The 57,671-nt window shown below is 36.3% G+C and carries 52 protein-coding genes and 1 pseudogene (2 of these 53 running past the window's edge); 20 read left to right on the top strand and 33 right to left on the bottom strand.

Annotated features, from left to right (window positions below; translation table 11 throughout):
• The 12 genes from XYLOR_RS10760 to XYLOR_RS10705 form a co-directional block, all read right to left on the bottom strand.
• Positions 1-188, bottom strand: partial view of an NTF2 fold immunity protein gene (locus XYLOR_RS10760; RefSeq protein ID WP_036879379.1) — the beginning only. It extends 268 nt beyond the left edge of the window; only the first 188 of its 456 coding nucleotides appear in the window; it begins with the start codon at positions 186-188; its stop codon lies off the left edge, out of view.
• Between the two features lie 15 nt (positions 189-203).
• Positions 204-413, bottom strand: a complete 210-nt coding sequence (locus XYLOR_RS10755) for a hypothetical protein (RefSeq protein WP_036879377.1) — start codon at positions 411-413, stop codon at positions 204-206.
• 22 nt (positions 414-435) lie between these two features.
• The gene (locus XYLOR_RS10750; RefSeq protein WP_036879375.1) at positions 436-792 is read right to left on the bottom strand and encodes a hypothetical protein; all 357 of its coding nucleotides are present in this window, start codon (positions 790-792) and stop codon (positions 436-438) included.
• A gap of 116 nt (positions 793-908) precedes the next feature.
• Positions 909-1,142: a hypothetical protein gene (locus XYLOR_RS10745; protein WP_036879373.1), complete on the bottom strand. Its 234-nt coding sequence runs from the start codon at positions 1,140-1,142 to the stop codon at positions 909-911.
• A 194-nt stretch (positions 1,143-1,336) separates the two neighbouring features.
• A complete protein-coding gene (locus XYLOR_RS10740; protein WP_036879371.1) occupies positions 1,337-1,945 on the bottom strand; it encodes a hypothetical protein in 609 nt (202 codons plus the stop codon).
• On the bottom strand, positions 1,942-4,092 hold the full coding sequence (locus XYLOR_RS10735) for an RHS repeat domain-containing protein (protein ID WP_051508980.1): 2,151 nt from the start codon (positions 4,090-4,092) through the stop codon (positions 1,942-1,944). Before XYLOR_RS10735 ends, XYLOR_RS10740 begins: the two co-directional genes overlap by 4 nt.
• A 204-nt stretch (positions 4,093-4,296) precedes the next feature.
• Positions 4,297-4,890, bottom strand: a complete 594-nt coding sequence (locus XYLOR_RS10730) for a hypothetical protein (protein WP_154655725.1) — start codon at positions 4,888-4,890, stop codon at positions 4,297-4,299.
• A gap of 10 nt (positions 4,891-4,900) precedes the next feature.
• Positions 4,901-5,998, bottom strand: coding sequence for an RHS repeat-associated core domain-containing protein (locus XYLOR_RS13840; protein WP_154655724.1), 1,098 nt, complete (start codon positions 5,996-5,998; stop codon positions 4,901-4,903).
• Positions 5,999-6,177: 179 nt separating this feature from the next.
• Entirely contained in the window at positions 6,178-6,633 is a 456-nt protein-coding gene (locus XYLOR_RS10720; protein WP_036879364.1) for an NTF2 fold immunity protein, read from the bottom strand.
• A gap of 15 nt (positions 6,634-6,648) precedes the next feature.
• The gene (locus tag XYLOR_RS13445) at positions 6,649-7,851 is read right to left on the bottom strand and encodes an RHS repeat-associated core domain-containing protein (RefSeq protein ID WP_051508978.1); all 1,203 of its coding nucleotides are present in this window, start codon (positions 7,849-7,851) and stop codon (positions 6,649-6,651) included.
• 81 nt (positions 7,852-7,932) lie between these two features.
• Positions 7,933-8,394 carry an NTF2 fold immunity protein gene (locus XYLOR_RS13440; RefSeq protein WP_051508977.1) on the bottom strand — a complete coding sequence of 154 codons (462 nt, stop codon included), beginning with the start codon at positions 8,392-8,394 and terminating at the stop codon, positions 7,933-7,935.
• Between the two features lie 15 nt (positions 8,395-8,409).
• Positions 8,410-8,910 carry a DUF4329 domain-containing protein gene (locus tag XYLOR_RS10705; RefSeq protein WP_036879362.1) on the bottom strand — a complete coding sequence of 167 codons (501 nt, stop codon included), beginning with the start codon at positions 8,908-8,910 and terminating at the stop codon, positions 8,410-8,412.
• Positions 8,911-9,029: 119 nt separating this feature from the next.
• On the opposite strand from XYLOR_RS10705, the gene XYLOR_RS10700 reads away from it, so the two are divergent.
• Positions 9,030-9,788, top strand: coding sequence for an IS4 family transposase (locus XYLOR_RS10700; RefSeq protein ID WP_258575515.1), 759 nt, complete (start codon positions 9,030-9,032; stop codon positions 9,786-9,788).
• A gap of 67 nt (positions 9,789-9,855) precedes the next feature.
• Positions 9,856-10,194 (top strand): transposase, encoded by a 339-nt coding sequence (locus XYLOR_RS14205; protein ID WP_258575514.1) that lies wholly within the window; start codon positions 9,856-9,858, stop codon positions 10,192-10,194.
• Between the two features lie 630 nt (positions 10,195-10,824).
• Here the strand turns inward: XYLOR_RS14205 and XYLOR_RS14200 are convergent.
• Together XYLOR_RS14200 and polA are read right to left on the bottom strand one after the other, a co-directional pair.
• Positions 10,825-11,118, bottom strand: a pseudogene (locus tag XYLOR_RS14200) (transposase); the annotation flags it as partial.
• A 552-nt stretch (positions 11,119-11,670) separates the two neighbouring features.
• The gene (gene polA, locus XYLOR_RS10690; protein ID WP_036879358.1) at positions 11,671-14,439 is read right to left on the bottom strand and encodes a DNA polymerase I; all 2,769 of its coding nucleotides are present in this window, start codon (positions 14,437-14,439) and stop codon (positions 11,671-11,673) included.
• An 84-nt stretch (positions 14,440-14,523) separates the two neighbouring features.
• Between polA and XYLOR_RS10685 the strand changes: the two genes are divergently transcribed.
• Entirely contained in the window at positions 14,524-15,501 is a 978-nt protein-coding gene (locus XYLOR_RS10685) for a polyprenyl synthetase family protein (RefSeq protein WP_036879356.1), read from the top strand.
• A gap of 59 nt (positions 15,502-15,560) precedes the next feature.
• On the opposite strand, the gene deoC is transcribed toward XYLOR_RS10685, so the two are convergent.
• The 6 genes from deoC to mnmG form a co-directional block, all read right to left on the bottom strand.
• The gene (gene deoC, locus XYLOR_RS10680) at positions 15,561-16,496 is read right to left on the bottom strand and encodes a deoxyribose-phosphate aldolase (protein WP_036879353.1); all 936 of its coding nucleotides are present in this window, start codon (positions 16,494-16,496) and stop codon (positions 15,561-15,563) included.
• 1 nt (position 16,497) lies between these two features.
• On the bottom strand, positions 16,498-16,821 hold the full coding sequence (locus XYLOR_RS10675; RefSeq protein ID WP_036879349.1) for a nucleotide pyrophosphohydrolase: 324 nt from the start codon (positions 16,819-16,821) through the stop codon (positions 16,498-16,500).
• Positions 16,822-16,823: 2 nt separating this feature from the next.
• Positions 16,824-17,276 (bottom strand): D-aminoacyl-tRNA deacylase, encoded by a 453-nt coding sequence (gene dtd, locus XYLOR_RS10670; RefSeq protein ID WP_036879346.1) that lies wholly within the window; start codon positions 17,274-17,276, stop codon positions 16,824-16,826.
• 29 nt (positions 17,277-17,305) lie between these two features.
• Positions 17,306-19,135 carry an excinuclease ABC subunit UvrC gene (uvrC, locus tag XYLOR_RS10665; RefSeq protein WP_036879342.1) on the bottom strand — a complete coding sequence of 610 codons (1,830 nt, stop codon included), beginning with the start codon at positions 19,133-19,135 and terminating at the stop codon, positions 17,306-17,308.
• 14 nt (positions 19,136-19,149) lie between these two features.
• Complete coding sequence (locus XYLOR_RS10660) at positions 19,150-19,680, bottom strand: adenine phosphoribosyltransferase (protein WP_036879340.1); 531 nt, start codon at positions 19,678-19,680, stop codon at positions 19,150-19,152.
• A gap of 107 nt (positions 19,681-19,787) precedes the next feature.
• Positions 19,788-21,659: a tRNA uridine-5-carboxymethylaminomethyl(34) synthesis enzyme MnmG gene (gene mnmG, locus XYLOR_RS10655; RefSeq protein WP_036879337.1), complete on the bottom strand. Its 1,872-nt coding sequence runs from the start codon at positions 21,657-21,659 to the stop codon at positions 19,788-19,790.
• A gap of 221 nt (positions 21,660-21,880) precedes the next feature.
• Between mnmG and XYLOR_RS10650 the strand changes: the two genes are divergently transcribed.
• From XYLOR_RS10650 to XYLOR_RS10640, 3 genes are read left to right on the top strand one after another with little or no spacing between them, the layout of a single operon-like run.
• A complete protein-coding gene (locus XYLOR_RS10650) occupies positions 21,881-22,570 on the top strand; it encodes a fumarate reductase (RefSeq protein WP_036879334.1) in 690 nt (229 codons plus the stop codon).
• A 25-nt stretch (positions 22,571-22,595) separates the two neighbouring features.
• Positions 22,596-24,545, top strand: a complete 1,950-nt coding sequence (locus XYLOR_RS10645) for a fumarate reductase/succinate dehydrogenase flavoprotein subunit (protein ID WP_036879333.1) — start codon at positions 22,596-22,598, stop codon at positions 24,543-24,545.
• Positions 24,546-24,557: 12 nt separating this feature from the next.
• Entirely contained in the window at positions 24,558-25,313 is a 756-nt protein-coding gene (locus XYLOR_RS10640) for a succinate dehydrogenase/fumarate reductase iron-sulfur subunit (RefSeq protein ID WP_036879330.1), read from the top strand.
• A gap of 69 nt (positions 25,314-25,382) precedes the next feature.
• Here XYLOR_RS10640 and XYLOR_RS13835 read toward each other — a convergent pair whose 3' ends face one another.
• Entirely contained in the window at positions 25,383-25,541 is a 159-nt protein-coding gene (locus XYLOR_RS13835) for a hypothetical protein (protein ID WP_154655723.1), read from the bottom strand.
• A gap of 285 nt (positions 25,542-25,826) precedes the next feature.
• Here XYLOR_RS13835 and XYLOR_RS10635 point away from each other — a divergent pair, with 285 nt between their 5' ends.
• The 6 genes from XYLOR_RS10635 (at position 25,827) to XYLOR_RS10610 (ending at position 34,307) form a co-directional block, all read left to right on the top strand.
• A complete protein-coding gene (locus tag XYLOR_RS10635; protein WP_154655722.1) occupies positions 25,827-26,738 on the top strand; it encodes a hypothetical protein in 912 nt (303 codons plus the stop codon).
• Positions 26,728-28,245: a DUF3943 domain-containing protein gene (locus tag XYLOR_RS10630; protein ID WP_084608599.1), complete on the top strand. Its 1,518-nt coding sequence runs from the start codon at positions 26,728-26,730 to the stop codon at positions 28,243-28,245. The genes XYLOR_RS10635 and XYLOR_RS10630 overlap by 11 nt, the downstream gene beginning before the upstream one ends.
• A gap of 5 nt (positions 28,246-28,250) precedes the next feature.
• Positions 28,251-29,495 carry a THUMP-like domain-containing protein gene (locus XYLOR_RS10625; RefSeq protein ID WP_036879325.1) on the top strand — a complete coding sequence of 415 codons (1,245 nt, stop codon included), beginning with the start codon at positions 28,251-28,253 and terminating at the stop codon, positions 29,493-29,495.
• A 107-nt stretch (positions 29,496-29,602) separates the two neighbouring features.
• Entirely contained in the window at positions 29,603-30,754 is a 1,152-nt protein-coding gene (locus XYLOR_RS10620; RefSeq protein WP_036879323.1) for a hypothetical protein, read from the top strand.
• A 12-nt stretch (positions 30,755-30,766) separates the two neighbouring features.
• Positions 30,767-32,731: a DNA topoisomerase IV subunit B gene (locus tag XYLOR_RS10615; RefSeq protein WP_036879321.1), complete on the top strand. Its 1,965-nt coding sequence runs from the start codon at positions 30,767-30,769 to the stop codon at positions 32,729-32,731.
• A gap of 4 nt (positions 32,732-32,735) precedes the next feature.
• The gene (locus XYLOR_RS10610) at positions 32,736-34,307 is read left to right on the top strand and encodes a S41 family peptidase (protein WP_036879320.1); all 1,572 of its coding nucleotides are present in this window, start codon (positions 32,736-32,738) and stop codon (positions 34,305-34,307) included.
• A gap of 84 nt (positions 34,308-34,391) precedes the next feature.
• On the opposite strand, the gene XYLOR_RS10605 is transcribed toward XYLOR_RS10610, so the two are convergent.
• The gene (locus XYLOR_RS10605) at positions 34,392-35,471 is read right to left on the bottom strand and encodes a helix-turn-helix domain-containing protein (protein ID WP_036879318.1); all 1,080 of its coding nucleotides are present in this window, start codon (positions 35,469-35,471) and stop codon (positions 34,392-34,394) included.
• 212 nt (positions 35,472-35,683) lie between these two features.
• Between XYLOR_RS10605 and XYLOR_RS10600 the strand changes: the two genes are divergently transcribed.
• On the top strand, positions 35,684-37,051 hold the full coding sequence (locus XYLOR_RS10600) for a metallophosphoesterase (RefSeq protein ID WP_036879316.1): 1,368 nt from the start codon (positions 35,684-35,686) through the stop codon (positions 37,049-37,051).
• A 62-nt stretch (positions 37,052-37,113) separates the two neighbouring features.
• Here XYLOR_RS10600 and XYLOR_RS10595 read toward each other — a convergent pair whose 3' ends face one another.
• The gene (locus tag XYLOR_RS10595; protein WP_036879312.1) at positions 37,114-39,375 is read right to left on the bottom strand and encodes a cation:proton antiporter; all 2,262 of its coding nucleotides are present in this window, start codon (positions 39,373-39,375) and stop codon (positions 37,114-37,116) included.
• A 149-nt stretch (positions 39,376-39,524) separates the two neighbouring features.
• The gene (locus XYLOR_RS10590; RefSeq protein WP_036879310.1) at positions 39,525-41,252 is read right to left on the bottom strand and encodes a tetratricopeptide repeat protein; all 1,728 of its coding nucleotides are present in this window, start codon (positions 41,250-41,252) and stop codon (positions 39,525-39,527) included.
• Positions 41,253-41,402: 150 nt separating this feature from the next.
• On the opposite strand from XYLOR_RS10590, the gene XYLOR_RS13830 reads away from it, so the two are divergent.
• From XYLOR_RS13830 to XYLOR_RS10580, 3 genes are all read left to right on the top strand, one after another.
• Positions 41,403-41,579 (top strand): hypothetical protein, encoded by a 177-nt coding sequence (locus XYLOR_RS13830; protein ID WP_154655721.1) that lies wholly within the window; start codon positions 41,403-41,405, stop codon positions 41,577-41,579.
• Positions 41,580-42,168: 589 nt separating this feature from the next.
• A complete protein-coding gene (locus tag XYLOR_RS10585) occupies positions 42,169-43,140 on the top strand; it encodes a thiol-activated cytolysin family protein (protein WP_036879307.1) in 972 nt (323 codons plus the stop codon).
• 84 nt (positions 43,141-43,224) lie between these two features.
• A complete protein-coding gene (locus tag XYLOR_RS10580) occupies positions 43,225-44,616 on the top strand; it encodes a leucine-rich repeat domain-containing protein (protein WP_036879305.1) in 1,392 nt (463 codons plus the stop codon).
• A 12-nt stretch (positions 44,617-44,628) separates the two neighbouring features.
• On the opposite strand, the gene XYLOR_RS10575 is transcribed toward XYLOR_RS10580, so the two are convergent.
• Entirely contained in the window at positions 44,629-45,060 is a 432-nt protein-coding gene (locus tag XYLOR_RS10575; protein WP_036879302.1) for a Fur family transcriptional regulator, read from the bottom strand.
• 93 nt (positions 45,061-45,153) lie between these two features.
• A complete protein-coding gene (locus XYLOR_RS10570; protein ID WP_051508976.1) occupies positions 45,154-47,067 on the bottom strand; it encodes a heavy metal translocating P-type ATPase in 1,914 nt (637 codons plus the stop codon).
• Positions 47,068-47,283: 216 nt separating this feature from the next.
• Here XYLOR_RS10570 and ruvB point away from each other — a divergent pair, with 216 nt between their 5' ends.
• Genes ruvB through ybeY form a run of 3 tightly spaced genes read left to right on the top strand, consistent with a single transcriptional unit; the run spans position 47,284 to position 49,233 of the window.
• Positions 47,284-48,315: a Holliday junction branch migration DNA helicase RuvB gene (gene ruvB / locus XYLOR_RS10565; protein ID WP_036879296.1), complete on the top strand. Its 1,032-nt coding sequence runs from the start codon at positions 47,284-47,286 to the stop codon at positions 48,313-48,315.
• A 32-nt stretch (positions 48,316-48,347) separates the two neighbouring features.
• Entirely contained in the window at positions 48,348-48,815 is a 468-nt protein-coding gene (gene coaD / locus XYLOR_RS10560; RefSeq protein ID WP_036879295.1) for a pantetheine-phosphate adenylyltransferase, read from the top strand.
• 4 nt (positions 48,816-48,819) lie between these two features.
• Complete coding sequence (gene ybeY, locus XYLOR_RS10555) at positions 48,820-49,233, top strand: rRNA maturation RNase YbeY (RefSeq protein WP_036879293.1); 414 nt, start codon at positions 48,820-48,822, stop codon at positions 49,231-49,233.
• A 12-nt stretch (positions 49,234-49,245) separates the two neighbouring features.
• Here the strand turns inward: ybeY and dusB are convergent, their stop codons facing one another.
• From dusB to XYLOR_RS10535, 4 genes are read right to left on the bottom strand one after another with little or no spacing between them, the layout of a single operon-like run.
• The gene (gene dusB, locus XYLOR_RS10550; RefSeq protein WP_036879291.1) at positions 49,246-50,238 is read right to left on the bottom strand and encodes a tRNA dihydrouridine synthase DusB; all 993 of its coding nucleotides are present in this window, start codon (positions 50,236-50,238) and stop codon (positions 49,246-49,248) included.
• 4 nt (positions 50,239-50,242) lie between these two features.
• A complete protein-coding gene (gene dprA / locus XYLOR_RS10545) occupies positions 50,243-51,370 on the bottom strand; it encodes a DNA-processing protein DprA (RefSeq protein WP_036879290.1) in 1,128 nt (375 codons plus the stop codon).
• Positions 51,363-51,770: an acyl-CoA thioesterase gene (locus XYLOR_RS10540; RefSeq protein ID WP_036879288.1), complete on the bottom strand. Its 408-nt coding sequence runs from the start codon at positions 51,768-51,770 to the stop codon at positions 51,363-51,365. The genes dprA and XYLOR_RS10540 overlap by 8 nt, the downstream gene beginning before the upstream one ends.
• Entirely contained in the window at positions 51,767-53,062 is a 1,296-nt protein-coding gene (locus XYLOR_RS10535; protein WP_036879285.1) for a DUF2851 family protein, read from the bottom strand. The genes XYLOR_RS10540 and XYLOR_RS10535 overlap by 4 nt, the downstream gene beginning before the upstream one ends.
• Positions 53,063-53,286: 224 nt before the next feature.
• Here XYLOR_RS10535 and XYLOR_RS10530 point away from each other — a divergent pair, with 224 nt between their 5' ends.
• Positions 53,287-55,290, top strand: a complete 2,004-nt coding sequence (locus tag XYLOR_RS10530; RefSeq protein WP_036879282.1) for a glycoside hydrolase family 127 protein — start codon at positions 53,287-53,289, stop codon at positions 55,288-55,290.
• Positions 55,291-55,716: 426 nt separating this feature from the next.
• Here XYLOR_RS10530 and XYLOR_RS10520 read toward each other — a convergent pair whose 3' ends face one another.
• The 3 genes in view from XYLOR_RS10520 to lepB (XYLOR_RS10510) are tightly spaced (at most 13 nt apart) and all read right to left on the bottom strand, a layout consistent with a single transcriptional unit that may run on beyond the window.
• On the bottom strand, positions 55,717-56,343 hold the full coding sequence (locus XYLOR_RS10520) for a WbqC family protein (protein ID WP_036879276.1): 627 nt from the start codon (positions 56,341-56,343) through the stop codon (positions 55,717-55,719).
• On the bottom strand, positions 56,340-57,023 hold the full coding sequence (gene lepB / locus XYLOR_RS10515; protein WP_084608598.1) for a signal peptidase I: 684 nt from the start codon (positions 57,021-57,023) through the stop codon (positions 56,340-56,342). The genes XYLOR_RS10520 and lepB (XYLOR_RS10515) overlap by 4 nt, the downstream gene beginning before the upstream one ends.
• Positions 57,024-57,036: 13 nt before the next feature.
• Positions 57,037-57,671 carry the final stretch of a signal peptidase I gene (gene lepB / locus XYLOR_RS10510; protein WP_036879270.1) on the bottom strand. The gene runs 802 nt beyond the window's last position, so only the last 635 of its 1,437 coding nucleotides appear in the window; its start codon lies off the right edge, out of view; the stop codon is at positions 57,037-57,039.

Here is a 57,671-nt window from a genome sequence, read left to right as displayed (position 1 = left end):
TAATTGACACTATCATCTACCGATTTTCGTGCATCTATCATATCATGATCTACTTTCACACTTCCTTTAAAGATAAAATCTTCTTTAACTACGACATTTTTGCTTTTCACTATGTCATATTCTGATTTGATAAATATTCCTAGTATTATTCCGACTAAAAATATTATTATAGTTGTTATTTTTTTCATATCGCTATATTTTTATTAAAATTTAATTATTCGTTCATTTGCTGCTTCTTGATCTATTCTTCTTTGCCATTCAATTTCGTCTTTTAAATCATATTTTTTTGTTTCGCTAGAACTTACTTTGTTCTTTCTTGTGGGATCTTTGACGTCACTAGGCATATTATTATTAACTACAACAGTCTTACCTGTTTCGGGATTATATTTTTGTAAAGATCCATTTGGAGACATTTATTTATGATATCATAACTTATTATTCTCTTCGGAAAAAGCCATTTATCAACCTGAATAGTCTTGATTCTCTGTAGACGAAATAAACGTCAGCATCAATATCTTGTTCTTTCATGATATATGGTATGATTTTGTTATCTGTTTTTTTAAATATACTGTTAAGTGAGTCATTACTAATGCCTTGATTTACGATATAAAAATAAGAATCATTCTTAATAACACATCCCAAAGGATGGTAGTCTTTAAAAGTATCTTTATCTATATAACATTGTGTAATATAAAGCATTATTCCTTTTTCGCTTTGCCTTAGGAGCATTAAAAATTCTTGTTTCTGATAATCTTTTTTGTCCCTCTTATTCAAGTCAGATATTGAATCCATAATATTAATTAAAGACGTATTTCTTGTATAAAAGATACTTATTGTGTCAGCATTGATTGCAGAGCAACTAATACTAATAAACACTAATAGCAAATTTAATGTTAATCTTTTTATTCTCATTCTATGAAAGGTTTTATTTTATTAGGGTCACATTTTCCTACGATAGTAATACCAGATACTTCTACATTTGTATTTTTATTATACTCATAATGTTTGTTTTTTGCGCCTCCAAATTCATCAGATGATTTTCCATAAACTGTTGTTTCTAAGTGCTTATCAATAACTTTTTTATCAATTTGGAAAGAGTTTTTTGAATCTAGTTTTCCATCTTTAGTTGAAGAATATATCATGTGAAAGTCTTCGTCCGTTTTTTAAAATAGTAAAAAATATTCATTTATCTGTGTCAATTCTTCCGCAGACTTTTCCAAGATTTATTCATACTATCAGAAGGGAGTATATTTATTTTCCGTTGCTGTATTTTCTCTGCGAGCTTTGCGTTATCCGCGTAAGGCCATATAGTTTACTCAAATTATATTATCATTATCTATCGATATGTATCAATCAATAATAACTTTATCCCTTTCTTTTGTTCTGCAATAATCTCTTCCATTCTATCTTCTGGATTTGCAAAACCGTTTTTATGGGCATAATAGTATGAATAATCTAGAGGGATCTTCTTATATAGCTTTCCATACATTATATTTTCTTTCTCAAAATAATTATAGATCTTACAAATATCATAAAGTCTTCGTATTGCCTCTTTATTTGGAATATAAGGATTCATATTATCATCTGTCACGTAATATGTAAAACGTGTCAAGAATATATGTCCTTCCTTTGTCTTCAGATACATTTCTGGTACACCTATCGTATCAGATTTACAACGAACTCTATTGTTTACAATAGAACTAATTATCATAAAGTCTTTATGACTTAAAAGTATTGTATCATTGGGATGCAAACGATCAGACAATCTAATTTTATTTTTTGCTCCTTTAAATTTATCCGAAGTAGTGAAAATCGTTTGGAAATAAACAATAATTGAATCTGAGGACTTCGGTATATTTCGAGTCTTCTCGTGTGTATAAAAAACTCCAATAACAGCACATACTGAAATTAAAAATAAAATTATTAAACCTAGATTTTTTTTCATTTTTCTATTGTTGAAGTTGGACTAATTGTTGGATAATATTGACCGCTATGACTATTTCTGGGAGACTCTCCATTATCTATAGCTGTTTTTCTTTCACTTCCTATGATAACTCTATATTCTTCTTCATTATCATATTGCATATGGTCTGTTCTAACTCTTCTTTCCCGATTTCTATGTTCAGTTCCATTCCTTTCTTTATCCACAGCATGATCAAACTCGTGTTCCAATGCTGTTGCAGCTGACTGTTTCCCTTTACCATGATTGAACTTCGTTCCTTTACGAGATTGCCATCGCACAACATTTTGGCCATTGTATCCAAAATTTTCTGTATCAGGACCTTTATTGTCATCAAACATCTCGCTTTTAGAACCATCATATAAATCGATAGTGTATTTATCATTTGTAGCAGCTAATATCAAGTTTTCTCCTCCCCCATTTTTTGCATCATAGAGATATGCCTGTATGAAATCCTTAATAAATTGGTTTTTGGGGTATATAATCCTTTTCTTCCCACGAAATCCATAGAATATATATATCTGGTTATTTCCATTCCTATCTACATAGTGAATTCTAACTTGTCTTCCGTCGGGATCTATATTCATTATCGGATTATTCATACAATATGCATACGGATTGATTCCTTTATACGTTTCACATAGCGGATCCATTTTAGTCCATTGGGCCAATGCAGCGTCATAATCTCTAGCCCCATAGTCATACCAATCCAGTCCATGCATTCTGTCCAGCTCTTTTCCATTGTACTTATAAGGCTGTGCAGAAGCATTAAGTCCGGCATCACCATATACACCGCCAAAAGGATAGTAGTGCGTAACCTGTTCCAGCGTGCCATTCTCATTCACTACAGCACGGTTGTTTCCCAGATGGTCTTGAGTATAATAATGGAACACGGGCTGATTGCTATCAGTGAATGAGCAGAACCCGCCACTAAATAATACTTTGTCCGGCTTGTTATTCTCAAAAATGAAGGGACCTATGCAATCCGTGCTATCCACTGAAAGAGTATTGGCAATCGTTAGCGGTAATGTATTGCCAATAGGCACTGTAATGTTGTTCACGGCCGTACGGTGTATAGTACGCAGCTTTTCACCGTCAGCAGAATATACATACTCTGTAACATTACCGTTTGTAAATTGTATTCTTCTTGGATTATTCATATTGTCGTATTCTATATTGGCAATTCCCTTGTTTGCATCAGATACCAGCGAACCGTTTCCGTCGTAGATATATTCAGCACCGGACACGCTTACAGTATTGTCCTTAAAATCGAATGCCCCATTGTAAAGTACAGGGGCAGCATTGTCCTTGATGCTATACAGCTGGTTTCCATTGAGCGTAATACTAAGGTCATCAATGAGTCCATAGTTGCCATTGGTCATCTTTCCACTACGTTGCAGACTCGTTATAGCACTGTTTGCGGTATAGCCTGTAATCTTTTCATCATACCGTCCTGTGTTTTGACTCATGTCGGCATTTTCACCATATGTGGCTGTAGTAAGCCGGTTCATCCCGTCATAATCGAATTTATACCCTCTTATGCCACTTTCGTTGTCAGTTTGCCACTGCTGGCTGCTGATGTTTCCGTTATAGCATGGCGTGCCCGGTCCATCAGTATAATGCAGTGTCTCTTTGAACCCTTTGCCTGTGATCGCTGTCGTCCAGCCACGTAGATTATAGTTATAGGAAATGTCTCCTGCATTATCACCGCGTGTATTCTTTATAACCCGTCCCAGCCCGTCATAGCTTATTGTGCAAATCCTTTGTGAAATATTATTTATTTTTATGTCAATATTTTCCATTTTATCATTCGCCTTATAATAGGTGTTGTATACATTTTCATTGTATATTTTGCCATCTTTTCGTACCATGATGATTGATGAGGCAGGCTTGTCTGTGAAAGAATATTCTGTATGAACACATATAGCAGCGCCCTCAGGCAGGGTAGAGCACTCATCCTCAATACGCCCATTTGTATCATAATAAATGCTCTTTAGTAGAAAATCTCCTTTAGATGTTCTTGTTATGCTACCGGTTCCGCAAAATTCCGGTACTCCATTTTGTAGTTTTGCTTCAATTGAATCTTGCCCCTTATTGCAGTTTTTGCAAGTAAAGTTATGTAATACTCCCAAGTTAAACAGTGTCCAATTTCGGAAAGCATATATATTATGTTCTATGCGTATTTTGTTCTCTCATGCATATTTTCTAGATTTCTAAATCTATAAATTTATGTCTCTTTGCCAAACTATTCTATATATCAGCTGAGTCATAATATTATAATTTCAGATCTTGAAACATATTTTTGATAATTTCAGAATATTGGTCTTTTTAATATTCTACTCAAAATTCTCAAAGAAGAAACAATCTATTTTATATTTATTATCTTTATAAAACATTATTCTTGTTGCTAATATATAATAACTTTCACAAATAGTAATGTCCTTGTGGTTATCTTCTATTTTATTAATTTCAGAAATATTCCAATTGTTACATAAGTTACGTGTTTTCTCATGAAAAAAACAATTCGTGACATCTGTATCAATTCTCAAGGTATCATTTTTTAAATTATTTAGGCCTATATTATAGGCCGATTTATTTACTAAACGATAAATTAGAATATCTTTTGGTGACTTCTTAAGCCAACATGCTGAATAGTCTCCTCTGTAATCATCACTATAAATCTCAAGAATGATCAATGTATCATTAATACTTACACGATTCTCTACAAATTTATAAAGCCCATCTATTTTCCTTATTTTATTGTAATTATCTATTTGCCAGTCACACCAGTGTACAGAGTCTTGTGAGAGATTACCACGAATAGTAGTTCTTTGAACGTTCCTTATAGAATCGGATATACCATTCCAATTATAAGAATATGCATAGCTGTTACATAATATAACTACAAATATAAATAATATTTTTTTCATATATATATTTTTAATGGAAAAATAAAAGTTTTCTTGTTTTTGCATCAATTACTCGTGTAGGTTCGAATCCTTTTCCTGAAATAGTACTATAATGAGTCCTTAAAGGTATATCATGTTCTATACGTATTTTGTTCTCTATATAGCATGCGTATTTTTCTGAATTAGGAACTGCATTTGTTGTAGGTGTCTGCTCTATCCAGTTTCCTTTTTCAGATATTCCCTCTTTAGCGTCTTTTGCATGCGCTAGTTCATGAACTAACCCTATATAGGATGGTCTATTGGTTGAACCGTTTTCATCTATACCACCATCTATACTTTCACAATCCCAAAGTATCTTTGCTTGATTTTTGTTACCATCGGTACTATTATACCCTGTTGAAATGTAAACATTATAATTACCACTTAAACTTGTGATAATATCAGCTCCTGTTTTACTTTCTCTTAATTTATCCAATGCACCATTTAAAGCATTTAAATATACATTACTTCCTGTATATAACTGTTTTTCTGAATTTTCAAATCCATAGACTCCGTTATTATTACAATAAGAATATTTATCATATCCAACGATTTCTCCCTTTTCAATTATAGGCATATTATATATTATAGTATCGCCATTCTCATCAATGTTATTCACTGGATTATCACCACAATACACATAAGGACTGGCATTATAGTATTTCTCACAATATCTATCCATTTTAGTCCATTGGGCTAATGCAGCGTCATAATCTCTAGCCCCATAGTCATACCAATCCAGTCCATGCATTCTGTCCAGCTCTTTTCCATTGTACTTATATGGCTGTGCAGAAGCATTAAGTCCGGCATCACCATATACACCGCCAAAAGGATAGTAGTGCGTAACCTGTTCCAGCGTGCCATTCTCATTCACTACAGCACGGTTGTTTCCCAGATGGTCTTGAGTATAATAATGGAACACGGGCTGGTTGCTATCCGTGAATGAACAGAACCCGCCACTAAATAATACTTTGTCCGGCTTGTTATTCTCAAAAATGAATGGACCTATGTAATCCGTGCTATCTACGGAAAGAGTATTGGCAACCGTTAGCGGTAATGTATTGCCAATAGGCACTGTAATGTTGTTCACAGCCGTACGGTGTATTGTACGCAGCTTTTACCGTCAGCAGAATATACATACTCTGTAACATTACCGTTTGTAAATTGTATTCTTCTTGGATTATTCATATTGTCGTATTCTATATTGGCAATTCCCTTGTTTGCATCAGATACTAGAGCATTGCACGTACATTTTAAGTGAAAGTATTTTTATTTGCCATGAAATATTGATAAGACCTTACCATCAGACTTCTGTATTGACATTTGGACAACACCACCATAAGAGCCTTTTGGAAGAGAACCATATATGTACCACACTCTGTTATTTACTAATTCTACATTAAAAGGTTTTTCATTGTTAAATGCTCCATTTTCGCAATAATTAAATATTATCTTTGCAATATCTACTGCTGCCTTAGCATTGGGAATGAGTCCGTTCTGATTACTGTATACGTTAAATGGGTCTATTTCAGATTCATAATTGATACTATCATCTACCGATTTTCGTGCATCTATCATATCCTTGTCTACTTTCACTTTTCCTTTAAAGATAAAATCTTCTTTAACTACGACATTTTTGCTTTTCACTATGTCATATTCTGATTTGATAAATATTCCTAGTATTATTCCGACTAAAAATATTATTATAGTTGTTATTTTTTTCATATCGCTATATTTTTATTAAAATTTAATTATTCGTTCATTTGCTGCTTCTTGATCTATTCTTCTTTGCCATTCAATTTCGTCTTTTAAATCATATTTTTTTGTTTCGCTAGAACTTACTTTGTTCTTTCTTGTGGGATCTTTGACGTCACTAGGCATATTATTATTAACTACAACAGTCTTACCTGTTTCGGGATTATATTTTTGTAAAGATCCATTTGGAGTTGCCACATAACTCGGATATTTGTTCTTATTAGCCTGTCCTATATCCAAACAATTGGAATGCTCTAACATCTTTTGTTTATCAGAAAGAGGATTATCATATCCATCTCTTGCTCCTGAAAATTCATTATCATAATATTTAATATCATTCCAAACAGAACTTTCTCCATGGGTATGTATATTCGCAACAGTCCTTACTCCCCATGGAGCAATACTAGACGTTGAGTGGGAATATCCTCCCGTATTTGGTATCGTATATGTATAGCCAATCTGACCTTTTCTGTTATGTATTATAAAAATAGTTGAGCCATATTCAACATTTCCTCTAATAGAATTATCATTGAAAGTTAGTCCAAAATCGTTAGCTGCAGCATCCATAGAAATGAAGAAATCACCAGGAGCAAGTCCTTTTATATCTACAAACTTTATCGGATTATTCATACAATATGCATACGGATTGATTCCTTTATACGTTTCACATAGAGGATCCATTTTAGTCCATTGGGCCAAGGCTGCGTCATAATCTCTAGCTCCATAGTCATACCAATCCAGTCCATGCATTCTGTCCAGCTCTTTTCCATTATACTTATATGGCTGCGCAGAAGCATTAAGCCCGGCATCACCATATACACCGCCAAAAGGATAGTAGTGCGTAACCTGTTCCAGCGTACCATTCTCATTCACTACGGCACGGTTGTTTCCCAGATGGTCTTGAGTATAATAATGGAATACGGGCTGATTGCTATCCGTGAATGAACAGAACCCGCCACTAAATAATACTTTGCCCGGCTTGTTATTCTCAAAAATGAAAGGACCTATGTAATCCGTGCTATCCGCTGAAAGAGTATTGGCAACCGTTAGCGGTAATGTATTGCCAATAGGCACTGTAATGTTGTTCACGGCCGTACGGTGTATTGTACGCAGCTTTTCACCGTCAGCAGAATATACATACTCCGTAACATTACCGTTTGTAAATTGTATTCTTCTTGGATTATTCATATTGTCGTATTCTATATTGGCAATTCCCTTGTTTGCATCAGATACTAGAGCATTACACGTACCTTTTAAGTGAAAGTATTTTTATTTGCCATGAAATATTCCTAATACCTTACCATCAGACTTCTGGATTGATATCTGAGCAGCGCCACCAAAAGAGCCTTTTGGAAGAGAACCATATATATACCAGACTCTGTTATTTACTAATTCTACATTAAAAGGTTTTTCTTTGTTAATTGTTCCCTCTCCGTAACAATAATTAAGTATTATTTTTGCAATACCTACTGCTGCCTTAGCATCGGGAATAGTTCCGTTCTGACTGTTATATACGTTTAAAGGGTCGTCTGTTCCTGATTCATAATTGATACTATCATCTACTGATTTTCGTGCATCTATCATATCCTTGTCTACTTTCACATTTCCTTTAAAGATAAAATCTTCTTTGACTATGACATTTTTGCTTTTCACTATGTCATATTCTGATTTGATAAATATTCCTAGTATTATTCCTACTAAAAATATTATTATAGTTGTTATTTTTTTCATATCGCTATATTTTTATTAAAATTTAATTATTCGTTCATTTGCTGCTTCTTGATCTATTCTTCTTTGCCATTCAATTTCGTCTTTTAAATCATATTTTTTTGTTTCGCTAGAACTTACTTTGTTCTTTCTTGTGGGATCTTTGACGTCACTAGGCATATTATTATTAACTACAACAGTCTTACCTGTTTCGGGATTATATTTTTGTAAAGATCCATTTGGAGTTGCCAAATAACTCGGATGTTTGTCCTTATTAGCTAGTCCTATATCCCAAAAAGAATGCTCTAATTTTTTTTGCTGATTAGAAAGAGGAGTACCATATTTATCATCTCTTGCTCCTGAAAATTCATTATCATAATATTTCTTATCATTCCAAACAGAACTTTCTCCATGGGTATGTATATTCGCAACAGCCCTTACTCCCCATGGAGCAATACTAGACGTTGAATGGGAGTAATCTCCTATATTTGGTATTGTATATGTATAGCCAATTTGACCTTTTCTATTATGTATTATCATTGCTGTCCCGTTAAAATCACAAATTGTTCTTTGAAAGTATTGAAACATAGTTAATTACAGAGATTTTCCGTGCGCGACGATTTGATTTCATAATTTTGCAGATCAAAGAATAGATCTGCATGAATAAGGAAAAGTACGTTTTCGCACAATTGATATTTTTCTTGAATCAAGATAAGTTTAGACGCATCGTAGACAAGTATCAAGGAAACCGATATGTGAAGCATTTCACTTGTTGGAACCAGCTACTTTGTCTGATGTTCGGTCAACTCTCCAATCGAGTAAGTCTGCGAGATTTGATAGTGGCATTGGAAGCCCACAAAGGCAAACTCTACTATCTCGGACTTGGAAAGAACGTATCGAAGACAACCTTGGCAAAATCCAACCAGGAGCGAGACTATCATATTTTTGAAAAGTATGCTTACTTTCTGGTGGATGAAGCTCAACGTAAACGTGCAACAGACATTTTTAAACTCGGCGGGGGCGTCTATGCTTTTGACTCAACTACCATAGACTTGTGTCTGAGTGTGTTCTGGTGGGCCAAGTTCAGAAAGAAGAAAGCTGGCATAAAAGTCCACACGTTGTATGACGTGGAAACTCAGATTCCAAAGTTCTTCCATATCACCGAGGCCAAAGTATACGATTCTAAAGCAATGACGGAAATTCCTTATGAACCAAGTGCTTACTACATATTTGACCGTGCCTATAACGACTTTAAAAGTCTATGCCACATTCATTTAGTAAAAGCAAAGTTTGTTGTCAGAGCCAAAAAGAACCTGAAATACAAGGCTGTCAAATGGAAGCGCAGACTTCCTAAGAATGTCCTGTCGGATTCAACTATAGAACTAACAGGGGCACTATCCTCACAAGTACTATCCTGAGCAATTCCGTCTCGTCAGATACTGGGATGGGGAGCAAAAACGGGAGTTCGTATTCATCACCAATGCGATGGATATCTCAGCGCTTCAGGTTGCAGAACTATATCCCAACCGATGGAAAGTTGAGCTATTTTTCAAGTGGCTCAAGCAGCATCTGAAGATCAAAAAGTTCTGGGGAACAACAGAGAACGCAGTGCGCATTCAGATTTATTCTGCTATATGTGCTTACTGTCTGGTTGCCATTATTCAGCATGATATGCACCTGTCAAGAAGCACATACGAGGTACTGCAAATTCTCTGCATCTCACTCACTGATAAAACCCATTTGAGTGATCTCTTAGAATCAACTAATGTTCAATATGACAAAGATCGATGTGACCTCGACGGTCAGCTTTCGTTTAATTTTTAACTCGTCCCAATTTTAACGGGACACTTATGTATTTAAATTATTTATAAAAAATAATAGTAATAATAAGTATAACTTATAAGGATTGCTATGGTTCGTAATATTTATTCTCATGGTTATTTAATATTTATTTTTTAAAAGATTATTCTAGTTGCTAATATGTAATAAAATTCAATAATAATCTAATGTCCAAGTCATTTTAGTTGATACAAAAAATAGAAAGGAGAGTTATTTGGTCTTGATTCCGAAACCTTTTGTGCATATGATGACATACTATAAATATTAAGTGCTAAAAATATTATAGATGCAAATGATTGTTTAAAAGAACTTATTTTATAAGACATGTTTAATATTGTATTTGATCTAAGGTATAAAGTCTTGTTCGCAAATTTAAACAAATATTTAATAAGATCCAAATTCTCTGTATTATTTTTTACAATTGAATAAAATTATGCATAACTAAAAACTTATTTTAATATGATATATTGGATGTATTTTTATTGTTTATAACAAATGTTTGGTATTGTTATACCTAAACTAGGTTAAGTGAAATACCCCTTAACAGCGATTGTATTGTATAAAAAGAATCCGTACCTTTGCACAGTGAAACTATTTAACGTGAGTTCGACGAATTCAAAATAGGGAGAGCTGTGTATCCATAGTCCTTTGTAGATTGATGTATGGCTTTTTCGGAAAGCAACAATAAGCAGCCAGTGCATCTAAAATGTTCACGATGAAATTATTAAAGCATCTGTGTCTGGAGTGTACCACCTGGACAATATTTTTAAGTTCGTCATTGACAGTTTCAATAATGGCTCTTTTTCTTAGTAGCAACTTGTCTGATACAGATATTAAGGCTCCTTTCATATTGCTTTTAAGCTTGGCAATGAGCTGTATCCTGTCAACGAACAGTCTTTCAAACAGCGATAGCCCTAATCATGGAAAAAATCATGATGAGCATTACTTCTGCTTTTGACAGGGTACCCTTACGATGATATTTTTGCTTTTTATTACTATTCAGTGTGTATTTTATCATCATGGCATTAAAAAACTTGCAGGAATCATCTGCAATACAAAATATTTCAGTAACTTTGTTCTCGGTGATCATAGCGAATCTTGTTTTTAATCCTTTGTTTTTCAACACTATAAAGGTACAATTTTTTTGCAGATCACCGTTCTTTAACACTTATAATTCGTCGAACATACGTTAAATTAAGTGTGCTCCTCCCCTGTTGGGTATGTAATGGATTCTAATACATCGTAACAAAAAGGTAGAGCTGATTTCTTCGAGTGTTACATAATTTTGGGTTTGCCGTTTGTTATCTGTTTGGATGCTAAAGTCCTAAACAGTATTTATATTTGGTATTTACAGATGTCATGAATAAGAATTAAGAATAGATACAACATATCATGGTTATAAATAATAATTCTACCTATTTTATAAAATCGCATATTAAGAGCAAGAAAAGAAACTGAATTTTAGTGAGCTTCCAGCCAGTTTTTGCCCCATCCTGCGTCTGCTATTAGAGGCACTTGCATTTTGTAGGCTCCTTGCATTTCTTCCATTACTATATTCTCTACTTTATCCTTTTCGTCAGGATAAACAGAGAAATTAAGTTCGTCATGAACCTGAAGTATCATTTTAGAACGAAGATTCTCTTCCTTGAATCTGTTGAAAATTCTTACCATTGCTACTTTTATGATGTCTGCAGCAGTACCCTGTATAGGGGCATTAATGGCATTTCGTTCTGCAAAACCTCTTACAGTTGCATTATGAGATGTAATGTCTGGTAGATATCTACGTCTGTGAAAGAGAGTTTCTACATATCCATGCTCTCTGGCAATTTTTTTAGCTTTTTCCATGTAGTCTTTAACCTGTGGGAAGGTCTCGAAATATCCATCTATCAATTGTTTGGCTTCTGAACGATCAATGTCTAAACGTTCGGCTAACCCGTAAACGGTAATTCCATATATTATACCAAAATTTGCTCGTTTGGCCTTTGTGCGCTGGTCGCGTGTTACTTCATTTATATTCTCCTTATATATTTTAGCAGCAGTTGCTGCGTGTATATCGTAGCCTTCACGGAATGCTTCTATCATGTTTTTATCACTGCTCAGATGAGCCATAATTCTTAGTTCTATCTGTGAGTAATCTGCTGAAAAAAATAGACATCCGTCTTCCGGTATAAATGCTTTTCGAATTTCTTTTCCGTCTTCACCGCGAACAGGTATATTCTGAAGATTTGGATCGCTTGAAGATAGTCTGCCGGTTGATGTTATCGTCTGATTAAACGATGTATGTATATGTCCGGTGCGAGGATTAATTAGGGTAGGGAGGTTGTCTACATATGTGCCTAGTAATTTCTTTAATCCTCTGTGTTCTAGTATTGTAGCTACTATTTCGCTCTTACCTTTTAGTGACTGTAGTACTTCTTCACTTGTTACGAATTGTCCTGTTTTTGTCTTTTTGGGATTATCTGTTATCTTCATTTTAGCAAATAGAATGTCTCCTACCTGTTTGGGTGATGAGATATTGAATTCTTCGCCGGCCAATTCAAAGATGCGTTTCTCTATTTCGTTCATCCTCTCTGTTAAGACCTTGGATGTTTCTTTCAGAGAGTCTGTATCTATTTTTACTCCATTGATTTCCATCTCAGCTAGAACTGGAAGTAGTGGCATTTCAATATTGTAGAACAAGTCGTCAGCGCCAGCATCTTTCAGTTTGGGTTCAAGTATGTTTTTAAGTCTTAATGTTATATCTGCATCTTCAGCGGCATACTCATAAATATCTTTTGGATTGAGGTTGCGCATATTTTTCTGATTTTTGCCTTTTGGACCAATCAGTTCTTCTATATGTATTGTCTGATAGTTTAGAAGTATTTCTGCCATGTAGTCCATATTATGACGAAGCTCAGGTTGAAGAAGATAATGAGCTATCATTGTATCGAACATTTTCCCTGCAAGCGTTATATTGTAATTTCTAAGTACCTCCAGGTCGTATTTTATATTTTGCCCTATTTTCTCTATTTTTTCATTTTCATAGAGTGGTTTAAATATATTAACTATTTTTTGAGCATCTTCACGATTACTTGGAATCGCGACATACCAAGCTTCATTTTCTTTTATAGAAAAGCTTAAACCTACCAATTCTGCATTTATTGGGTTCGTGGAAGTTGTTTCTGTATCTAGACTGACAAAATGTTTTGTTAATAAATAATCACATAGATGCTTGTTATCATCCTCATTATCAATAAGTTTGTAGTTATGCGCAACTGTTTTTATGGTCTCAAAACTTGAGTTTACTGTAATCTCTTCACTGTCGGGCGTGAAATTGCCAAATAGATCGAGTTGAACATTTGCTTCTTTTTTTGTTTCTTTAGGTTTATTAAGAATCTTGTTTGCAAGTGTTTTAAACTCTAGTTCATCGAATATTTTTTTGAGTTCCTCTTCATTTGGTTCTTCTTTTTTTAAGTCATCAAGATTGAGCTCTATTGGAACATCTGTTTTTATTGTTGCAAGATATTTTGAGAATTTAATCTGCTCAATATTTTCTTCGATTTTTTTCTTCAGGACACCTTTGAGTTTTTCTGTGCTGGAAATAATATTTTCAATTGTTCCGAATTCATTTATAAGTTTTACGGCTGTCTTTTCACCCACGCCTGGGCATCCGGGAATATTGTCTGATGCATCACCCATTAATCCTAAAAGATCTATAACATAGAGTGGGGATGTAATTCCATATTTTTTTTCTACCTCTTCAACGCCAAGGGTTTCATATCCAGCATCTCCATATCTAGGTCTGTACATGAATACGTTTTCTTTGACCAATTGACCATAATCCTTGTCAGGAGTCAGCATATATGTTGTTATTCCTTTTTCACCTGCTTTAGTTGCAAGTGTACCTATTACATCGTCAGCTTCATACCCATCAACTTGAAGTACCGGGATATTCCATGATTTGAGAATGTCTTTGATAATAGGTACAGATTTTTTAATGTCCTCCGGACATTCTTCACGTTGAGCTTTGTATTCTTTGTAGGCTTCGTGTCTAAAAGTTGGTCCACTTGGATCGAAAGCTACGCCTATATGAGTAGGTTGTTCTTTATTTATTACCTCATTTAAGGTATTTACAAATCCCATAATAGCCGAAGTGTTAAGTCCTTTCGAGTTTATTCTTGGGTTTTTGATAAAGGCATAATATGATCGGTAAATTAGCGCATAAGCGTCTAAAAGGAACAATTTCTTCATAATAATGTTATTTTTCCGTGTAAAATTACGAATTTTTTATCATTAATCCGATAAAAACGCTAATTTTGTAACAAAATTCACAACATGGACTATATTTCTCTTATAAAGAAGCCTATAAAAGATGACTTGGAAGACTTTATAGGTCTATTTAATGACTCGCTTTCTCATACTGACGGAATGTTATCTCAGGTGCTTGAGCATATTCGTAAAAGTGCAGGTAAGCGCATGCGTCCTATGCTTATACTTTTGGTAGCTCGTAATTACGGGCAGGTGTCAGAGATTACTCAACATGCTGCTGTTGGTCTTGAATTGTTGCACACGGCTAGTCTAGTGCACGATGATGTAGTAGATGAGAGTGGTGAAAGGAGAGGGCAGGCTTCTGTTAATGCTACATATAATAATAAAGTAGCTGTTCTAGTAGGGGATTTTATATTGTCCACAGCCTTGCTTAATGTGTCTTTGACGCATAAAGAGGTAATTGTGCGTTATCTTGCTAATTTGGGCAGGACTTTGTCTAATGGAGAGATTTTGCAGTTAACCAATATTTCTAATCAGGATATTTCTGAAACTGTTTATTATCAGGTAATTAAGCAGAAAACAGCTGCTCTTTTCGAGGCATGTGCCGGTATTGGTGCATTATCTGCAGGAGCTTCTAAGGATGATGTAGAAAAAGCAAAGAAATTCGGTCAGGATTTAGGTATAATGTTTCAAATCCGTGATGATATTTTTGATTATTTCGATTCTGAAGATATAGGGAAGCCTACCGGTAATGATATGTCTGAGGGTAAACTAACACTGCCAGTTATTTATGCATTGAATTCAACAGGTGATAAACATTTTCAGGAGCTTGCTAAAAAGGTCAAAGCTAGAACTGTAAATGCTGATGAAATAGGCGAGTTGGTAGAATTCACCAAGTTAAATGGTGGTATAGAATATGCAAAGAAACGTATGGAAGACTTTCGCATGCAAACGATTGACTATATAGAAAAAGAGGTTAATGATGGTGACATAAAGGAAGCATTAACTGCTTATATTGACTTTGTTATAAATAGAAAAAAATAACTTTATTATCATATAAAAAATAAATAGCAGTTCAATCAGAACTGCTATTTATTTTTTTATTAAAAGAACTTAGTTTCTTCACCAGTTACTTCGCTTAAAAGCAGATTAGCAAGTCTGCTGGTACCAAGTCTGAACAACTTATTTGTAAGCCATTTTTCACCTAGAACTTCTTTCACGATAGTATAGTAAATAAGTGCATCCATTACGGTATTTAAGCCACCAGCCGGCTTAAAACCAACCTGTATACCTGTCTTTTTATAGTATTCCTTTATTGCCTGACACATTACATAAGCTGCTTCAGGAGTAGCAGCAGGCTCAAGCTTGCCTGTAGACGTTTTAATGTAATCTGCACCAGCATACATAGCTATGATAGAGGCCTTTTTGATGTTTTCGGCTGTCTTTAGGCAACCTGTTTCAAGGATAACTTTCATTTTATGTTCACCACAAACCTCTTTCAACTCTGATATTTCATCAGCTGTGCCTTCATAATCACCGCTTAAAAACTTTCCTACAGGCATTACAATATCAATCTCTGTAGCGCCGTCCTTAAGCGCTAGGGCTGTCTCTGCTACCTTTACCTCTATAAGGGCCTGTGATGATGGGAAACTACCTGAAACACAAGCTATTTCTACTCCATCTACTTCAAGGCTTTCGCTTACAATCTTAGCGAAACATGGATATACGCAAATAGTAGCTACGTGAGGTAGGTCAGGGTAGGTATTATCGAACTCATTTACCTTTTCTGTCATTGCAAGAATACTTTCTTCCGAATCAGTAGTATGTAAAGAGGTCAATTCAACGCTTCCCATAAGGAATTTTTTCACGTCTATATTATCATTTTCGTGAACTTTTTCGACTATGATCTTCTTGATTGCTTCTTTGACATCTTTATCTTCTATTTTTGTATTATACTTGCTTAATGCTTCGTCGTATTTGCTCATCTCAGCTCCATCGTGGTGATGGTGAATTTCTTCTGTTACTTTCTTTGTTGCCATTTTATTTCAATTTTGGATTGTTAATATGTCTTGTTTTATCTCTTTTTGTCTTCTTCTCTATGTTCTTCTGTAGCGCATCAGTTAGGTCTACTCCTGTTTGGTTGGCTATACACATAAGCACCCACATTACATCAGCCATTTCGTCTGCAAGGTTATCGTTTTCGCCTTCTTTAAAACTTTGGTCACCATATTTTCTTGCTATCACTTTTGCAAGTTCACCAACCTCTTCGGTGAGGCATGCCATGTTGGTCAGTTCACTGAAATATCTTACGCCGTAGGTCTTAATCCACTCATCTACAGCTTTTTGTGCTTCTTCTATTGTCATACTTATTCTCTGTTTTTTGAATCCATACAAATTGTCACAGGCCCATCATTGATGAGTTCTACCTTCATGTCTGCACCAAATTCACCTGTGCAGACCTTCTTGCCAAGTTCTTTACTAAGTTTGCTACAGAATTGTTCATATAATGGGATTGAAATCTCGTGTTTGGCAGCTCTTATCCACGATGGTCTGTTGCCTTTCTTGTATGATGCCATTAGTGTAAACTGGCTTATTACCAGTATGTTACCATCAACATCATTTATAGGCAAGTTCATTATACCGTTTTCATCGTCAAAAACTCTCAAGCCTATAACTTTTTTGACCAACCATTCGACATCATCTTCATTATCAGCTTCTTCTATACCTATTAGTATGAGATAACCTAAGTTAATGGCTGATTTAATCTTATCATTAATAGTTACTGATGCCTTGCTGACCCTTTGAATTACTAATCTCATTCTGCAAATATAGTTATTATATTTATATTTTATGGCTTATCTTTGAAATATTCAAATACAATTTTAGCTTTAGCAGCGCCGATAATATTTGTAAGTGTCTGTAAATCAGTAGATTGTATATTGCTTACTGTTTTAAGTTCGCTTAGTAGCAATTCTTTTGTCTTTGGACCTATGCCCTTTATGTCATCAATAGCTGATTTCAGTGCGTGCTTACTGCGTTTGTCTCTGTGGAATGTTATAGCAAATCTATGCACTTCGTCTTGTATTTGCGTTAGAAAGTGAAATAGTTCACTATTCATTTTAAGTCCTATTACCATAGGTGGGAAACCATATAGGAGTTCATTTGTTCTATGTTTATCGTTTTTAGCAAGACCTGCAATTGGTATCTCGAGATTTAATTCGTCTTTTATTACCTCTCTTACTACGTCCATCTGGCCTTTACCACCATCGGTAATGATTAAGTCGGGTAGAGGCTTTCCTTCTTCTATAAGCCTTGTATAGCGCCGTCTTACAACCTCCTTCATAGAAGCATAGTCATCAGGTCCGGATACCGTTTTTATATTATACTTCCTGTAGTCTTTCTTGCTAGGTTTCATCTTCTTGAATACAACACAAGCTGCTACAGCATCTGTTCCACTGATGTTTGAATTATCAAAGCATTCTATTTGATAAGGTATTTTGGGCAGTTTCAGCGCTTCTTGTATCTCTTTCATTAATCGAACGGATTTTTGCTCAGGATTAAGCTTTTCGGTCTGTTTAAGACGGTCAAACTTGTACTGTTTTCCATTCATTAATGATAGGTCTAGCAAGGTCTTTTTATCACCTCTCTGTGGTACAGTAAAGATCACATTCTCGAGTTGCAAATCCATTTCAAAAGGTACTATTATCTCTCTTGATGTGCTCTTGTATCTTTCTCTCATTTCAATTATGCCTAGCGATAGGAGCTCTTCCTCAGTTTCATTCAACTTTTTCTTATATTCGAATGTAAATGCCTGATTAATTGAACCATTAGATACGTGCAGGTAATTTATAAATGCAATTTTCTCATCATTCGTGATAGAAAAAACATCAATATTGTGGAGAATATGACTTACTACTTCACTCTTTGCACAATATTGCTCTACTAGAATATATTTCCTTTTAATAGTCTCGGCTTCCTCAAACTTAAGTTCTTCAGAAAGTTTCTGCATCTTATCGAAAAGCATTTTCTGAATTTCTCTTGTATTTCCCTTTAGAATTTCTTTTGCCTCATTAATGTTATTTTGGTAGTCTTCGTAAGATTGCTTGCCAACACATGGAGCATAGCAATTCTTTATATGGTATTCAAGGCATACTTCATATTTGCCTTTCTGAATACCTTCTTTAGTCATTGGTATTCTGCAAGTGCGAGGATGATGTAGCTTTTTTATTAGTTCAAGGACTGCATACATGGAACTTACATTAGAATAAGGTCCAAAGAATGTACCCCACTTCCTATTGATATTTCTAGTTTTGAAGATCCTTGGTAGGTACTCGTTAGTGATGCAAATACTTGGATACGTTTTACCATCTTTGAGAAGCACATTATATTTGGGATTGTGTTTTTTGATGAGATTATTCTCTAAAAGAAGAGCATCTTCTTCAGTATTTACTACAATGTACTTTAAATCCCTTATTTTGCTTACAAGAACCTTTGTTTTGAATCTGTCTACTTCTGGTCGGAAATAAGAAGAGACCCTACGTTTTAGATTTTTTGCCTTACCAACGTAGATAATTGTACCTGTATCATCTAAATATTGATAACATCCAGGTGAATCAGGCAAATTACTTACAATACCCTTTAGATATGCCAGTCTCTTCTCATTTTCTTCTTTTGTCATTATTGATAAACTGTTTATACCTTTAATAACGATGTAACCTCAATATCTTTGTCAAACAAATCTCTACCTTCAAATCCTTCGTTGACAAGTTCTATTAAGAAATTTACATATACCTTTTTAGGATTAAATTTCTTTACCAGATCGCAAGTTGCTTTCATAGTTCCGCCAGTAGCTAGTAGATCATCGTGTAAAAGCAGTACATCGTTTTCGTTTATTGCATCCTCGTGAATCTCTATCGTGTCTGACCCGTATTCTTTTTCATAAGTCTCACTTACTGTATCGGCAGGTAATTTTCCAGGTTTCCTGCAAAGTATGATACCTGCGTTTAATCTTACTGCTAAGGCCGCAGCCATTATAAATCCTCTGCTCTCTATTCCGACAATTTTTGTTATCCCTTTATCCTTATATAATTCATATAATTCATCACTCATTATCTTGAGACATTCACTGCTTTTAAATAGTGTTGTTACGTCTCTGAAATTAACCCCTTTCTGAGGGAAATCAGGTATACTTCTTAAATTTGCCAATAATGTTTTGTTGTTCATAATCAAACAGTTATGTATTTGTTTTTATTAAATTGTTTCACGTGGAACAATTGTGAGTTAATGTTTTTCTTTAATATTAATATCTTTAAAATTTGCTCAATGAAGTGCTATCTCCCAAGTAATATTAGCATCACATTTATGTCGCTCGGAGACACTCCTGAAATTCTGCTAGCTTGTGCCAAAGTATCAGGATTTATCTTTTCGAGCTTTTGTCTTGCTTCAGTAGAAAGTTGTTGCATTTCGGAATAATTGAATCTATCTTTTATTTTAATATCTTCTAATCTATGCATTTTATCTGCAATGATTTTTTCTCTTTCGATATATCCGCGATATTTCATTTTAACTTCTGCGGCTTCTGTAATTTCTTCTTTTCGATTGATTGGTATATTAATTATCTCTTTAAGTTCTGGAATTATTTCTGAAAGGTCATCAATACTTATTTGTGGTCTGGATATTAGATCAACTAATTTTGTACCTTCTCTTAATGGGGCAGTGCCAAGCGCTTCCAATGCAGAGTTTATTTCTTTCGGTTTTACTGAAGTATTTTTGCAAAATTCTTCGATTTTATCGATTGCTTCTTTCTTTTCATTCCACCAGTCAAATCGGTCCTTTTTAGCCAGACCGATGTTGTATGATTTTTCTGTAAGTCTTGCATCAGCATCATCTTGTCTGAGCAGAATTCTGTATTCAGCTCTAGAGGTAAACATTCTGTAGGGTTCGTCAACCCCTTTAGTTACGAGGTCGTCAATCAAAACGCCAATATAGCTTTCGTCCCTGTGCATTATAAGAGGTTCACTTCCTGCACAATTTAATGCTGCATTTATTCCTGCAACAGTTCCTTGTCCTCCAGCTTCTTCATATCCAGTGGTTCCATTTACCTGTCCGGCAAAAAACAGACCTTTGATAATTTTCGATTCCAACGAATGCTTTAGTTGAGTAGGGTCGAAGTAGTCATACTCTATGGCATACCCCGGCCTGTAAATTTTCACATCTCTAAGAGCTGGTATTTTTCTTAATGCTTCTAGCTGAACTTCCATTGGTAGACTTGAAGAGAATCCATTAAGGTACATCTCTTTAGTCGTCTCGCCTTCAGGTTCCAAAAATAGTGGATGTTGATTTTTATCCGGGAAGGTTACAAGTTTAGTTTCTATAGAAGGGCAATAACGCGGACCTATACTTTGAATTTGGCCGTTGAATAGAGGTGAGTCAGCTAATCCACTCTTAAGAGTTTCATGTACTTCCTTGTTTGTGTAACAAGTCCAGCAAGGCAACTGCTTAAGTTTGCGATGTTCACCCATAAAGCTGAATTGATGAAAATCTGTTTCACCTTGCTGTACTTCCATTTCATCAAAATGAACCGTACGTCCGTCAATTCTTACAGGTGTTCCGGTTTTCATTCTTCCAGAAGTTACTCCCCATCTTGTTATGCTTTCTGTGAAATGGTAAACAGCCGGCTCAGCTGTACGTCCACCGGCTAATTTATGTCTTCCTATATGCATTAGTCCATTTAGGAATGTACCTGCTGTTACTATTATACTTTTAGCTCTGAATTCTACACCCCAGACAGTCTTTATACCTATTGCCTCATTTTTCTCGACAATAAGTTCATCGGCTTGATCCTGCCAGACATCCAAATTAGGGGTGTTGTCTATGACTGTACGCCATTGCCAGATAAACTTGCCACGGTCGCATTGTGCACGTGGGCTCCATACAGCAGGTCCCTTGCTCCTGTTAAGCATTCGAAACTGTATTGCTGTAGCATCAGTGACCTTTGCCATCTGTCCTCCAAGTGCATCAACTTCACGCACTATCTGACCCTTGGCGATACCACCTATGGCAGGGTTACAACTCATCTGAGCAATTTTGTTCATATCCATTGTTATAAGGCATGTTTTGGCACCCATATTTGCAGCTGCGGTTGCAGCTTCACATCCGGCATGTCCACCACCGATAACAATTACATCATATTTGAAATTCATATCCACTTTTCATTTTAGCGACGCAAAATTAAAAAATTAAATCGAATTTTCATAAAAATACTTTGATTTATCATCAATTTATAGTATTTTTGCACACCAAATGTGTAAAAACACATCCATTATTAATAAATCTATTTTATTAGTAGATAGTGAACGTGTGTTAAAATGTAAAGGAAAATAATTTTAGTTCTAACAGTTAAATAATTTAATTTCAATCATTTATGTGGTTATGTAATTCATCTATTGGTAGGAAAGTTGTAATGTCTGTTACAGGCATCGCGCTTATTCTGTTCTTGACGTTCCACATGTCAATGAACCTTGTTGCAATCTTCTCTGGTGAAGCTTACAACGCTATCTGTGAATTTCTGGGAGCCAACTGGTACGCTATTGTAGGTACTCTTGGTCTGGCTTTTCTTGCAGTTGTTCACATCATTTATGCCTTTTGGCTTACAATACTCAATCGCAAAGCACGCGGATTTGAGCGTTACGACATTACTTCAAGACCTGCAAAGGTAGAGTGGGCTTCACAGAACATGTTGGTACTTGGCCTCATTATTGTTCTCGGCCTCATACTTCACTTCTGCAATTTCTGGTATCACATGCAGTTTCAGGATGTTATTGGCTCTGGTGCCGCAGGTACTACAGATGGTATTCTTTGGATACAGAAGACATTCTCTTGTCCTGGTTTTGCCGCACTTTACATTATTTGGTTCGTAGCCATATGGTTCCACCTTTCTCATGGATTCTGGAGTGCTATCCAGACATTTGGATGGAATGGTAAGGTTTGGTTCTGCCGTTGGCGTATGATTGGTATTATCTATGTAACTATTCTTATGCTCGGTTTCGTAGCAGTAGTACTTGCTTTTGCCACTGGCATTGTATCATGTAATACTGCTTGTGCAGCTTATTAATAATAACATTTAAAAGAAAAGTAAAATGGCTAATCAAATCGATTCAAGAATTCCTGAAGGCCCTTTGGCTGAGAAATGGACCAATTATAAAGCTCATCAGAAATTGGTTAACCCTTCCAACAAGCGTAAACTTGATGTTATCGTAGTTGGTACAGGTCTTGCAGGTGCTTCTGCAGCTGCTTCACTTGGTGAAATGGGATTCCGCGTATTAAATTTCTGTATCCAAGACTCTCCTCGTCGTGCTCACTCAATTGCAGCTCAGGGAGGTATTAATGCAGCAAAGAACTATCAGAATGATGGTGATGCTGTATATAGATTATTTTATGATACAATTAAGGGAGGTGATTACCGTGCTCGTGAAGCTAACGTATATCGTCTTGCAGAAGTATCAGCTGATATTATAGACCAGTGTGTTGCCCAAGGTGTTCCTTTTGCACGTGAATATGGTGGTATGCTTGCTAACCGTTCATTTGGTGGTGTACAGGTTTGTCGTACATTTTATGCTAAAGGTCAGACAGGTCAGCAATTGCTATTAGGTGCTTATTCAGCATTGAGCCGTCAGATACAGGCTGGAACAGTACAACTGTATACTCGTTATGAGATGGAAGATGTAGTTCTTATTGAAGACCGTGCACGTGGTATTATTGCAAAGAATCTTATAACAGGCAAGCTGGAGCGTTTTTCAGCTCACGCAGTAGTTATAGCAACAGGTGGTTATGGTAATGCTTATTTCCTCTCTACCAATGCTATGGCATGTAACTGTTCTGCAGCTATTGCTTGCTATCGTAAGGGTGCTTATTTTGCTAACCCTGCATTCGTACAGATCCATCCTACTTGTATTCCTGTACATGGTGACAAGCAGTCTAAGCTTACACTGATGTCTGAATCATTACGTAATGATGGTCGTATCTGGGTACCTAAGAAGATAGAAGACGCTAAGAAGTTGCAGGCAGGTGAACTGCAAGGAAAAGATATTCCTGAAGAAGACCGCGATTACTATTTGGAGCGTCGTTACCCTGCATTTGGTAACCTTGTTCCACGTGACGTTGCTTCTCGTGCCGCTAAAGAGCGCTGTGATAAAGGTTTTGGCGTAAACAATACAGGTTTGGCCGTATTCCTCGACTTCAATGAAGCTATAGATCGTCTTGGTAAGGATGCTGTAGAGCAGCGTTATGGTAACCTCTTCGATATGTATGAGGAGATAACCGATGTAAATCCTTACGAGAATCCTATGATGATTTATCCTGCTATCCATTACACAATGGGTGGTATCTGGGTTGACTATGAACTTCAGACAAGTATCAAGGGACTATTTGCTATTGGTGAGTGTAATTATAGTGATCATGGAGCTAACCGTCTAGGTGCTTCTGCTCTTATGCAGGGATTGGCAGACGGATACTTCGTATTGCCATATACTATGCAGAATTATCTTAGCGATCAGATAACAGTACCACGCTTCTCTACAGATCTTCCTGAATTTGAAGAGGCCGAGAAGGCTGTACAGTCAGAAATTGACCGTATTTATAATATCAAGGGTGATGAGAGTGTTGATTCTATACACAAGAAACTCGGCCATATTATGTGGGAGTTTGTTGGAATGGGACGTACAAAAGAGGGTCTTGAAACAGGACTTAAGAAAATGGCTGAATTACGTAAAGAGTTCAATGAGCACGTACGTATACCAGGACAAAAAGAAGGCCTAAATGTAGAACTTGACAAAGCTATTCGCTTGCGTGACTTCCTTACAATGGGAGAACTTGTTGCATATGATGCGCTTAACCGTAATGAAAGCTGTGGTGGACACTTCCGTGAAGAGTCTCAGACAGAAGAGGGTGAAGCAAAACGTGATGATGAGAACTATATGTATGTCGCTTGTTGGAAGTACAATGGTTCTGACAATGAAGCTCCTACATTGCTAAAGGAAGACCTCGACTATCAGTACATCAAAGTACAAACCAGAAATTATAAATCTTAATTTTGAATTACAATGGATAAAAATATAAGTTTCACGCTTAGAGTTTGGCGTCAGAACGGGCCTACAGCCAAAGGTCATTTTGATACATTCGAGATGAATGATATCCCTGGTGATACTTCTTTCCTCGAGATGTTAGATATCCTTAACGAGCAGCTTATCGAAGACAATAAAGAGCCTTTTGTATTCGACCATGACTGTCGTGAAGGTATCTGTGGTATGTGTTCACTTTATATTAACGGATATCCTCACGGACCAGCTACCGGTGCTACAACATGCCAGTTGTATATGCGTCGTTTCAATGATGGTGATACTATTACAGTTGAGCCATGGCGTTCGGCTGCATTCCCTGTTATCAAGGATTGTATGGTAGACCGCGGTGCATTCGACAAAATTATTCAGGCAGGTGGTTATGTAAGTGTACGTACAGGACAGCCACAGGATGCAAATGCAATCCTTATACCTAAGGAGAAGGCAGATGAGGCAATGGACTGTGCTAGTTGTATTGGTTGTGGCGCTTGTGTTGCAGCTTGCAAGAACGGTTCAGCGATGTTGTTTGTAAGTTCTAAGGTTAGTCAGCTTGCTCTTCTTCCACAAGGTCGTCCAGAGGCTGCACGTCGTGCTAAGGCTATGGTTATGAAGATGGAAGAACTTGGTTTTGGTAACTGTACAAACACTCGTGCATGTGAGGCTGAATGTCCTAAGAATGAAAGTATAGCTAATATAGCTCGTCTTAACCGCGAGTTTATTAAGGCAAAACTTAATGACTAGAATATAGCATTATAAAAATAAAAATCCCCGTTACTTATTGTAGCGGGGATTTTATTATATTGTTAGTCTTTATAGCGCAGGTCCGTCTTCTTCATTATATTCGGCGGCTGAATCAAAATCTATATTAATTGTATTTTTACCTATATCATAACTATTTGACAATAACGGACTTGAATATTTTACTTCTAATATTCTTATTTCTGGAGCGATATATTTTTTCTTATTCATATTTAATTTTTGAAATGCAAAATTACTAAAAATATTCAACATACGTGAATTTTAATTGTATTATTTTGCACAATTATGTCATTATTTCACTATAATAATTACTATGTATAAACTGAAATAATGTTTTATTATGCCATAATAATGGTTGATCTGTAATTTTCTTATATATACACACGCATAAAATCGTTTTTTTTTCGTAAGTTTGCATTATATAAAGAATATTAAATGATACTGCTTAAATATATATTGGTAATCGTCTTATGTTTGTCGGCATGCGTAAACACTATGGCCGATAAATTACATAAGAAGAAAATTAAGAATTCATCTGCCAGTATAGGTTTGATAACTAGATTAGACACCTTGCATGGTATGCAGTTGAACCTTATAACCAGTGTATCTTCGATGGCAAAAGGAGTGCAGTTAGCTGGAATATCCAATGTGGCAGAAGGATTGAGAGGAACTCAGATAGCAATATTCAGTAACATAAGTCTTTCTCCTGTATCAGGAGTGCAGTTATCTCCAGTAGCCAATATATCCAGAGGCATTAAAAACGGAACCCAGATATCAGGATTGGTGAATGTATGTTCTGGTAATATGCATGGATATCAGCAAAGTGCATACAACTATACAGATACATTGAATGGCGTACAGTTTGGTGCAATAAATGTATGCGTAAACCACAAGCATGGTATGCAGATTGGATTTATAAATTGTAGTCGTGATACTGTAGCTAACAAAATAGGACTTGTTAATGTAAATCCTAATACAAAGATCGATATTCTCACTTTCGCAGGAACAAGTTGCAAGTTTAACTTTGCATTAAGATTCCGTAATAAGAGTACGTATTCCATAATAGGCATGGGAACATCCTATATGGGCTTAGATAAGCGATTCTCAGGCGCTATATATTACAGGTTGGGCCAATACTTTGATTTGACTCCGAAATGGAGCGTAAGCAGCGATTTAGGCTTTTTCCATATAGAGACATTTCAACGAAATTCAGATATAGCTCCTGATAGATTGTATTCTTTGCAACTCCGCGTGAACGTAGATTACAGAGTCAATAATATGCTTGGTCTTTTCGCCTCATTAGGATATGGAGATACAAGGTATTATAGCCACTCAAAAGAATACCGTAACAGAGCATTATTAGAATTAGGAACTTCTTTCAGATTAAGAATAAAGAATGAACAATAAACCAACTACTAATATATTATTATCAGCTGTTTTGCTCATTTTTCCATCTGCATTAATAGCACAGATCGATACATTAAGAGAGTACCGTCACAAAGCTGATTCTGTATTGATTGCCGATTCGATATATGCGTGGGATAATCCACTTAATCAGAAAAAACATCCTTGGAAGGCTGCTACAGAAGCTTTCTGTATAAATGCAGGTGTTCAGCTTTTCGACAGATTTGTAATCAATGGCGATTACTCTCATATTAGTGCCAATTCTGTCTGGCATAATATAAAGAATGGTTTCGTATGGGATAATGATCAGTTTTCAACAAATCTGTTTGCCCATCCTTACCATGGTGGACTTTATTTCAATTCAGCGAGGAGCAACGGCATGAGTTTCTGGCAGAGCGTCCCATATAGCTTCTGTGGTAGTCTGATGTGGGAACTTGCTTGTGAAACAGATCCGCCAGCGATAAATGATTTGATGGCTACAACAATTGGTGGAGCATGTATAGGAGAAATAACCCATCGAGTGTCCGATCTAGTCTATGATGATAGAGAAAGAGGATTAAGCCGCTTCTTAAGAGAATTTGCAGGAGCATTAACCTGTCCGATAAGAGAACTTAACCGTATATTGAACGGAGATGCATGGAGAGTTAGACATGACTATTATGAATATCATGATTATAACAGAATACCAGTAGACTTTTCTGTAGCTTTTGGTGATAGGTATCTTGCAGACAAGGGTGCGATGTTCAGAGGCGAGCACAATCCTTATCTTGACATGTATTTGATATATGGGGATGCTTTTAATGATGAAGAGAATAACCCCTACGACTACTTTACGGCTAATGTGACTTTCGGATTTACAGGCAATCAACCATTGATAAGCGACATACATCTTCTTGGACGGCTTTGGACAGCTCCAATATATTCAGGAGATAAAATAGACGCTGAGTTTGGTATATTCCAGCATTTTAATTATTACAATTCACAACCGGTGAAAGGCGGTACCAGCCAAGTTCCATTCCGAATATCAGAAGCAGCCAGTGTTGGCCCTGGTGTTATATATAGATTCCCTGAGGTAGGAAACATTTCTAAATTAGAGCAACATATATTTCTTGATGCCATATTGTTAGGCGGCAGTCTTACTGACTATTACAGATTTGTAGACAGAGATTACAATATGGGTAGCGGTTATAGCATAAAGGTCAAGACAATAATGGAATTCCGTAAGATGGGAAGTTTTAGTGTTAACGCAGACTTCTACCGGATATACACATGGAAAGGATATGAAAATAAAAATTATGAATCTATAGATCCAAGATATCTTAATGCCCAAGGCGATAAAGGCAATGCAACGTTGCTAGTCATTAATCCTCAAATAGAATTTAACCTTACAGACAAACTTGCCCTGCAGTTGCATAGTTCATACTATTTCAGACGTACTATATACACCTATCATGAAAATGTAGAATACAATACATTTGAAATAAGGTTGGGCTTTAATTATAAAATATAATATAAATGACAGTGATAAATCCATCTGCAGCTACAGAAATGTTTATAAAAGAACATGCTGCTGATAACGTTCATACTTTGGCACTACTTGCATCAAGATATCCTGATGTGGATATACATTTTGCTCTTTCCCAAATAGATGGCAGGCAGAGGGCAAAAGTAAAACTGCCAACATGGTCATCAATAGATGATATCTATTATCCCGTACATCTGTCTATGGAACAATGTTCATCACAACAGACAGCAGAATATAAATACTCTTTGGCAAAAAATCTTATTGATGACAATAAAAAGTGTATATCAAAAAGTACAAGTTTCGTAGATCTCACAGGCGGTTTTGGTGTAGACTTCTCATTTATATCACGAGCATTCAGTCATGCTGTTTATGTAGAAAAGCAAAATACCTTATGCGAAATAGCTAAGCATAACTTCAATCTCTTACATCTCAGTCAGTCAGAAGTAGTATGTGGCGATGGGGTAGAATATCTAAGTAATGTAAATGATGCAGATTTATTCTTTATCGATCCAGCTCGTAGAGATTCAAATGGCAGTAAGGTAGTTGCTATATCCGATTGCACTCCCGATGTTATACAAATAAAGAAACTCTTGCTTGATAAAGCGCTTTATACTCTTATAAAACTATCACCCATGCTAGACTGGCATAAGGCTGTTGATGACCTGAATAAAGATTCTCAATGTGTTAGCCAACTTCATATAGTATCAGTAGATAACGAATGTAAAGAACTACTTTTTGTAATTACTAAAGAGTTTACGGGAAATTTACAAATATACTGTGTCAATGATGATTCAAACTTTGATTTCACATACGATCAGAATATAAACCAATCATCAACGTTAGAATTATCCGAACTAAATAATATAGAAACAAACAACTTATATGTATATGAACCCAATGCATCAATAATGAAATCAGGATGTTTCGGTATATTGGAAAACCGTTATCCGGTAAAGGCTATAGGCAAGAATAGTCATTTGTTTATCTCTTCACATAATGTAGATGAATTCCCAGGACGTAAGTTCGTTATGGATAGAGTTACAACAATGAACAAAAAAGACCTTAAGAAAAACCTATCAGAAATAGAAAAAGCAAACATAACAGTTAGAAATTTTAATATGTCTGTAGATGAGCTTCGTAAACGTCTTAAAATAAGAGATGGTGGTGATAAGTACATCTTTGCTACCACGATAGCAGACAAACAACATGTGCTGCTCATTTGCCATAAGGCATAACTAATAGTAATAACATACCTAAAAAGGTCGAAATTCGGGCTTTTATTTTGTTTTCTGCCCATTTTTCTTTACTTTTGCAGGTTTAAAGCAATTAATTAATCTATAAAATGGCATCAGTAGAAATAAGAAGAGTCGCTGATAAGAAAGACTTAAAGAAATTCATAGAGTTTCATTATGATTTGTATAAAGGAAATGAATATGATGTTCCTACTCTTTTCAGTGAGGATAATGATACTCTGAGCAAAGATAAAAATGCAGCTTTCGATTTTTGTGAGTCGGAATATTATCTGGCTTACAAAGATGGTAAGATTGTAGGGCGGGTGGCCGCTATCATTAATAATAAAGCCAATGAGAAATGGGGACACAAAAGTGTACGTTTCGGTTGGATTGATTTTATAGATGATATTGATGTTTCCAGAGCATTGTTCAAAGCCGTTGAAGACTTTGGCCGTTCTAAGGGTATGGAAGAGATCGTCGGCCCTTTGGGGTTTACAGATATGGATCCTGAAGGAATGCTTATATGGGGATTCGACCAATTAGGAACAATGGCAACCATTTACAACTATCCATATTATCCTGAACATATGGAGAAACTTGGAGGTTTCGTTAAAGATAACGATTATGTGGAATACAAGATGTTTGTGCCTGAAGAGGTTCCTGAGAAATACACCAAAATAGCTGAAATGATAAAGAAACGCTATAATCTGCATATAAAGAAACTTACTAAAAAGGATGTTTTTGAAGGTGGCTATGGCAAGAAAATATTTGAAGTAATCAATTCTACATTTCAGGATCTATACGGTTATTCTAAACTGACCGATAAACAGATTGACCAGTATGTAAAGATGTATTTTCCAATGGCCGACTTAAATATTATAACATTAGTAGAAGATTGGAATGCTGATAAGAAACTTGTAGGTGTGGGAATTACCATACCATCGTTATCAAAAGCGCTGCAGAAATGTCGTAAAGGTCGACTTACACCTTTTGGCTGGTGGCATATAATCAAAGCCCTTAAATTTCACAAGACAGAAGGTGTAGACCTTTTGCTGATGGGAATACTGCCCGAATATCGTGTAAAAGGAGCTAACGCACTTATGTTCTCTGATCTTATTCCTAAATATCAAGCATATGGATGGAAATGGGGTGAGAGCCAAGTAGAGATGGAAAGCAATGAAAATGTGCAGAGCCAATGGCAATATCTCGAGACGGTAAATCATAAGCGGCGCCGTTGCTATAAGAAATCATTGACAGATTAAATATTTTTTTGGATGGAGGACAATATAAATAAAGAAAATCTGGAACCGCAGGTAGCGTATACGGATGATAATATACGGCACCTGTCGGATATGGAGCATGTGCGTACACGTCCGGGTATGTATATTGGTCGTCTTGGTGACGGTTCATTGCCGGAAGACGGTATTTATGTCTTGCTAAAAGAAGTTATAGACAACTCAATCGATGAGTTTAAAATGAACTCAGGCAAGCGTATTGAGATTGATATAGAAGACAATCTTCGTGTCAGCGTGCGCGATTACGGTCGTGGCATACCTCAAGGCAAACTTATAGAAGCTGTAAGTATGCTTAATACAGGTGGAAAGTATGATTCAAAGGCATTTAAAAAGAGTGTAGGTCTTAATGGTGTCGGTGTAAAAGCCGTAAACGCTCTAAGTTCTCATTTTGAGGTGCGCTCATACCGTGAAGGCAAAGTACGTTCGGCATCCTTTGAGCGTGGCATTATGAATAGTGATCACACAGAAAAGACAGCTGACGAAACAGGTACTTACATCTTTTTTGTACCTGATAATACGATGTTCCTAAACTATTCGTTTCACGATGATATTGTAGAAACGATGTTGCGTAACTATACTTATCTTAATGCAGGACTGACTATCATGTATAACGGCAGGCGAATATTAAGTCGTAACGGACTTGAAGATCTCCTTAATGATAATATGACCAATGACGGTATTTATCCGATTATACACCTCAAGGGGGATGATATAGAGATTGCTTTTACACATACCAACCAGTATGGAGAAGAGTATCATTCATTTGTAAATGGTCAGCATACCACTCAGGGTGGTACCCATCAGAGTGCATTCAAAGAGCATATAGCCCGTACTATAAAAGAATTCTATAACAAAAATATAGAATACACCGATATTCGTAACGGACTTGTTGCCGCTATAGCCGTTAACATAGAGGAACCTATGTTCGAAAGTCAGACTAAGATTAAGTTAGGTTCACTTACTATGAGTCCTAACGGTGTAAGTATCAACAAGCATATAGGAGACTTTATAAAGACCGAAGTAGATAATTATCTGCATAAGGAATCAGATACTGCAGAGGTCCTTCTAAATAAGATACAAGAGAGTGAGAAGGAGCGTAAGGCAATGGCCGGTGTAACTAAACTTGCCCGTGAAAGAGCTAAAAAGGCTAATCTTCACAACCGTAAACTGCGCGACTGCCGAATTCACTTTAGTGATGTTAAAAATGACCGTAAGGAAGACAGTTGCATATTTATTACAGAGGGAGATTCTGCAAGCGGAAGTATAACAAAAAGCCGTGATGTAACAACTCAGGCTGTGTTTTCTTTAAGAGGAAAACCACTCAACTGTTTTGGACTTACTAAGAAGGTTGTGTACGAAAATGAAGAGTTTAACCTGCTTCAGGCTGCACTTGATATTGAAGACGGTCTTGATTCTTTGCGTTACAATAAAGTTATTGTAGCTACCGATGCTGATGTAGACGGAATGCACATACGTCTGCTGATAATAACATTTTTCCTTCAGTTCTTTCCCGAACTTATAAAGAAAGGACATGTTTATGTATTGCAGACACCACTATTCCGTGTACGTAACAAGCGTACAAAGATAAAGAACAAGAAAGTGATAGCTGAAGCTGACGAACGCCTTAAAAAGGGTGATAAAAAGAGTGATTTCATCACAAGATATTGCTATACAGACGAAGAGCGTATTAATGCGATATCAGAATTAGGACCAGAACCGGAAATAACCCGATTCAAAGGTTTAGGTGAAATATCACCTGACGAATTTGTCCATTTTATCGGCCCTGATATGCGTCTCGAGCAGGTTTCACTGCATAAGACCGATCAAGTTCAGAAGTTACTTGAGTATTATATGGGCAAAAACACCATGGAACGTCAGAATTTTATTATCGATAATCTTGTAATAGAAGAAGACCGTACAGAAGACGAAATAATAGAAAGTTAAAATAATGAAGAAACTCTTGTTTGCAGCATTGCTGCTTGTCTCTATAAATCCAGCCAGTGCTCAGATGCACTTTAATTTCGGACCGGATTCACCTATTGGTAAGTTACAGATAGCAGAGATGGCTATCAACAACTTGTATGTAGATACTGTAAATGAAAATAAGCTGGTAGAGGATGCAATTAGAGGTATGCTCGACAAATTGGATCCGCACTCATCTTATTCCACTTCTAATGAGATGAAATCGATGAGCGAATCATTGCAAGGCAATTTTGATGGTATCGGTGTCCAGTTTAATGTAGCTGAAGATACATTACTTGTTATACAGACCATAACCAACGGACCTTCAGAGAAGGTCGGTATATTGGCAGGCGACCGTATCGTAGCTGTTAATGATACAGCTATAGCTGGAGTTAAGATGTCAAAAGAAGATATAATGCGCCGTTTGCGTGGCCCTAAAGGAACAAAAGCAAAATTATCAATAGTAAGACGTGGTATAAAAGATAAGCTAACTTTTATAGTAACACGCGATAAAATACCTGTAAAATCTATAGATGCAGTATACATGATACGTCCACAGGTAGGATATATACGTATTGGAAGTTTCGGCGCCACTACTTACGATGAAGTTATGCAAGGGCTTGATACCCTTAAGTCGCACGGAATGAAAGATCTTATAATCGATCTTCAGGAGAATGGAGGCGGCTATTTGCAGGCAGCAGTTATGGTTGCTAATGAGTTTTTGCCAAAGAATGATTTGGTAGTCTATACAAACGGCCGTAAATCGCCTAGGATGGACTATCGCGCCGATGGTAGTGGAACAATGCGTAATGGTCGAGTTATCGTCTTAATCAATGAATTTACGGCCTCTGCGGCTGAAATTGTAACCGGAGCTATCCAGGATAACGACCGTGGCATCGTTGTGGGCCGCCGTTCGTTTGGTAAAGGACTTGTTCAGCGCCCGATAGATTTTAAGGATGGTTCTGAGATGCGTCTTACCATAGCACATTATTATACACCTTCAGGCCGTTGCATACAGAAACCTTATACCAAAGGCGATAGCAAAGACTACGAGATGGATATAGACAACCGTTACAAGCATGGTGAACTGATAAACAAGGATAGTATACATTTCTCAGATTCTTTGAAATATTATACACTTCGTGAGCATCGTGTTGTATATGGTGGTGGTGGTATAATGCCAGACTATTTTGTACCGCTTGATACAATGCAGTACACTAAGTTCCATCGTCAGTTATCTGCTAAGAGCATCCTCATTAATGCTGATCTTAAGTACATTGATAACAACCGTAAAGACCTAAAGAAGAAATACCCTACATTCTCCAAGTTTGAGAAAGAGTATGAGATTCCTCAGTCTCTCATTGACGATATAATAAAAGAAGGTGCCAAACAGAATATAAAGCCAAAAGATGATGCAGAGCTAAAGGCAACATTGCCTGCACTTCAGAATCAGCTTAAAGCTCTTGTAGCCCGTGATCTTTGGGATATGAACGAATACTTTAAGATTGTAAACGAGCAAAATGATGTGGTTAAGAAGGCATTGCAACTGCTCAAATAAAGAAGAAGACTTGCAATTATAGTGATTCGTAAATGTCTATGCCTGTATTTTCTATAAAATTAAGAGAATACAGGCATAAATATTTTATTGTTCAACGAAATATTCAGATGGCGTTTTGCCTGTATATTGCTTAAAATTACGAAGCGCTGTAGATCTTGAGCGAAAGCCAACATTGTAGAAAACGTCCTGATAGTTCTCCGATTTTTCGTCTTTTACGCGATTTATAAAATCCTCAATGCGCAATGAGTTTATATAAATATTAAAGTTGGTATATCCCATTTCACGCAAGGCTTTTGATAACGTTGTGCGGTTCGTAAATAGCGAAATAGCCATTGAATTCAATGAAATGTCCGGATCTCTATAGTCAGATGTCTGTTTCATGTGCAATACAATTCTTTCACACAACGGGTTTTGCTTTTCATTTGTTGTTACATATTCAGGTACTTCGTTATTAATATCAGTAACATCATCATAGGTTGATACAGGGTGCTTAATAAGTCTCTCAAAAAGCTCCATATATGCGATGTATATACTGCAACCTGCACTGACATAATAATATAGCGTCTTTATAATAATCTGGTCTGAAATAAGCACTATTATGTATGCAATGGTATTTATAATAAAACAAATAGTGTATTTAATCATCCATGCCCTGTCTGTGTTGTTGTAACGTCTTGTATAAGGTACCGTAAATATTAGAAAAACAGGCGTAAAAACAAAAAAAACAAGCATAAAGCGAAACCATACATCAAACTTCGTAAAATATGGGAACATCTCTAATAATGAATGGTATGGTAGAAATTTTATTCCAATAAGATTGCAAATATTGTAAACAACTGCAAGTATAATACATGGACTGTAAAGCTTTACCACACGCCAAATATTAAGATATCCGGGTGATATTACCTCAATAGGATACATTATATAAGATATCACCATGAATATAGCTAGAAGTAGCATTGGCACAGATATAACAAGTTCAGGTTGTTCTCCATGACATAGAGCATAAAACCTCGTTATATAGTTAAGCACAGAAAACATGACGATACATGCAAGGATGATGCGCGAACGTTCTCCACTTTTTCTACGTGCGAAGACTAATAATGATGTAAGCAGGCATGCTACGGCTGCTGCAAATGTGGTTGCTAAATATAGACTTTGCATAGTTACTTTGCAAATTTAACAAATAATTTAATAATTAAGCACTGTTTGTCAATGTTAATTATCACATTTTGTATTTATGACACATAGGTATTGTGATTTTGGAACATTAATTTGCGAAATGTTCGTTAATTTTGTCCCCTGAATAATTACAATAAATATCGTGAAAACCACCAATGAAAATCACTTAGTATTAATTAATATTTAATTTTACAATGAAAAAATCATCTTTTTTACTATTATTGTTCGCATCGGTATTCATATCGTGCGGCTCGAGCCATAATGTCGTTTCGGATAATCCATTTGACCCATCTACTGGTAATAGCGATAGTATTGTTCGTAATAAGATTGTTGTTATCAGCGATTTGCATCTTGGTAATGATTTGAGTTATTCAGAAGATGTAAAGCATCTTAGCAGACTAAAACAGTTTCTTAACGAGGTACGTTCTTCTGCTACAATCAAAGAACTTGTAATTGCCGGTGATATGTTTGACGAGTGGTATATACCAACACGTACAAATACATATGATAATAAGTCTCAGGCTGATTTCGTTAAGAAGACTGTAGTTGCTAATCAATCAATATTTAATGTTATCAATGGTATAATCGGTGATAAAAAGATTAAAGTAACTTATATTCCGGGTAATCATGATATGGGCTTTACACCTGAGAATGTGGATATAGCAATGCCAGGTGTTAATCAGGCTCGTGACTCTAAAGATAAGTATGGTATTGGAACATATAATCCTGATGGTTATCCTCAGATAGCAATAGAGCATGGGCACAGATATGATTTCTTCTGCTCTTTGACTCCTAATGCTAATGATGCGGAGGCTCCAGGCGCTGTATTGGCTCCTGGATATTTCTTCGCTCGTATTGCAGCGAACTCGTTTACAGACCCTACAACTCATGATGATGCTACAAAGGTTCCTGTAACGGTATTAAATAATCAAAATGATCCTGAACAGTATAGTAAATACATCTACTATGGCTTATGGAAAAAGGTTTTGGAGGATGTCATATATGTAAAGGATGATTTCGATGCTAAAATTATTACTACAAATGTAGGACATTATACTAAAACATACTCTATTAATGATGTTTTACCTCACAATAGTACTACTGATGGAAGTATACAGATGAACCTTTATAATGGATTGTTTACTCAAAATAATTGGGATAACAGAGAACAGTATAATAATGCTCCTATTATGACAAATATTAATGATGCGATAAAAGGTAGTTTGGCTACATCTTTTATTGATGATCAGTCAGATAATCAATATTTTAGAAATTCCCAATCAGGTGTTCGTCTTGTCATATTTGGGCACACTCATATACCAATGATCAAGACTTATAAAAATCTAAAAGGTAGTACTTGCGTATATGCTAATAGCGGAACATGGGAAGATTATAAGAGCCGTGATAAGAGTAAGGTTATAGAGCAAGATTCTATGAACATGACTTTTGTGGTGGTCTCGCCTATGAAGACAAATAAAAAGAAATTGCAGGTTGGATTATATCAGTATCGCTTTGGTAAGCATTTCTTGACTGATAGCAAGTCGCTTGACATTTCAGAATAAAGTTTATTACTAATAAACCATTATCCCCGATACTAAATTAAAAAGAGTATCGGGGATAATTATTATAATGTAGATGTAGGATCTTTAAAACGTACACATAGCAGATTCGGTACGGCATTCTTTGCTTTGTATAGTTCTATGATATCTTTATACATTCCATACGTTGAGATAACAAGTTGATCGGCCTTGCTCTTTATCATGAGCTTATTTATCTGACTGTATCTTTGCATAATAATCTTATCTGTCAGGCTTGGGTCTTTCTCCAGAAGCTTATTTATGTGTTTATTATAATTTTCGTTATCAACCTTGGCGGATGCATAAATCTGTATTGATACCAACGACTGTGACATATTATCAATGAAATTAAATAATTTGTAATCATTATCGCTATCTATTACGATAGACAGATGAGCGATCTTTTCAAGTCTGTTGGGGCATACTAATATAAATACGGTGCATTCTGTCCTTTTAAGTATATCTTCTGTCTTATCGCTTAATAAGTTACTAATAGAGTTGCCTTGTATCTTATCCAGCAATGAATCCCAATATTTGCTTTTTATTTTCTTTTTTATGTTATGATTGCTAAAACTGTATTTGGAACCGATGACGAGATAGTCTATTTTCTCATTTCTCGTCATGCTTGCTATTTCGTTAGTTATATTTTTTGTTACTTTGTAGACATTAGTCAATTTTACATTTAGTTGTTTTGCCTCTTCCTCAATAGGCAGAAAACGGTCTTGAGCGTAATGTTCGGCTGTAATCATATTTACGTCCATACCTTGGGTAAAGTGAGCTGCCGTTATTTGTTTCTGGTTCATTGACTCACCAAATATCAATCTACTTATACGTAAAAGATTTGGTCCACTACTAGGTAAACCGAAACTTAGCATTATCTTTTGACGTTTTACTTTCACGGCTCTCTTTTGCTTTTCAAATATCTTAGATATCATATGCAGGGCAGGGGTAGTCATGAATGTTGTTACCAAAGCCATTATTACCAGCACAGCATATATGGATTTCGGCAGTACTCCCATCTCATATCCAATGTTCAGGGCTACAAGTTCCATCAGTCCTCTTGTATTCATTAGCATTCCGATAGTCAGACTGTCGTGCCATGTTTCACCTACGAGCTTTGCAGCTATCGTACATCCTCCGAATTTACCCGCAATGGCTATCACAATGAGCAGAAGACATATGCCTACCATCGACCAACTGTTTATTAATAACAGGTTGGTGTTTAATCCGGTGTATGCAAAGAATAATGGCAAGAAAAACGCCAATGTAACATCTTCTACCTTATTCGTCATGATATGGCGGAATCCAAGGTTGGATGGCATTACTACTCCTGCTATGAACCCTCCGAACAATGCATGTATTCCTATTAGTTCTGTTATAGATGCTGATATTATAAGTGTCAGGAATATAAGTCCGATGAGGCTCTTGTTTAGGATTTCGTTGTTAGCCTGTATCTGGCTTATTTTTCTGAAGAACGGACGCACGCACAAAAACATGAATAGAATATAGACTATAGTTAGTCCTACAGTAATAAATGCACTGGTTGATGTTCCAGACTTTGTGAGAGCTATGACAATAGCAAGCAGGCACCATGCCGTTACGTCATCATTTGCGGCCGAAGCTATTGATAATACCCCCAATTGAGTTTTTGCCAAATTTCTTTCCTGAACGATTCTTGCAAGTACAGGGAAAGCTGTTATACTCATTGATATACCGATGAATAGGGCAAAGGCTAAAAATGATGTTTGTTGTGAGGCATATTTCTCATATATGTAGAATGACGAAACTATGCCAAGGAAAAATGGTACGAGAATTCCCGCATGACTTATTACGAGGGTTTCGTTGAACTTGTTTTTAAGGACCTTAAAATCAACTTCGAGTCCAATTACAAACATGAATAGGATTAATCCTATCTGACTTATTAAATATACGTTTTCTAATGAGTCTTTGGAGAATATAAAGTTAAATGCATTTGGGAAGTAGTGACCTAAAATAGAAGGGCCCAGAATGATGCCTGCAATTATTTCACCGATTACGCCCGGTTGCCCTATAAGATTAAATATTGAAGAAAATATCTTGCAGGATAGTAGTATGATGATTATTTGCATCAGTAGAGTCATAAGTGGATCTTTCAGATTACTCTTTACCAGGTGTAAGAACATACCTGAGAACCCGCTATTATCACTTAGGCATGCTTGTGAACTGAGCTTATGAAGTTCTATCCCGCTTTTTAATGAGACATAAATTAACAAGCTGAAGACAGCTATCATTACGATATAAATGTAAGTGTTTTTTGTTGATTTCTTCATCTCATTAAGATTTATAATGCAAAAATACGTCTTTTACAGTTTTAAAATTTGTAATTAATTCATTATTAGCGTGTTTTTATTTTTTTTTAATAATTCAGCGTGACATATAATAGTGAATAACTTTTCATAATAATGTGCCTTATTATACATTATAAGTTATGAATAAAATTATCAACTTCATCTAGAGAAGTACTTGAATCGAAACAATTTCTTCTTATACCATTCCTGGCATTGGTAATAGCTGCTTTTGTCTTAGACAATACTATCGCAATATTTGAAGGCTTGAAATCTGCTTTTATCAGATAGCAGATATTTATTTGAGTATCATTGATTGATGGATAATACTGGCGAAGGCGATAACTATAATTATCAAAGTATATATCTATACATTCCTTCAGTTTTATAAAAAGTTCTTTTATTTCTTTTTGCTGACAATCATTATCATTAATCATCTGGTGTATACTGTTATATATGCTACATGTTCTGAAGTCTTTCCATATATCAGTTTGTCTTTCCACTTCTAGTTTTATCTTGTCATTATTCTGCTTCAAATAGTTAATCCTTAAAGAAGACAATTCATCGTTTTCATGCTTCAACTTATTTATTATTTCCTCATTATTTTTAATGTGGTCAATACTCTGTCGGTATTGTTTATCCTTTTCGGCGATAGTCTTTTCCAATTGTGTCTTTTTACGCCTTACCTGCATTAACCATATAATCCATCCTGAGGCGAGCAATAATATACATATAATAGCGATCTGTAGATAGGATTTAGATTCAAGATTTTCTAACGAAAGTTGTAAGTTCTTGTTTTGTACCAGTTTGTAATCATACAGCGATTGTATTTTATGTACTTCCTTATCATTCGCTTCTAGTCTGATACTGTCTATTAGATTTATAGAACTGTCTGCATACGCCAGTGCTTTGCTGTCATCTTTAAGTCCATTTTGATATATATCCTTAAGATTTAAATATGCATCTGCTTTTCTTGATTTATCAATATCTTGTGCAGCAATATTTAAATTTCTAATAGCAGACTGATAATTTTTATCAATGTAGTCTAATGTGCCTTTGCATATATAAAACCCATATTGATTCATAAATTCGGGTGGCAATATTCTTTTTGCATTATTGTAAATGTATCTTGCACCTTTATAATCATCATATCCCATGCAGAATTGAATCTTTGCCAGCATAGTAGATGCAATGACCATATTATCATTAAGTTTTATGGCATCTCGTATAGCCTTATCATAATAGATAGTTGCTCTTTTATTGTTGTCTGTACTTTCATATATTCGTGCCAAGTCACTTTCGGCTAAAGGTGTTACTCTATAGTCTTTACCTTTTTTGAAATAATAAACAGACTTCTGGTATGCTTGTAAAGCTTCTTTTTCTGAGTATCCCACTTCAAGTATTTGTGCCATCTGATTATAAATTCTTCCTATCAGTATATTGTTTTTATTGTATGGAACTAAATCCAATGCCATATGATAATACTTTAATGCATCTTTTGCTTGATGTAGATCTCTGTATATGCATCCCAGACAATAATATGCTTCCATAAGATGTCCTACATTATAATCTTCACATTTATAATATTTCGCAACATTAAGCATCGCAGAATCGCTTTGATGTGGAACATAGCATAAATCTTCAGCTCTGCAAAGTAATATCTGATAATACATTTGTAGAGAATCCGGTGCATTTTTTATATTTAGATTCTTTAGTTCGTGATATGCTTTTTGTGGGTGTTCATTTAAGATGATCTCAATAGTCTGAAATGGCATATGATAATTGTCTTTTTTATAACAAGATGACAAGTATAGTGTAGCCAATAATATAATTATAAAGCTAAACTGTGAGTGTTTAATCATGATGAAAAATTTTATTTGATACAAATTTACGTTTTTTATTTTATTCATAACCAATATTCATAAAAAGTGAACAAAAAGTGAACACATTTTCTTTGAAACTGTATTTTAAACGTCTAATTTTGCAGACGAAAATATTAAATCAATCTAAGAATGAAAAAGATTTTGGGGCCAATTGGTGTAGCAATTGCCGTAGTTGATTTTGGGCTTTGTATGCATCGTCATGGATATATGTGTGTATACGTAATGATAACACCTGTCGAAAAAGAATATATTAAAATAAAAGGTAATATAGCTATGATAACAGACACAACAAAAATTTCAAATTAAATATACATGAACATACTATTAAACATATGTGAAATAGCAATACTAATATTATTGGCTTTTTGTTTGGTAAAGCTATTTTTGAATATTCTTAGTTCAATTAGGAAGAAAGATAAAATGTCGATTGTAATAAATTCTCTAATATTTATATTAGGTGTGTTGTTCTATTTGACAACACTTAATCCCATTGGACGGATTTGCATCATATATAAAGAAATAGTAAAAGCCTTTTAGTGTATCCTGATCCAGGCCTTTCTACGAAGAAGTGGACGGCTATCCGTCAGTATTGAGCATAGAGACTGTTAAGAATACGGCTGCCGATAATAATAGACGGTCTGCCACACGGCTTGTATATGGTAAAGGGGGAAAACGCAAGAACCTCATTATATCGATATTGATTTGTCTGGTATAAAAGGATGTGATATCAAAATTAGTCAAGGTAACAAATATATATGGTATAAGAGCATTATTTAGAAATTAAAAGGAAGTAAATATTAATGCGTCATGATTCTCGTATACATAAATAAAAACATTTTATATAATTCCGCTAATGGGTATTATTGATATTTTTGCAAATAAATTATTAACTATTATGATAAAATCAAATTTTAGAATTATTTTAAGTGGCTTGATCCTAGTACTTTTTTCTTCTTGCAATAATGATAATTCAATAAGTCAAAATAAATCCACAATTGATTCAACAACGGATGAGATTTATAATGATACCATCAAATCTAAACTTTATACTTTTGTTTCAAACGAAACATATATCAACGAAAATAGCAGTCCTCTAATTTATATTGGCTCTGTTATTTATAATGAAGCAAAAGATTTGAGTTCAATAAAAGCTCCCTCAGGACTAAAATATAATGAAATCGAATATGGCGCCTTATATAATAAAGAATTGTATTTCACAAAAAGTGAACCTTCTTTGAGTGAAACTAACAAAATATTCCAGAAAATAAAGTCATCAACAGCTTTACAAAATGCTTCTTTTATATATTCAAGTCCTATTACATTTCATAATAATAAAGAACTCCATTTCTTGGGTATGAAAAACACAGGCCTTCAACTAGATTCTATATTTTCAAACTTTAAATATAACTCGCGCGACATGGAATATAAGAACGGACTTATATATAAATATTATAATGAAGTGGCAACTATAACGATGGACTATCCAACAAATGGCATTATTAAGAATAATTATATAACAACAGATAAAGACAAAATGGCATATGTAAATTCGATCACATATGGTAGGGTTAGTTATATGATTTTAGAATTTAATTCTAACAATGATCTAATAAAAAATATAGTACAAAAAATGTACAAAGGAGAAAAACTCTCTGAAGAAGAAACAAAAAGTATATCGCAAGTTGCTGTATGTATATTACGTTTCGATGATAATATGCATCCGAAAATAACTAAAGGCAACAGCGAATTAATTAGTGATTTCTATAAGAACAGTATCAGCACATCTATAACTCCTATTACATTCTCAGTATTATCAATAAAAGATAATTCAAATTATGGGATAACTTTTTATGTTGATATGAGATAAATAATCACAGTAAATCAATATATAATTAAAAATTAAAGAAGTAATGAATAAGAATTTATTAATGAAATCTTTATAAAATCAACTATGAAACGAATTACATTTTATCGAATTGTTGTTATATTGTCGCTAATCATCTTGTTTAGTTGTGATAATAAAGAAGATGCTCAAATTGATTTTGATGAAAATTCAAAGGCATTAGTATCTAAGGGGATTACTTTTAAAGTAGGTGGTGGAGCTATAACTCTTGTTTTTAATCATATAGCCAACGCTTATATTTCAGCATTAGTTTCTTCATCAACTGATGGTGCTAATTGGCTTTCGGCAAAGTGTGAGGCAATCACAGACACTCAATCTAAGGTAACTATTAAAGCGCTAAACAATGATGCTCTGACTGAGCGTGATGGTAATGTTGTCCTTCGTGTAAATGATACTAAGTTATCATTGAATATCGTTCAGTCTACTGCAATGAGGATTATGCTTGAACAGCACAGTTTTGTTGTACCCAATAAAGAATCTAACATTATTGTAGAATGTCAAACTAATGGTGAACTTCGTACTCTTCTGAAAATGGATCAACCTGAGTGGATTAAGATATCAGATATTAGCAAAAATGGATATAATTATAAAGTAAGTCTCTCAATAGAAGAGAATAAATCATTAGGACGTGTTGCCGGATTAGTTTTACAGACGACAGATGGGACTAGTGATGCTATATCTATCAGACAGCAGCCACGAGCATTTAATGAGAGCGAAGATATAATAACCGGTGGTGAAGGAAAACTATCCGTCTTATTAGGCGATGATATCAATAATTTGCGTCATATACGTTCGTTAAAGATTCAAGGGAGAATTAATGAGGGTGATGTTCCTTCGATAAAACAACTATTTATTGCTGAAACGTGGGCTACAAATCCTAATGAGTATCCAATTCAAATGGACTTAAGTAATTCTACTTTCTGTGGAAAATCGGATGGCTTTACAACACCCGATGGTAAAGTGTTATTTTATGATTATGAACTTCCTGAATCAATGTTCTATAATGCAGGTAATCTTACATCAATAAAACTCCCGATAAATACTCAGATTATAGGTAGCTTTGCTTTTTCAGGATGCAATGCCTTGTGCTCAATAGATATACCTGATGATGTTAAATACATAAAATATGGTGCTTTTAGTCATTGTGAAAATCTTAAGAATATTAATTTTAGTAGAAGCTCTATGCTGTTAAGTTTGGAAGGATATGTATTTGATACAGGTACTAGATTATCATCACTAAATATTCCCGCTTCCCTGACTGATATTGATATTAGCGCCTTTTTCTGTGCTTGTGAGCAATTATATGTAAGTTGGCAAAATCCACCTGAGATAAGGGTCCTTCCATATCATGGATGTACTCTTTTTGTTCCAAAAGGAACAAAAGAAAAGTATCTGTCATCGCCTAGTTGGAAACGTTTCTCAAAGATTGAGGAGTACTAATAATGATATATATCACTTATCAAGTTTTTCTGCACATTCAGGGCACAAGCCTTTGAGTACGTAATTTATGCTGTTAAGTTTGAAACCATCTGGCAGTTCAACTACAGGCACTTGTATGTTCTTCAGACAAAATGTGCGGTGGCAGTTCTCACAATAGAAGTGTGTATGTTCATCATCTATGCTACAGTCGCAGTCGTCGGCACATACTGCATACTTAAGAGAACCGCTGCCGTCATCAATGACATGTATAAGACGGTGAAGTAAAAACAAAGACAATGTACGTGATATTGTGGATTTGTCTACTGTTGGCAGATAGCGCTCTAACTCCGGCAAAGACACTGCCTCGTCACCGCGGAACATCTCACGCAGTATTAACAGTCGGGTGGAAGTAGGTTTGATGTCACGTAATGCCAGTTTTTCTAAGAAGAATTTTTCATCTGCCATAATATATTGTTTTCAAAGTTTCGTATACCTAAAAGTGTATAATGCAAAGATAATCTAAAATAACGGTATCACAATGAACAAAATTCAAAATCATTAGTTTTGAGTATTCTTGTTTAAGAATATCCTTGTTGCATTAAGTATAGCGATAAGTGCCACGCCTACATCAGCAAATACGGCTTCCCATAAGTTTGCTATGCCCAATAAACCTAGAATCATTACCAGCACCTTTACACCAATAGCCATTGTTATATTTTCATGTACAATCTTCTTGGTACGTTTGCCTATGCTTATTGCTTCTGCTACACGTGACGGACGGTCATTTTGTATAACTATATCAGCTGTCTCTATGGCCATATCACTACCCATAGCTCCCATGGCTATTCCGATATCACTCAATGCCAGTACAGGAGCATCATTTATCCCGTCGCCTACGAATGCAACTTTTAGCCCGTCTTTCTTAAGTTGGTCGATATGAGCTACTTTCCCCTCAGGCAATAAATCACCATATCCTTTTGTTACCTTTAATGTCTTTGCTACTTTATCAACTAATGCCTGTTTGTCACCGGATAATATTTCTGTACTGTTTATCCCTCTATTATTTAGTAATCTGATAGCTTCGATAGCATCATCCTTAATAGTATCTGCCAGTAGAATATGACCGGCATAAACACCATCAATAGCACATACAACGATAGTTTCGGCAGTGTCAATAAGATCCTTTGGATATGAGATGCCTTCTTTTGCAAGCAGTTTCAGGGTGCCGAGCAGTATATTTATTCCATTTATGTCTGCACTCATACCATAACCGGATATATCTTTCAGATTAGTTACAGGTACATCCTTATAATCGATCCTATTCGAATTGGCGTATGCAATTATAGCTTTGGCTATTGGATGATTACTGTTGGCCTCAATAGCTGCAACATAGCGGAGCATATCATCTGTTGACCTAGACAAGGCATCAATACTCTGAACAGAGAATATACCTTTGGTTAAGGTTCCGGTTTTATCAAAGACTACTGTATCAATATTGGTGATAGCATCCAGATAATTGCTTCCTTTGAATAATATTCCACGTGAGGATGCGGCTCCTATGCCTCCAAAATATCCAAGTGGTATACTTATAACCAAAGCGCATGGACAAGATATTACAAGGAAAACAAGGGCCCTGTTTATCCATTTGAAGAGTTGGTGGCCAATATCATATAATTGGATGTCACCGCCAGCTGTTATCATAAAGTACACCATTGGGATAATAATCGTCAGTACAGCAAGACAAATTACAGTAGGTGTGTATATACGTGCAAATTTGCGGATGAACAGTTCGGCAGGTGCCTTGCGTTCTGTAGCTTGCTGTACCATATCCAATATTCTGGATATAGCACTGTCGCTTGAGGGTCTGCTCACGCTGACATGTACTACGCTATCAGAAGAAATCATCCCTGCAAGTACTTCATGGTCTTTTTCTATAAGCTGAGGCATACTTTCTCCTGTAAGGGCAGCGGTATTGAATGTTGAGGCTTCTGATAGCAATATTCCATCAAGTGGAATTCTCTCGCCGGGTTTAACTTCTATCACATCACCTACATTTACATTAGCAGGATCTGTCGTTATTATATTTCCGTTTTTTATTACAGAAGCTTTGTCTGGCCGGAATGCGACAAGATTCTTGATATTATTACGTGCTTTGTCTACAGCTTTATCCTGAAACATTTCTCCGATGCAATAAAACAGCATTACGGCTACTCCTTCCGGATATTCGCCTATGGCAAAAGCCCCAAGAGTTGCTATTGTCATAAGAGTGAACTCACTGAAATAGTCTTTCTGCTTTATGTATACCCAGGCTTCTTTCATCACGTTGAGACCTACGGGTAGGTAGGCTGCAATATACCATGCTAAAGCAACATACCTATTTTGAAACCATTCTACGCTGCCTGCTTTCATCAAGATGCCGCTTACAAGCATAAGCAATGAGAATGAAGGTTTTATATATTCTTTTATTTTCATATCTTTATTTATTTTGATGCAAAGGTATGGAAAAAGGAATGCAACTAGGTTGCAAAGTTCATTTTAGATATAACAAAGATTTTCAGTATGTGTATAGACTGGTAAAAGGTTGACTAACTATAATGAAAATAACATTATGAATTGTTTTTATCAGTCAGTTGCAAAATTACAATTATTTTCACTAACTTTGCCATCGATTAGACCAAAATGTGATTAATGGACGATAATTTCGATATAAGACAAGAAGAGTATTCTTCTGCAGAAAAAGAATTCGAGAATGCGCTACGACCTCTCCAGTTTGCTGATTTCAGCGGGCAGCAGAAGGTCGTCGAGAACCTTGAAGTATTCGTTGAGGCTGCAAAATATCGTGGTGAGCCACTTGATCATACTTTGCTTCACGGTCCTCCCGGTCTTGGAAAGACTACACTTAGTAATATTATTGCAAGCGAACTGGGCGTAGGGATTAAGATTACCAGTGGACCGGTGCTCGACAAACCCGGAGACCTTGCAGGAATACTTACATCATTAGAAAAGAACGATGTACTGTTTATAGATGAAATACATCGTCTTTCGCCTGTTGTTGAGGAATATCTGTACTCTGCTATGGAGGATTATCGAATAGATATAATGATAGACAAGGGACCTTCTGCCCGCAGCATTCAGATAGATCTTAATCCGTTTACCCTAGTGGGTGCAACAACACGAAGCGGATTGCTTACTGCTCCTCTACGTGCACGTTTCGGCATTAACCTGCATCTGGAATATTACGAACCGGAAATACTTACACGTATCCTTAAGCGTTCGGCTTCGATACTTAAGGTCCCAATAGATGATGACGCTGCTGTGGAAATAGCCCGCAGAAGTCGTGGCACGCCACGTATAGCTAATGCTCTGCTTCGCCGTGTACGTGATTTTGCACAGGTCAAAGGCAACGGACGTATTGATATAGACATTGCACGAATAGCTCTTACAGCCCTTAACATAGACAAATATGGTCTGGATGAGATAGATAACAAGATATTGCTTACTATCATAGACAAATTCAAGGGTGGCCCTGTTGGAATATCAACAATAGCTACGGCTATAGGTGAGGATTCTGGTACGGTAGAGGATGTCTATGAACCGTTCCTCATAATGGAGGGCTTTATCAAGCGTACACCTCGTGGCAGAATGGTTACCGAACTGGCATACAAGCATCTTGGCAGAAACCCATATACAGGGAATATCATGCAACCTGAATTTTTCTAGGTTATAGTATATCATTCATATATATAATAATTATGGCTAATACTTCAGAAAGGATAGGAATTTTCGTAGGTAGTTTTGACCCATTTACAATAGGTCATGAGTCTATTGTAAGAAGAGCATTGCCGCTTTTCGACAAAATAGTTATCGGTGTAGGATATAATGAGCGGAAAATCTATATGCAGAGTCCTGACTTGAGGGTTCAGACTATAAAGTTGATGTATAGTGATGAACCTAAAATCGAAGTCAAAATATATACAGATCTCACTGTAGATTTTGCCCATCGCGAGCATGGCACATTCCTTGTCAAGGGTGTGCGCAGCGTAAAAGACTTTGAATATGAAAGGGAGCAGGCTGATATAAATGCCAAGATAGGCGGTATAGACACCATCCTCTTCTATGCGGAACCTGGTCTGGAGAGTGTATCCAGCAGTATGGTCAGGGAACTGTCACACTTCAGCAAAGATATAGACGAATTTATTCCAAAGAAAAATAAAATATAGATACATGATATCATATAATGTAGACGGCGTTAAGATGCCGAAGATTAAGAAACGAGATACATCGGCATGGATTAAGGCTGTAGCAGCATCTTACGGACGTAAGATAGGTGAGTTGGGCTATATGTTCGTTGATGATAATAAAATCCTTGAAGTAAACAAGGAATACCTTGGTCATGATTATTTTACCGACATCATAACATTTGATTATGATGAGGAAGATGTTATTAACGGTGATATCGTAATAAGTCTTGATACTGTACGTTCAAACAGTGAGCAGCAGAATACTGCATATGATGATGAACTGCACCGCGTTATTATTCATGGCATACTGCACCTTTGTGGTATAAATGATAAGGGGCCGGGTGAGCGCGAAATAATGGAAGCTGCAGAGAATAAGGCTCTTTCTTTATTGAAATAAAGCAAGTCCCTTTTATGCAGGTTCTTCTCCAAACCTTTTTCTTACATCTTCCAGAACTGCGGTAAGTTCCTCTACTGTATTAGCACGTAGCATTGCTATGCGCGTTTGTCTGAAGTCGGGTATTCCCTTAAATATAGGGCTGGCTGCAAGATGGCGACGTGTATGAAGTATGCCTCTATATTCGTCGATACGTTCAACATTGATATGCAGTTGTTCCTCCAATACCTTGAGTTTCCAATCTAAATTCATAGTAGGGTCTGGTTCTTTGCCATCAAGATAATCACGTATTTCCTTGAATATCCATGGACATCCAAATGTAGCACGACCTATCATTACTGCATCTACACCATATTTATCAAAAGCTTCTTTTGTCTCTTCAGGGGTAGTAATGTCACCATTACCTATTATAGGGATATGTATACGAGGATTGTTCTTAACCTCGCCTATAAGGGTCCAGTCTGCTTCTCCGGTATACATCTGTGCGCGGGTTCTGCCGTGGATTGTAAGGGATTGAATTCCGCAGTCTTGTAACTGTTCTGCAAGGTCGGTGATGATAAGATTCTCACTGCTCCAGCCAAGGCGTGTCTTAACCGTTACGGGAAGTTTTACAGCCTTTACCACTTCACGTGTTATTTCTAGCAGTAAGGGTATATTCTGTAGCATTCCGGCACCGGCGCCTTTACCTGCAACTTTCTTTACAGGACAACCGAAATTCAGATCAATAACATCAGGGTGAGCGGTCTCAACTATCTTTGCAGCCTCTACCATAGATTCTACATCACGTCCGTATATCTGAATACCAACCGGTCGCTCTTCATCGCTTATAGTGAGTTTTGTCATTGTACTCTTTATTGAACGTACAAGAGCCTCTGCACTTACGAACTCTGTGTATACCATTGAGGCACCAAAACGTTTGCAGAGCATACGGAAACCTATGTCTGTAACATCTTCCATCGGTGCTAGAAACACCGGACGTTCGCCAAATTCAATATTACCAATCTTCATCGTTTTAACTCATTAAGTGATACGTACCGCCGGCAAGTGTTTTTACCACTCCTTTAATCTCTAGTTGGAATAGGAGTGCGGTGACTTTATTTATAGGCATATTTGTATGCACGGTTAGCATATTTATTTGCAAGTCATTCGTCTTTTGCAGTAGTTTTACTATAGATTGTTCTTCGGCCGACAAATTAGGGAACAGCGAACGCTCTATGCCTGCATTTTGTGCTTTAATAAGTGTGGCATCGTCTTCCCAATGCATAGCACGGACAAAATCGATGGCATTGTTTATAAGACCTGCACCGCTGTCGCGTATCAGATTGTTACACCCCTCAGAATATGGATCGGATGGGCGTCCTGGGAATGCAAACACATCTCTATCGTAGCTTTGTGCTATACCTGCTGTAATCAAACCTCCGCCTTTTGCTGCTGATTCTACAAGTATGCAGGCGTCAGACATTCCTGCTACTATACGGTTTCGGCGTACAAAATTAACTTTGTCGGCATTGGTATTTGTGAAAAACTCTGTTAGAAGTCCGCCTTGTCTTACCATTTTATTAGCTGTCTCCTTATGTCTGGAAGGGTAGAGGTTGTCCAGCCCATGAGCTAATACTCCTACCGTTTCATATCCGCTTAATAGTGCGTTGCGGTGTGCATGTATGTCAACACCATAGGCAAGGCCACTTACTATGAGTACTTTCGGACAGATACTTTTTAGGTCGGCAACAAACTTTCGTATGATGTCCTGTCCTTGAACTGTGCACATACGGGTGCCTACAATATTTATTATTCTCGACTGGTTAAGATTTGCAGTACCTGTATAAAAAAGCACGAGTGGCGCATCATCACATTCTTTCATCCTTTGAGGGTAGTTGTCATCATTAAGACATAGAATGCGGATGTTATGGGCTAAGTCATACTCCATTTCGACCTCTGCCCGTTTAAGTGGCTCATCCCAATCTTTTATTGATTTAAGAAAGTGTGGAGAGCAGTCGGGCAGTATGTCCTGTATATCATTGCGGTGGTCGTATATGGTAGTGGCATCACCTAGTTGGCGATACAACTGTAATGCGCCCGCAATACTGAAAAAGCCTATTCGGGTAAGTGCAAGTGTATAAAGGGTCTCCTGATCATTCATTGACTATATATTTCTTAAAGGCTTCGTCGTAGTCTTCACTGTTGGATAGTTTTCCATTAATGAGACATACCAGTTCGAATGTACTTCTAAAGGAAAGTTTATCATCCGAAGCGCGGTAAATATCTTGAGAAAATACGTATCTCAGTCCCTCTTTCTTGAGATTAAGACGAGAAATAAATTCATCATCGCACTGCAGTGGAGTCTTAAATTGCATGTTCACTCTAGCTACAACAGCATCGATACCTTTCTCGTGTAGACGTGCAAAACTAATTCCGCAACTCTGCAAAAAAAGATGTCTTGTATGCTCTGCATAATGCATATAATTGGCATTGTTAACAATGCCCTCGATGTCGCACTCATAATCGCGGACCATCATTCGTGTTTCAAATATATATATCATTTTCTTTTAAGATATTCGTATCCTATGCGACAGCGCAGACAGTCTTTCTTGTCGCAATATTCTTTTTTGAGTTGAATTAATGCCTGACTGTCTCCTGCATTTTTGACGTCCAGTCCGCATTCCTTCCACATGCGTATGATGTAATTGTTTTCAGCTTTCAACTGTTCTAGTAACTCGAATGCCCGTTCGCACAATGCCTCGTTAGACATATGTCTGCCGTAGGCAAAAAGTATTGGGATTGCAGTATTTATAATCAGTAGGTTCAAAGAGAATGGTGAGAGGTGTTTCTCGTTTGTTTCACTTTTACTTCCGAACGTATAGTGATTTTCCCAATAAGGTGTAACTGCTGTCTTCAGCATTTCTTCGAGATGCGTTACCGTGTCTGTCTCAATTATATTACTTAATCCTGCTTTATGCAGATAATAAAGGTTTGCAAGTTGTGATATCCTTATATGCGGAAAGTTCTGAGGGCGTAGCCTTAAAAACTTCCACAGACTACCGTCCATAGGTTTCAGACCGAATTTATGTGCCAGATATAGATATTCGTTGCGTAGTTTGGTGAAATACCCTTCTTCTAGGGCATCCTTTTGATATTTTTCGGGTATGGTATCCAGTTCAAGTAATCCCGCCTGTCCCATAAATATTGCCTCTATCTGAAATAAATCATCCCTATGATGAGCCACATCATGTAGCGGAACATTAAGGGCCCATGTCTCAAAAGCGTCGCCGTTTATGCCGAACCCATAGTTGCGTGCAAGTGTTACGAAATATCCATCCTCCCACGAACCGTTGCACAACTCTACACGTTTTTTTATCGCTTCTGTCTTCTGTTCTAACCGTTCTGTCTGGAGAGCAGCCATCCAACTGTGAATCATAAGACTGGATAAATCGGGTATGATCTTGTAACAAGGTGGATAAGTGTCAGTAGAGAGAAGATCTCTGTAATTTTCCTTAACATCCTGTGGAATATCAAGTTGCATCTGTGGAATATACTTACCGTCTTTAGTCTTTACATTAATATCTATCAGTCCTGCAACATGCAGAATAACATTGTTGTATTTATCATCCCTATCATGTCCGTGAAGATACCAGTCTGAAGATTTGTCGTGTATCTCAACATTACCTACCCACAAAGTATCCTTTATTTTTATTTTGGCATTAAAGAAATCAGGTCCTGCATTCGTATTATGTAGTCCGGGATCAATAATTTCTATCTGTTGCCCATTGGTGGTTGTTAGTTCTTTGAGAGGGAATATCTTATGTTTCCACACATAGTGAAGTAGTTGCTCCATATATTTAATATTGCAAATTGGAATGCAAAACTACATAAAAAATCTGGTTTTTGCAAAATATCTTCTTTTTTCATAATATAATATGATGAGTGATTAATAAAAAAGTGTAAAAAATACACCTCAAAGTACATATTTCATTGAATAATTGATACAACATAATAAATTTAATTGTAAATTTACAACCGAAATTGTAATATATCTAATAAACTAACCTTTAGAATTTAATGAAAAGACTTATTTCATCAATTATTTTAGGAACATTAGCTGTTGGTTGTTTGCAGGCAAAAACAAACAAACCTACCGGTTATCCTATTTCGCAAGTTCCTTTTACATCAGTAAATGTTACACCCGGCACTTTCTGGGGACAAAGACTTAAAGCTGCCCGTGAAGTAACTGTGCCCCTTGCTTTTAGTAAATGTAAGGAAACAGGCCGTTATGATAACTTTATAAAAGCAGCTCATCCGGGGACTAATAACATCTTCCATGGGTTCACGTTTGATGATACTGATGTGTACAAGACTATAGAAGGTGCAAGTTATATTCTTCAGACATATCCTGACAAGAAGATGAAAGCGTATATTGACAGTGTCCTTAATATTGTGGCAGCAGCTCAGGAGCCTGATGGTTATCTCTATACAGCTCGTACGATGAATCCTTCTAACCCACCTGATTGGGCCGGACCGAAGAGATGGTCAAATGAAGAGATTCTGAGCCATGAATTATATAACCTTGGTCATATGGTAGATGGAGCCGTAGCACATTATCAGGCTACAGGTAGCCGTAAGTTTCTTGATATAGCTATCCGTTATGCTGACTGCGTTTGCAGAGAGGTGGGGCCTAATCTCGGACAGGCATGTGTAGTGCCTGGACATCAGATAGCAGAGATGGCCTTATCACGTCTATATCTAGTAACTGGTAATAAAAAATACCTTGATGAGGCTAAATTCTTCCTTGATTATCGTGGAAAGACAAATAGAAAAGATTTCTATTCACAGAGCAGTAAACCTATTGTTGAACAGAAAGAGGCTGTAGGTCATGCAGTGCGTGCAGGATATATGTATTCTGGCATTGCTGATGTCGCAGCCCTTACAGGAGATTCTGCATATATAAAAACAATAGATGCTATATGGAATAATATTGTAAGCAAAAAATATTATATTACAGGTGGAGTAGGTGCTCGCCATGCCGGAGAGGCTTTTGGTGACAATTATGAATTGCCAAATCTTACGGCATATAATGAAACTTGTGCTGCTATTGCGCAAGTATACCTTAACCAGAGAATGTTTTTGTTGCATGGCGATAGCAAATATATAGACTGTCTGGAACGTTCTCTTTACAATGGTGTTATAGATGGCATGAGTATAGATGGTGGCAAGTTCTTTTATCCTAATCCACTAGCTTGTGATGGTGTGTATCGCTTCAATGCTGATAATACCTTGGAGCGCCAACCATGGTTTGGCTGTGCTTGTTGTCCAAGCAACCTATGTCGCTTTATTCCTTCTCTGCCTGGTTATCTATATGCTGTAAAAGATAATAATATATATATTAATCTCTTTGCAGGCAACAAATCTACTATTGATGTGAATGGTAAAAAGGTAAGTTTTGAAGAGAAAACAGAGTATCCATGGAATGGTGATATCTCTATTGCTGTGACAGGTACAAAAACATCTGATTTCAATATGATGGTGCGTATTCCGGGATGGGTTCAGAACCAGGTAGTACCAAGTGATTTGTATTCATATAATGATGGCAAGAATCTAAGTTACTCAATCAGAGTAAACGGTCAGCAACTTAAGCAGGAAGCGCTGGATAATGGTTACTTCAAAATAGCACGTAAGTGGAAAGAAGGTGATAAGGTGAATATACACTTTGATATGCAGCCACGTACAGTAGTAGCTAATAATAAGGTTGAAGCCGACAGAGGCCGTGTAGCAATAGAGCGTGGTCCCTTGGTATATTGTGCTGAATGGCCATATAACGACTTTGATGTGTTCAAGGTCATAATTGGTAATAATCTTGATTTTAAGGTCGTAAACAAGCCTCAGATGCTTAATGGCATTAACGAGATCACTGCTGATGCTCAGGCCTTATCAACCGATAGTAACGGTAAGGTGGAAGTCATGGATGTCAAACTTACTCTGATACCATATTATTGCTGGAACCATAAAGGTCCGGGGAAAATGGAAGTCTGGATGAATAAAGGTCTTCAGACATTAGATGCAAAATAGGAAATTTACAGACGGACTTCTAGTCCGTCTGTATTTGTACCCAATAACATCACCTGATTCACATTCAATTAAATTATGAAAATGATGCTTTTTGCCATCATAAAAATTTTACGGTCTTAAATTAACAGCTATGAAACAAACTTTGAAAATCTTAATTATATTTTACTTTTTACTGCAGCAAGAACTTTCAAGGCACATTGACATTAGTCATTTATGGTTTAAAGTCATGGTCATTATGGTACCAATACTATATACTGTAACTTATATTCTTATTAGCAAAAAAGATAAAAAAAAGTTCCAAGATTATCTTTCTATACTCATGGGACCAATTGTCCTATTTTTTAATTTATATCTTTATTTATAAAAATTCTATTTAATTTAGTCATAACACATCTATAATGATTTGCTATGAAATTAAAAATGAGCCTATAAAAGGAATATACTTTCAGGTCCCATATTGAACAGAAGATCAAGAATGCTAAGGTTAGGTAGAAAACCATGCTTTGACTCGTAAACCTGATAATATCTCTTAGGTTCGAAATCATTATCTTGTAGAGGGCGTTTAGGGCGTATTACATCACGGAAGTCTGTGAAACCCTCAGGTGACTTTATAAACTCTTTTGTAGTCGCTATATTGGGGCGTAAATCAATAAGCTCGCACATCTTATTGGTTATCTCCATATTGAAGTCATAGAGGTATTCCCATTTCTTTTCAAAGAAAGGATGTATGTCATCGGCATAGTATTCGAAGAAAGGAGATTCTCCATAAGCACTTGTCAGAGCGTTCCAGTGTAGATGACGCCAGTTACCATGGTCGCTGATGCGAATGTCCTTCATAAGAGTCTTATTGTCTGCTAATACCGATTGTGAGTCAGACCTTTCAGTAGGAATTGTCAGAGCCTGTATGCCGTTGGTCGTAGCTATGATGCAGCGATTGCGATACGTCTGTTTCATGTAACTATCGTATTGCTCTATTAAAGTTACTTCACTGCGGTTAAGCTTCTGATACCATTGTACAGGTCCGAAATATGCGGATGATAATAATACTTTCATTTGATAAATTTGAATAATCTGTCTTCACGGTATCCTTCATAAAATGGTTTAGAATCGTCTTTATTATATACAATAGCAACGACTCTGCCTATTATATGACTCTCGGGAACAAGACCGAAAAAACGTGAATCTTTAAGATTTTGGTTGCTATGTGTAGACATCCAGTAATAATTTTGTGTGAATGATGCACAATGTGTTTCTTTACCGTCAACATAAAGATTGTTATTCTTAATCTTTGCGTCTTTATGTTCGTGTATTATGTATGTATTACATAGCAGTTGCATGTTATCTTTAGTTACCCTAACCATATGGCACTTACCGGGTATTATGAATTCTGGCGATGAGTTAAAATGTACTGTATCACCAGGCATAGCTTTGCAATAACCAACAAAAATAGAACGTTTGGATATGGAATGTAGAGAGTCAAGAGGGTTATTGAACGCTACCAAATCACCGTATTCTACATTACCCTTACACAATCTACCATAATCAAAAAGACCTCCCAAGCCTGTGCGTAGCCCATAACTCCATCTGTTCACCAGTATTCTGTCACCATCATTCAGTTCCGGTTTAAGGCCTGAAGAAGGTACGGTGTATATGGTGAACACCAAAGCGCGGAAAACTAACATCACCAAGAACGTGACTGCCAGTGCTACCACAAACTTGAGAGTTCCCTTCATTAGTTGTTTGAGTTTATTTTATATTGTCAACCCATCTGAACAGTCGTCCCCAGCGTATACCTGAGAAGCCATGTCGGTCGGGATCGGATGACCACCATATGAATATTGGTTTGCCCACAATATGGTCTTCAGGAACAAACCCCCAGTAGCGGCTGTCGGCAGAGTTATGACGGTTGTCACCCATCATCCAGTAGTAGTCCATCTTGAATGTGTACTTGTTGGTCTGCTTGCCATTGATGTAAATCTTACCATTCTTTATTTGTAGGTCATTGCCTTCATATACCTTGATAGGACGCTCATAGATAGCTATGTTGTTCATATCAAGTTTGATGCTTTTACCTTTTGCAGGTATCCATATAGGACCGTAGTTATCGCGTGTCCAATGCATGTTGCCATTTAGTGGGTATGTATCATTATATGTAGCGTCTTTGTTAAGACGAATGCTCTGTACAAGATCTTTGCGATGTGAAAGTACTGACAGTGCATGCTTGGTAAGAGGCATATATCCGGATTGATTGAGAGATGTAATATCTTCGTTGCTGATGCCAAGGTCGTGCATTAGATCATCAGATAGAACCTGCTTGAATTTGATGTAATAAGTATATTGCACATTATCAGGCTCTTTGTTTGCTTTCCCGTTAAGGTAAA

This window comes from Xylanibacter oryzae DSM 17970, assembly GCF_000585355.1.
Lineage (GTDB): Bacteria > Bacteroidota > Bacteroidia > Bacteroidales > Bacteroidaceae > Prevotella > Prevotella oryzae.
Note: the sequence above shows the minus strand (reverse complement) of the source record. Positions and strands in the feature narration are given on the sequence as shown.

Excerpts from the sequence above, each read along its gene's own strand:
- XYLOR_RS10530 (WP_036879282.1), top strand. The coding sequence starts at position 53,287 with ATGAAAAGACTTATTTCATCAATTATTTTAGGAACATTAGCTGTTGGT.
- XYLOR_RS10570 (WP_051508976.1), bottom strand. The coding sequence starts at position 47,067 with ATGAAAATAAAAGAATATATAAAACCTTCATTCTCATTGCTTATGCTT.
- XYLOR_RS13830 (WP_154655721.1), top strand. The coding sequence starts at position 41,403 with ATGAAAAAGATTTTGGGGCCAATTGGTGTAGCAATTGCCGTAGTTGAT.
- XYLOR_RS10615 (WP_036879321.1), top strand. The coding sequence starts at position 30,767 with ATGGAGGACAATATAAATAAAGAAAATCTGGAACCGCAGGTAGCGTAT.
- XYLOR_RS10610 (WP_036879320.1), top strand. The coding sequence starts at position 32,736 with ATGAAGAAACTCTTGTTTGCAGCATTGCTGCTTGTCTCTATAAATCCA.
- XYLOR_RS10620 (WP_036879323.1), top strand. The coding sequence starts at position 29,603 with ATGGCATCAGTAGAAATAAGAAGAGTCGCTGATAAGAAAGACTTAAAG.
- XYLOR_RS10575 (WP_036879302.1), bottom strand. The coding sequence starts at position 45,060 with ATGGCAGATGAAAAATTCTTCTTAGAAAAACTGGCATTACGTGACATC.
- ruvB (WP_036879296.1), top strand. The coding sequence starts at position 47,284 with ATGGACGATAATTTCGATATAAGACAAGAAGAGTATTCTTCTGCAGAA.
- deoC (WP_036879353.1), bottom strand. The coding sequence starts at position 16,496 with ATGGCAACAAAGAAAGTAACAGAAGAAATTCACCATCACCACGATGGA.
- XYLOR_RS10625 (WP_036879325.1), top strand. The coding sequence starts at position 28,251 with ATGACAGTGATAAATCCATCTGCAGCTACAGAAATGTTTATAAAAGAA.
- XYLOR_RS10685 (WP_036879356.1), top strand. The coding sequence starts at position 14,524 with ATGGACTATATTTCTCTTATAAAGAAGCCTATAAAAGATGACTTGGAA.
- XYLOR_RS10645 (WP_036879333.1), top strand. The coding sequence starts at position 22,596 with ATGGCTAATCAAATCGATTCAAGAATTCCTGAAGGCCCTTTGGCTGAG.
- XYLOR_RS10600 (WP_036879316.1), top strand. The coding sequence starts at position 35,684 with ATGAAAAAATCATCTTTTTTACTATTATTGTTCGCATCGGTATTCATA.
- XYLOR_RS10630 (WP_084608599.1), top strand. The coding sequence starts at position 26,728 with ATGAACAATAAACCAACTACTAATATATTATTATCAGCTGTTTTGCTC.
- XYLOR_RS10540 (WP_036879288.1), bottom strand. The coding sequence starts at position 51,770 with ATGATATATATATTTGAAACACGAATGATGGTCCGCGATTATGAGTGC.
- XYLOR_RS10590 (WP_036879310.1), bottom strand. The coding sequence starts at position 41,252 with ATGATTAAACACTCACAGTTTAGCTTTATAATTATATTATTGGCTACA.
- coaD (WP_036879295.1), top strand. The coding sequence starts at position 48,348 with ATGGCTAATACTTCAGAAAGGATAGGAATTTTCGTAGGTAGTTTTGAC.
- XYLOR_RS10640 (WP_036879330.1), top strand. The coding sequence starts at position 24,558 with ATGGATAAAAATATAAGTTTCACGCTTAGAGTTTGGCGTCAGAACGGG.
- XYLOR_RS10660 (WP_036879340.1), bottom strand. The coding sequence starts at position 19,680 with ATGAACAACAAAACATTATTGGCAAATTTAAGAAGTATACCTGATTTC.
- dtd (WP_036879346.1), bottom strand. The coding sequence starts at position 17,276 with ATGAGATTAGTAATTCAAAGGGTCAGCAAGGCATCAGTAACTATTAAT.
- XYLOR_RS10740 (WP_036879371.1), bottom strand. The coding sequence starts at position 1,945 with ATGAAAAAAAATCTAGGTTTAATAATTTTATTTTTAATTTCAGTATGT.
- XYLOR_RS10535 (WP_036879285.1), bottom strand. The coding sequence starts at position 53,062 with ATGGAGCAACTACTTCACTATGTGTGGAAACATAAGATATTCCCTCTC.
- XYLOR_RS10585 (WP_036879307.1), top strand. The coding sequence starts at position 42,169 with ATGATAAAATCAAATTTTAGAATTATTTTAAGTGGCTTGATCCTAGTA.
- XYLOR_RS10675 (WP_036879349.1), bottom strand. The coding sequence starts at position 16,821 with ATGACAATAGAAGAAGCACAAAAAGCTGTAGATGAGTGGATTAAGACC.
- dusB (WP_036879291.1), bottom strand. The coding sequence starts at position 50,238 with ATGAAGATTGGTAATATTGAATTTGGCGAACGTCCGGTGTTTCTAGCA.
- XYLOR_RS10580 (WP_036879305.1), top strand. The coding sequence starts at position 43,225 with ATGAAACGAATTACATTTTATCGAATTGTTGTTATATTGTCGCTAATC.
- ybeY (WP_036879293.1), top strand. The coding sequence starts at position 48,820 with ATGATATCATATAATGTAGACGGCGTTAAGATGCCGAAGATTAAGAAA.
- XYLOR_RS10595 (WP_036879312.1), bottom strand. The coding sequence starts at position 39,375 with ATGAAGAAATCAACAAAAAACACTTACATTTATATCGTAATGATAGCT.
- XYLOR_RS10605 (WP_036879318.1), bottom strand. The coding sequence starts at position 35,471 with ATGCAAAGTCTATATTTAGCAACCACATTTGCAGCAGCCGTAGCATGC.
- XYLOR_RS10520 (WP_036879276.1), bottom strand. The coding sequence starts at position 56,343 with ATGAAAGTATTATTATCATCCGCATATTTCGGACCTGTACAATGGTAT.
- XYLOR_RS10700 (WP_258575515.1), top strand. The coding sequence starts at position 9,030 with ATGAATAAGGAAAAGTACGTTTTCGCACAATTGATATTTTTCTTGAAT.
- XYLOR_RS10720 (WP_036879364.1), bottom strand. The coding sequence starts at position 6,633 with ATGAAAAAAATAACAACTATAATAATATTTTTAGTCGGAATAATACTA.
- XYLOR_RS10750 (WP_036879375.1), bottom strand. The coding sequence starts at position 792 with ATGGATTCAATATCTGACTTGAATAAGAGGGACAAAAAAGATTATCAG.
- XYLOR_RS10635 (WP_154655722.1), top strand. The coding sequence starts at position 25,827 with ATGGCCGATAAATTACATAAGAAGAAAATTAAGAATTCATCTGCCAGT.
- XYLOR_RS13445 (WP_051508978.1), bottom strand. The coding sequence starts at position 7,851 with ATGAATAATCCAAGAAGAATACAATTTACAAACGGTAATGTTACGGAG.
- XYLOR_RS14205 (WP_258575514.1), top strand. The coding sequence starts at position 9,856 with ATGGATATCTCAGCGCTTCAGGTTGCAGAACTATATCCCAACCGATGG.
- XYLOR_RS10650 (WP_036879334.1), top strand. The coding sequence starts at position 21,881 with ATGTGGTTATGTAATTCATCTATTGGTAGGAAAGTTGTAATGTCTGTT.
- XYLOR_RS10730 (WP_154655725.1), bottom strand. The coding sequence starts at position 4,890 with ATGAAAAAAATATTATTTATATTTGTAGTTATATTATGTAACAGCTAT.
- lepB (WP_084608598.1), bottom strand. The coding sequence starts at position 57,023 with ATGAAGGGAACTCTCAAGTTTGTGGTAGCACTGGCAGTCACGTTCTTG.
- XYLOR_RS13835 (WP_154655723.1), bottom strand. The coding sequence starts at position 25,541 with ATGAATAAGAAAAAATATATCGCTCCAGAAATAAGAATATTAGAAGTA.
- uvrC (WP_036879342.1), bottom strand. The coding sequence starts at position 19,135 with ATGACAAAAGAAGAAAATGAGAAGAGACTGGCATATCTAAAGGGTATT.
- XYLOR_RS10755 (WP_036879377.1), bottom strand. The coding sequence starts at position 413 with ATGTCTCCAAATGGATCTTTACAAAAATATAATCCCGAAACAGGTAAG.
- polA (WP_036879358.1), bottom strand. The coding sequence starts at position 14,439 with ATGAAGAAATTGTTCCTTTTAGACGCTTATGCGCTAATTTACCGATCA.
- XYLOR_RS13440 (WP_051508977.1), bottom strand. The coding sequence starts at position 8,394 with ATGAAAAAAATAACAACTATAATAATATTTTTAGTAGGAATAATACTA.
- XYLOR_RS10705 (WP_036879362.1), bottom strand. The coding sequence starts at position 8,910 with ATGATAATACATAATAGAAAAGGTCAAATTGGCTATACATATACAATA.
- XYLOR_RS10745 (WP_036879373.1), bottom strand. The coding sequence starts at position 1,142 with ATGATATATTCTTCAACTAAAGATGGAAAACTAGATTCAAAAAACTCT.
- dprA (WP_036879290.1), bottom strand. The coding sequence starts at position 51,370 with ATGAATGATCAGGAGACCCTTTATACACTTGCACTTACCCGAATAGGC.
- mnmG (WP_036879337.1), bottom strand. The coding sequence starts at position 21,659 with ATGAATTTCAAATATGATGTAATTGTTATCGGTGGTGGACATGCCGGA.